Source organism: Rheinheimera texasensis DSM 17496 (genome assembly GCF_000711985.1).
In the GTDB taxonomy this organism is placed as follows: Bacteria; Pseudomonadota; Gammaproteobacteria; order Enterobacterales; family Alteromonadaceae; genus Pararheinheimera; species Pararheinheimera texasensis.
Genome location: NZ_KL544006.1, coordinates 304,179 through 361,532, shown reverse-complemented (window position 1 = coordinate 361,532; position 57,354 = coordinate 304,179). Strand labels below are relative to the sequence as shown.

The following is a 57,354-nucleotide window of genomic DNA, read 5'->3' as shown; positions in this document are numbered from 1 at the left end:
TGAGCTGGTATCAATTCGCGTTAATGATCAAAGATGCTTTGGTTAAGGCTGGTTGTTCTATCGATACCTCTGTATCGCCAATCACGACAGCAGACTATCCAACGCCGGCGCGCAGACCTGCATTTTCCGTGTTGGATTGCCAATCGACGGAACAGGCGTTTGACTACCCAATGCCGCTGCTCGCCCCAGCCTTAGCTACTGTGTGCAAGCTGCTGAATGACTATTAAAGACCTTCGCAATATTTTCTGGCTGGCGGTCAATCAGGGCGGAAACGCCCTGTTTCCGTTGGTACTGATGCCATGGTTATTACTGGCGCTGGGTAGTGAGGATTTTGCGAGACTGGTACTGGCAGAAGTTATCGCATTTTATGTGCTGACTTTGTGTTTATATTCGTTTGATGTGACCCAGGTCAAAGCCGTAGCCACCGCAGTAGCATCCTCAGATGATAAAGCGCAGGCACAGATTTTTTATCAGGTGTTGCAAACCCGGCTGCTGTTGTTTGTGCTGTGTTCGTTAGTTTTACTGGGCGTAACATACAATTTAGCGTTGGAACCGTTTTTTCTGATTTGGCTGCTGTTTCCGCTAGGGATGATTTTACAGCACAATTACTTTTTTCAGGCCTGCCAGGAAAATAAGGCACTGGCACTGTTGGTATTTATCTCCAGGTTGCTGGTTATGGGCGCAGTTTGGTGGCTGCAGAACCAGCAGCAGCTTAATGTTGAAACGGCTAGCTGGCTTGCCGCAGGCAGCTATCTGTTGTCGGGTCTGCTGGCGAGCTTGTTGCTAATGGTCAGATTACCCCGGAATGGCTGGCCGGCCATGGCAGACTCTGTGCAATTGATTCGCGATGGTTCTGTTATTTTTACTGGCAATCTTGCTGTGACTCTGTACCGTAACACTAATGTGTTTCTGCTTAGTTTACTGGCAACACCTTATGCAGTCTCGGTTTATGCCATAGCGGAAAAGTATGTCCGTATGTTACAGGCGTTGGCGCGGCCATTAAATGATCATTACTACGCCAAAATTGCCAGTCTCCTCAATCCTGCCGCCTTGAACGCTTCCTTTGCTGTTATTCGCCAGTCAACACGACCCCAATTGCTGCTGCTGTTGGTTGCGGGGGGGCTCGGGGCTCTGGCAGCTTTTGTGTTGGCTGGCCTTGGGCTCTTACCCTCACAGTTTTTGAGTGTGCTGAGCTTGCTGGCGATCATGTCTGGTGCAGTGTTATTTGGCGTCGTCAACTTTATGTACGGTGTCGTGGGGCTGAATAATTTGGGGTATGATCGTGCTATGGCTCGACGTTTATTGCTGGTCGGAGTCATTTCATTATTGCTTTGCGCTTTACTGGCGCCGATTGGGCAACAATATGGTGCTGCGCTGGCCTTTGTTTTCGCAGAAATGCTGTTAACCATTCTGATAGTTATAAAAATACGGCAGGTAACCCGTGCTTGAGCAGGATATGCTAAAAACACTGACGCTGTTTATCGCGCTGCTGATCCTGTTACTGGGGAGCTTCGTCAAGCGAATTGTGGGCAGTTGGAACAACCCGGGGTCTATCTTCTGTTTCTTCTGGTTCTTATACATATTTATTCCGGCGTTGGCCGCCTGGAATTCCCCGGTCAATCCATTTGCAACAATGTATATTTTTGTATTTTGTTGCTTTCTCTGTTTGCCCGGACTGTTTTTTCGCTGGAAAAATGTGGCTTATATCGAGAGACCAGATGAACTTGTCCGTCCTATGTTCAGTAACCGACAGGTTCGCAGTTTTTTTATAGCAACTACTGCTGTGGTGATCGCGTTCATGGTACTGGCGCTGGAAGATCAGGGCATTACGCTCAGCAGAATACTCGATGAGGGGCTCGTTAAAATAGCGGCCGAATATGCCGGTAAGCGCTATAACGAAGAACTGGTGCCAAGTTTTTACGCCAAAGCAGCAATGGCTTTAACTTACCCCTTGGTGGCAATCGGCGCCGGACTTTGGTATTTCAGCCGTTCAGCACGTTCTGCTGCGTTGATTTTGCTGCTGTCGTTCACGCCATCATTAATCGTTATGCTGGTGCAAAACGCGAAAGGCATCATTTTCCTGTCGATCGCTCTTTTTCTTGGGGTAATTTTTTCTATTAAAATTTACCAGGGTAAAAGAGATTTTTTCTCATTCAAATTTTTCAGCTACGTGTTGATTGGTATCGCTATCTTTGTACCTGTATTGGTCATTTCTTTTATGTCCAGAATTGGTGGTAATTCGGAAGATGCCAGTGCAGTATTAGCTAGCCTGTCTCATTTTTTTGTCTCTTATTCCAGTGGTCACCTGTATGCATTTTCCGACTGGTTTAGTCACCGTTATTTTGACGATGCATTGTTTAGCTACGACCAACCAAATTTTCAAGTCGGCTTTTATACCTTCATGTCGATTTTTCAAATGGCTGGCGACAACAGGGTCGTACCAATAGGTATTTACAGTGAGTTCTTTGACATCCCTAACGTGATGCAAACAAACATCTATTCAATGTTTCGTGGTTTGATTATTGATTTCAGCCTATTAGGTAGCTTGATATTTGCGTTTATTTGTGGAGCTGGAATTTATGGTTGTTATTACCTGATTCGGGTTTCGTCTGCACAATTTGTGTACATTGGGTTGTACGCGCATTTTATTATGTTTGCCTATCAGTCTTATGCAGCAAGCAGTTTTACCTGGCTGTCCATTTCGGTTTCTATTATTTGCTATCCAATAGCAATGTGGTTCTTTTATACAAAAGTCACTTATGTCACGAAAAATGTGCTTGCCGGCGGTGACACGCCGGAGAAGTAGCTTCAAATCTAAAAGAAGAACGTTACAGGTTGTTTTCAGAGGTTCAATTGAAAAAAGTATGCATGGTTAGTATTTGCTACAACTCTTATGGTTATGCAAAGAAACTTGTTGAGAGTGTGCAGGCATCTCTGCAGGGACAAACCCAGGTTCATGTTGATTTTGTGTTGAGTGACAACTCAACCAAAACTGAGGTCGCTGACTATTTTGATCAGGCCGCTTCGACGGAGTTTTTTCAGTTTCATTATCTGAAGAATAATAACGTTGGTTATTTTCCAGGGTTTTACCGCGGTCTTACTGAAGTACCTGCGGTTGCAGCGCAACTTGCTGATTATGACTATGTGATTGTTTCTAATGTTGATTTGGAAGTGGACACAAGCTTTTTTAGCCAATTGGCTCAGGCGGATTTCGCACAAGATGTAGGAGTTATAGCCCCTTGTATTCTGTCGCGATATTCCGGTGGTGACATTAATCCGCAGAAACTGGAACGTCCTGCCCGACGCAAATTATGGTTGCTCAGCCTATTGTTTCGCTCGCCGCTGTTATTCCGTTGGTACGCAGCAGCTTATGATGTAAAGGCCAAAAGAAACTGTCAGCAGCCTAAGCCTGTTGCTCAGAGCCCCTATGTCTATTCACCCCATGGTTCCTTTATCATTTTTACAAAGGCTTATGTAGCTGCGGGCGCTTCTTTGAATTATCCGCGTTTTCTGTTTGGTGAGGAGTTATTTGTCGCTGAAGAAGCGGCTTTGCACCAGCTGAAAATTCAACACTACCCGAAGGTCATCGTCCATGACAATGAACATGCTTCGACTTCAGCTGAATCGCGGCGGTTTATCTGTGCTGAACAGGTAAAATCTTACCAATATTTATTAAGTAAATACTTCTGAATTAAGGATTAATTATGTGTGGTATTGCTGGGGCGCTCGGAAATTTTGCGCCGGCGTTGATTGAACAGATGGTTCATAACATCGCGCACCGGGGGCCGGATAATTTGTCGTGGTTCAGTCAGGGCAAACTTCATTTGGGTCATACCCGTCTGAGCATCGTAGATTTGTCTGAAGCCAGTAATCAACCCATGTGGGACACCACCGGACGTCTTTGTATCGTCTTTAATGGTGAGATTTACAATTACCAGCTATTACGACAGCAGTTGTTAGAAAAAGGCTATCAATTTAATTCCAATGGTGATGCTGAAGTCCTGTTGAACCTTTATCTTGAGTACGGTGCAGAGCTGTTGTCTAAGGTCAATGGGATTTTCTCATTCGCAATTTGGGACCAGCAAACTGAGCGGCTTTGGTTAGTGCGGGACCATTTTGGTGTCAAACCGCTGTATTACACTTTTACGCCTGATGGATTACTCTTTTCCAGCGAAATGAAATCTTTGCTGGCTTGCCAGGATGTGTCCCGCGACCTGGATCATGATGCTTTACTTCGTACTCTGGTATTTTTGTGGAGTCCGGGTCCACATACTGTAATCCGGGCAGTAAAAAAGCTCGAGCCCGGATGTTACATGACTGTTGATGTCAACGGACAGAGTGAAATAACTCAATATTGGGACTGGCCAGCTTATCAGCCGGGGCCAGGTTCAGTTGAATCTCATAGTCGGGCCGTTATCGACAGTCTGCGCCAATCAGTCTCAGATCAGCTGGTAGCTGACGTGCCTGTCGGTTCCTTTTTATCAGGTGGCCTCGATTCCAGCCTGATTGTCGCAATGGCGGCGGAAAAATCTGCGCAACCTGTGGACTGTTACACCATTGATACTGGTGATACCGACGGATTTGAAGCGGATTTGCCCTACGCTCGCAAAGTTGCGCAGCATCTTGGTGTGCCATTACATGTGTTGAAGGTGACACCAGATATTGTCAGTCTGTTACCGAAAATGGTGTATCACCTGGACGAGGTTCAGGCTGATCCTGCGCCGATAAACGTATTACTTATTTGCGAAATGGCCCGTAAACAGGGCATTAAAGTCTTATTATCCGGCGCCGGTGGTGACGATGTGTTCACCGGCTATCGCCGCCATTATGCACAGTCGGTAGAGAATTACTGGTCTTGGTTGCCGTTGCCTGTTCGGAAGCTATTAAAGCAGACGACGGGCCTGCTGCCGGACAGTTCGAATGTGACACGCAGAATCAGCAAAGCGTTTAAGTATGCCGATTTAGATGGTGCTGAGCGTCTGTTATCATATTTTTTCTGGCTGGATCCCACTCTGGCGCGCAGTTTGTTTCGCCCCGAAATCAAGTTGTCCGAACGCCCCTTTGATTTTATGCTGGAAAAGATCCCGGCAGACCCGGCAATTCCGGCAGTTGAAAAAATGCTGATGTTAGAGCGCCGTTATTTCCTGGTCGACCACAACTTCAACTACACCGATAAAATGAGTATGGCTACAGGTGTAGAAGTTCGGGTACCTTTCCTTGACCATCGTGTGATTAATACCGCCAGTCGGATCCCGGCAGACTTGAAGCAACAGGGGCGCACAGGAAAATGGATTTTGAAGAAAGCGGCAGAACAACTTTTACCCCACGATGTGATTTACCGTCCAAAATCTGGCTTTGGTGCGCCGTTAAGGCAATGGCTGAAAACAGACCTGGCGCCTTTAGTTGCTGATGTGCTTAGTCAGGAATCTATCAATAAACGTGGGATATTCGATGCCGCTGCAGTGAATCGTCTGGTTGCTGCAGATTTAAAGGGGGAAGATTATTCCTATCCAATATTTGCTCTGGTGTGTTTTGAACTATGGTGCCGCCAGTTTTTAGATTCAAATAACGAGTAATAGAAGAATGAAACAAATTTTACAGGATATGGCGAAAGGCGGCACAACTGTGACTGAAGCGCCGGCTCCTGCCGTAAGCAAAAATACTGTCCTCATTAACAGCACTGTTTCGCTGATTTCAGCGGGCACAGAGCGTAGTCTGGTTGACTTTGGTAAAGCATCGTTAATCGATAAGGCGTTACAACAGCCAGAACGCGTAAAGATGGTACTGGAAAAGGTTAAAACAGACGGTTTATTGACGACTGTGGACGCTGTCAAATCGAAACTAGGTCAGCCATTGCCGCTTGGGTACTGTAATGTCGGCGTTGTGCATGAGGTTGGCGCCACGGTTAGCACTTTTAAAGCCGGCGATCGCGTGGTGTCTAATGGACCACATGCAGATGTTGTCAGAGTTGGCACAAATCTGTGTGCGCGGATCCCGGATAATGTATCCGATCACGAAGCGGTGTTTACCGTCGTGGCCAGTATTGGTTTGCAGGGGATCCGGCTGGTGCAGCCTACATTAGGTGAGTCTGTTGTAGTTATCGGAGCTGGTTTAATCGGTCTGTTAACTATTCAGATGCTGTTGGCTCAAGGCTGCCGTGTACTTGCTATAGATTTTGACCAAAGTAAATTAGAGCTGGCGCGCAGTTTTGGCGCGCAGATCTGTAATCCGGCGACGGGGACAGACCCGGTGGCGGCCGGGATTGCATTTAGCAGGGGGGATGGGGTTGATGCCGTGATTATTACAGCATCGACAAAATCAACCGATCCGGTGACTAATGCAGCACGCATGAGCCGCAAGCGCGGGCGTATTGTGCTGGTTGGTGTGGTCGGACTCGAATTGAACCGGGCCGATTTCTATGAAAAAGAACTGAGTTTCCAGGTGTCCTGTTCTTACGGCCCGGGTCGCTATGATCCGGTTTACGAAGAGCAGGGGATTGATTATCCCAAAGGGTTTGTCCGCTGGACAGAGCAGCGCAACTTTGAAGCCATTCTGGATTTAATGTCGACGGGCCGTTTACAGGTCCAACCGTTAATCACTCATCAATTTGAGTTCGAAGACGCATTATCGGCTTATGAGGTGTTAAGTAACGACAAAACCGCATTAGGTATTTTGCTTAACTATTCGTCGCAACCGGCCAGCCGGCATACGGAAACTGTACGCCTGACAGCTGAGATGAGTTTTGATAAGACCAAACCTGTTGTTGGTTTTATTGGCGCCGGCAATTACGCATCCAGGGTGTTAATCCCGGCATTTAAAGCGAATGGCGCTCAGTTGCACAGCATTGCAACTTCAGGCGGCATTAACGGTGTGATACATGGTAGTAAAAGTGGCTTTGCTGAGGCGACGACTAATACCACCGCGTTGTTACAGAACCCTGAGCTGAACACAGTGGCGATAGTTACGCGCCACAATAGTCATGCCAATTATGTTGTGCAGGCTCTGGCGCAGCAAAAGCATGTCTTTGTCGAAAAACCTCTGGCAATTGATTTCGCTGAACTCGCAGAAGTAGAAGCAGCTTATCAGGCAAATGAAGGTAAGTCCCTGCTGATGGTTGGTTTTAACCGCCGGTTTTCTCCGCAGGTACAACAGATGAAAAAGCTGCTGGCTGGTATTCAGGAACCTAAAAGTTTTCTGATGACGATGAATGCCGGCGCAATCCCTGCCAGCCACTGGACACAGGATAATTCAGTTGGTGGGGGGCGAATCATCGGTGAGGCCTGTCATTTTATTGATTTGATGCGCTTTTTGGCTGATTCAGAAATTGTATCGGTGCAAGCCCGACGGATGGGCACTAACTCGCATCACCCTGTGACTGAAGATAAAGCCAGCATTACTCTTGGATTTGCTGATGGTTCTTTTGGCACCATTATGTATCTGGCGAATGGCTCTGCGAGTTTTCCAAAAGAACGTGTAGAAGTGTTCGCTGCCGGTCGCGTGCTGCAACTTGATAACTTTATCAAGTTAAAAGGATATGGCTGGCCCGGATTTAGCAAACTGAATTTGTGGCGCCAGGACAAAGGCCAGGCCGCCTGTGTCGCCGCGTTTTTACAAAGTATCAGCACTGGGAGTTCAGCCCCGATCCCTGCGGAACAACTGTTTGAAGTGGCACGTTGCACTATTCAGGTTGCTCATCAGCTCAGAGCTCAAGTTTGATGTTGAAAATTAAAGTTCAGACGGCATTGGCACTTGGCGTGAATAATCTGGCGAAGGTGGCTTGGTACAGAGCCGGCGTCAAGACTGGATTAAATCCGGTTCGCCGGCTGAAAGCCAGCATCACTCCTGGTGCGTTTTTTCTGATGCCGGAGCGCAGAGTGCCCGCTGAATTACCGGTGAATCGGGCATGGGTGGACCAGCAATGTTATTTCGGTTGGTTAATCCATCAAGATGCAGGTGTACCCGATTGGCACCGAAACTGTTTCACCAGTGCCACTGTCCCGGACGCCGGACAGCCGTGGTGGATGATTGCCGACTTTGATCCGTCAGTCGGCGATATTAAAACAGTGTGGGAAGCGTCGCGTTTTGACTGGGTACTGGTTTTTATGCAGCAGGCTTTGCATGGTGACGTTGCTGCGCTCCAGAAGCTTAATGATTGGTTAGCCGATTGGTTGCAACATAACCCTTGTTATACCGGCCCCAATTGGAAATGCGGGCAGGAAGCGGCGATCCGGGTGATGCATTTGACCATGGCATTATTGCTGGCCCGCCAGGAAAAATCAGTCTCGTTGCCCTTGCAACAATTGATAGCTGCCCATTTACAACGTATAGCACCAACGCTGCTGTACGCGCTGGCACAGGACAATAATCACGGTACATCCGAAGCTGCTGCATTATTTATCGGCGGAGCTCTGCTGGAACAATGCGGCCACCCACAAGGACAACAGTGGCGACGTCAGGGTTTAAAACATCTGGAAAACCGAGCTTTACATCTGATTGGCGAGGATGGTGTATTCAGTCAGTACTCTGTGACTTACCATAGGGTGATGCTGGATACTTACTCGATGGCTGAATTGTGGCGTGCGCGCCTGGAGCTGCCGCTATTTTCTGCCGGACTATATGCTCGCCTTCGACAAGCGACGCTTTGGCTACAGCAGATGATTGTTGGTGAATGTGGCGATGCGCCCAATTGGGGCGCCAATGATGGTGCCAGACTTTTGCCTTTAACTGATACCGATTATCGTGATTTCCGGCCTTCTGTGGCCATGGCTGGTGCATTGTTTTTGAAAAAGTCGGTGCTGGCGGATAATCCCGGAGCCTGTGCTCAGCTGCAATGGCTTGAACTGGATACTGATTTGCCGTTGTTAGCGCCTCCACATTCCGCCAGCTGCGATAGCGGTGGTCTTATTATGCTGAGGCAGCCTGATGTTTTTGCCATGTTAAGGTTTCCGGCTTTTCGTTTCAGACCCAGTCAATGTGACGCATTGCACCTCGACGTTTGGGTCAGAGGCAGGAATCTCATCAGGGACGGCGGGTCTTACACTTACAACACTACACCTGAGTTAGTGAATTATTTCTCCGGTGTGGCGAGTCACAGTACCGTTGAATTTGATAACAGAAATCAAATGCCAAAGCTAAGCCGCTTTTTGTTCGGTGCCTGGCTCCGGTCCAGAGATGTTGCCAGTGAATTTTATCCTGACGGAGGGGGCAGCGCTGAGGCGTCTTATACCGACTGGCAGGGGGCCACACACCGGAGACAAGTCCTGTTAAATGATTTTTTGACCGTGGCTGATACCCTGAGTGGCTTTGAGACAAAAGCTGTACTCAGATGGCGGCTGAGCCCAGGCGATTGGGTTATAAGCGGAAATGAGTGCCGGCTTCGGGACGGTTCTATCCGCTTGCGAGTCAGCCCGAATGTTGCAGAAATAAAGCTTAGTCAAGGTCTCGAATCCAGATATTACTTACAAAAAACAGCGCTGCCTGTGTTGGAAATCACTTTGTTAACACCAGGTACAGTTATTACGGAGTTTGAATTTTAATCATGCGGGTTTTGTATTTTCACCAGCATTTCTCAACACCTAAAGGCTCGTCAGGCACAAGGTCGTACGAAATGGCAAAACGTCTGGTTGCGCAAGGGCATCAGGTAACGATGGTTTGTGGTAGCTATGGCGGTGGAGAAACCGGACTATCGGGTGCTTTTGCCGAAGGGCGCCGGAATGGTCAGGTGGACGGCATTGACATTATCGAGTTTGATTTGGCTTATTCGAACAGTGATGGTCTGTTGAAACGCAGTGCTGTGTTCTTGCGGTTTGCACTAAAAAGTATCGGGTTGGCATTGCGGGAAAAGTATGATGTTGTCTTTGCGACCACCACGCCGCTGACTGCGGGTATCCCCGGTATTGCAGCTCGCTGGCTCAGAGGCAAATTGTTTGTGTTTGAAGTCCGTGATTTATGGCCAGAACTGCCAAAAGCGATGGGCGTGATTAGAAATCCGTTGGTCTTAGCAGGATTATCTGCCCTTGAATGGCTGTCGTACCGTTCGGCCCATCGTTGCATTGGTTTGTCACCTGGGATTGTTGACGGCATTGCCAGGCGAGGTGTCGCGCGTGACAAAATTTGTGCGGTTCCTAACGGTTGTGACTTGGGTTTGTTTGCCGATAAATCCTCGCCCTGGCGGCCTGAAGGTGTGTTGGATTCCGATTTGATGGCCGTATTTGCTGGGACGCATGGTGTTGCTAATGGGTTGGATGCCGTTTTGGCGGTCGCAACTGAGCTTAAAAAACGTGGTCGCAACGATATAAAGCTGGTCTTGATTGGTCAAGGCAAACTCAAAGCACAATTACAGCAAAGAGCGATAGTCGGCGGGCTTGATAACGTTATTTTTCATGAGCCGGTCAGCAAATTGCGTTTGGCAGGGCTGATGGCTTCAACAGATCTTGGTTTGCAAATTCTTGCGAACGTTCCGGCTTTTTATTACGGAACATCACCCAACAAATTTTTCGACTACATCGCAGCTGGATTGCCTGTACTGAATAATTATCCGGGATGGCTCGCAGAGTTAATTACGGAACATCACTGCGGTTATGCAGTTCCGCCTGAGGACCCGCTGCAATTCGCCGATGCGCTGGAACATGCCGCAGATCACCGTCAGGACTTAAAGCAGCGCGGGGTCAATGGCCGATTACTGGCTGAACGACAGTTTAACCGTGACGTACTTGCCGGGACTTGGGTCAACTGGGTAACTGGAGTCAGAAAATGAAAAGATTTACAGACTTTCTGGCTGCGTTTGTTGGTTTACTTCTGGTTTGGCCATTAATACTTTTTTTGGCCATGTTAGTCCGGCTGAAGTTAGGCTCGCCAGTGGTGTTCAGTCAGGTCCGGCCAGGTCTTGGAGGCAAGCCTTTTCGGATGTACAAGTTCCGCACTATGACTGACGTCAGAGATGACCATGGTCAGTTGTTACCCGATGAGATACGTTTAACGGCATTTGGCCGTTTTCTGCGTTCGACCAGTCTGGATGAATTGCCTGAACTGTGGAACGTGCTCAAAGGTGAAATGAGCCTGGTTGGTCCCCGGCCTTTACTGATGGAATATCTGCCGCTGTATAGCGCAGAACAGGCCCGCCGCCATGAAGCGCGGCCAGGCATTACCGGGTGGGCGCAGGTCAATGGGCGCAATGCCATCAGTTGGGAAGACAAGTTCCGTCTGGATGTCTGGTATGTTGACAATCAGAGTTTCTGGCTTGATGTGCGGATTTTGTGGATGACCGTGCGAAAAGTTCTGGTTAGAGAAGGGATCGCCGCCGAAGGCGAAGCGACTACTACAAAATTTACCGGGAGTGCCCAATGAAAAATCTGATTTTTGTCGGTGCCGGAGGTTTTTTTCTCGAGCTTTATGACTATCTGCAAACTGACAGTATTGCGCTGTCAACTATGCAACTCAAAGGCGTGCTGGATGACGCGAAAGATTGTGCACAACAGCTGCTACCGCATTTAGGCGCTGTGGCAGATTATCAGCCACAAGCCGGTGATGTGTTTTTAATCACTATCGGTAATGTGCTGCATCGAAAACGTTGTTTTGACCTGCTAAAACAAAAAAACGCAAATTTTTACACTTATGTCCATCCGAGTGCGCTGGTCTCGCCAAGTGCCGCGCTTGGCGAAGGTTGTATCGTTGCACCTTTTTCCATCGTGAATGCCCGTGCCGTGCTGGCAGCCAACGTGGCGGTTAATGTGCATTGCAGCGTCGGCCATGAGTCGACGATTGGATTTAGCAGTGTGTTATCGCCTTATGCGGCGGTCAATGGCAATGCCCGGGTTGGCGAATTGTGTTTCCTTGGCACCCGTTCAACCATCTTCCCCGGTAAATCTCTTGGTGATAAGGGTATTGTTGACAGCCATTCTTATGTAAAATCTGACGCCCCTGAAAAGTCGATAGTTGCAGTTCGGGGCGAATATCTTGTATTAAACAACCGATTAATGAGGTAAGCCATGTCGCAAGCGACTTTAATTAAATGTTTTGCAGAGTCACTCGGCATCCCGGCGGAACAGGTCACGGATGAACTTCAATATAATACGATCCCGCAATGGGACTCAGTTGCTCACATGACATTGATCGCTGCTTTGGAAGATGCGTTTGAAATCATGCTGGATACTGACGACATCATTGATATGAGTTCAGTTGCCAAAGCCAAAGAAATTTTAGCCCGCTATGAAGTCAGCTTCTGACATGTTGTTGCAGAATAAGGTCTGTATCGTCACCGGCGCAACCCGCGGCATTGGTCTGGCTATCGCGCGCTTTTTCGCGGCGCAGGGCGCCTGGGTGTTTGTCAATGGCAGAGACTCACAGCGCGTTAATGACGTTGTGGCGGAGCTGCAATCCGCAGGTGGCCGGGCCGACGCTTTTGTCTGTGATGTTGCCGACCCCAACTCAGTTAAACTGGCGTATAAAGAATTTCTGACTAAATCCAAGACTATCGATGTGTTGGTCAATAATGCCGGTATTCTCGATGACGCTTTAATTGGTATGGTGACACCAGCTCAGATTGAACGTACTTTCTCTATCAATACCTACGCAGTGCTGTATATGAGCCAGTATGCTGCGCGCATCATGGCAAAAGCCAAATCTGGCAGCATTATCAATCTTACATCGATTATCGGAACTAACGGCAATAGTGGCCAGGCTGTCTATGGTGGTTCTAAAGCCGCAGTTATCGGCATTACTAAATCGTTGGCGAAAGAGCTGGCGGCCAGTCATATCCGAGTGAATGCGATCGCGCCGGGTTTTATCGACACCGATATGGCGAGATCTATCCCGCCAGCAGTTTTCGACACCCGTGTGGCGTCCGTTGCGATGAAGCGGATTGGTACGCCGGAAGAGATTGCCGGAGTGGCTGCTTTTTTAGGTTCGGATTTATCCGCTTATGTCACAGGTCAGATTATTGGCGTGGACGGCGGTATGTTAATTTAATGGCAAAGGCCTGATTCATGAGCTTTTTTTGGGATTTCGCGCGGGCCGAGCCAACGGCAATCGCTTTCATCGACCCGCAAGAAGGCGCCGTCAGTTATGCTGATCTGGCACTGCGTGTCGAAGCTTGTGCGAAGCGGTTACCGGCGAACAGGTCGTTGCTCGCATTATATATGGATACGGACCTTCAGACAGTTTGCTGGTACCTGGCGGCGCTGCAAACCGGCCATCCATTGATCCTGTTAGATGCTGCATTAGACGCCGATTTGATGCAGGCGTTATTAGCTTGCTACCGGCCAAATGTGTTGCTACGCGGTGAAGTTGTGACGCTGCAGCATCAGGAGCCACTGACACTGCATTCAGATCTGGCGCTGATGTTGTCAACCTCAGGTACTACAGGTTCACCAAAACTGGTCAGACTGAGCCGGTCAAACCTGCAAAGCAATGCCGAAGCTATTGTCAGCTATTTGCAGCTTGATAGTGCACAGACCGCTATCACAACGATGCCACTGCATTACTCCTACGGTTTGTCGATTCTCAACAGCCATTTGCAGGCTGGCGCCAGATTAGTGCTCACACAGTATGGCTTGCTGTCACGTGAATTCTGGCAATTAGTGCAGCAGCATCAGGTTACATCATTATCCGGAGTGCCTTATATCTGGCAAATGCTGCGAAAAATGCGTTATGAACGTTTTAAAACCGATTCAGTGCGTTACCTGACGCAAGCCGGTGGGCGTTTGGACAATGACAGCCTGCAGTATTTTCAACAGCAAGCTCAGGCCCGGCAACAGCAGTTTATCGTCATGTATGGTCAGACCGAAGCAACGGCACGTATCGCATATTTGCCGCCTGAACTTCTCGCAGAGAAAACCGGCTCCATTGGCCGCGCTATTCCGGGCGGTAAGCTGTGGGTCCGGCAGGCCGACGGACAGCTGACCGATCAGCCAGATATTGAAGGGGAGCTGATTTATCAGGGACCGAACGTGATGCTGGGATATGCAGAGTCACTGGCCGAACTGGCGCTTGGTGATCAATGTCATGGTCAGCTCGCTACCGGGGATATCGGTTATTGCGATCAGGATGGTTTTTTTTATATTACCGGGCGCGCCAAACGTTTTATTAAAATGTTCGGTTTGCGTATTAGCCTTGATACGGTTGATGAGGTACTGGCTCGACGCGGTCTGGATGCAACCAGTACCGGGCGGGATGATAAGCTGATGATATTTATCAGTGAGGGCGCCGCGGTTGAGCCGGCAGCCCTGACGACCGAGCTGTCTGCGTTGTTTAAAATCAACGCCAACGCCATAGCAGTGCATCAGATCGCAGCAATTCCACGAAACACTAATGGCAAAGTCGATGGCCAGGCCATCAAAGCATTGATGGCGCAATATGAATAATCTGGACTTTTTTTATCAGCAACCATCGCCGTACAGTCTCGGTGCGGCAGAAAAGCAACAGGTTCTGCACAGCCATTTGGCGGCGTTGGATGCACACCATCAGCAGCATTGTGAGTTGTATCGACGCATTGCCAGCTCACAGACTGCTGCCGGTTGGTTTGACCAGCAAGTCTTTTTACCGGTACGGCTGTTTAAAGAATATGAGCTCAAGAGTGTGGCGCAACAAGACGTGTTTAAAGTTCTGACGTCTTCAGGAACCACCTCACAGCAGGTCTCGCGTATTGCGCTGGACCGGGAGACTGCTGCGCACCAGAGTAAAGTGTTGGTGAAGATCATGCAGCATTACCTTGGTGTACAGCGTTTGCCAATGCTGATCATTGATCATCCGTCTGTAGTCAAAGATCGCCTGTCTTTCTCTGCGCGTGGCGCTGGCATTCTGGGTTTATCGACTTTTGGCCGTGATCACACCTATGCACTGGATGATGATATGCAGATCAATCTGGAGCGGGTGCAGGCGTTTATTGCAAAACATCAGGGGAAACCCGTATTTATTTTTGGTTTTACCTTTATGGTCTGGCAGTATTTTTTCCAGGTTTTACAGCAAAGCGGCCAACAGCTGGATTTAGCCGGTTCTGTGCTTGTGCATAGCGGTGGCTGGAAAAAGTTAATTGATATCGCCGTGGATAATTCAGTGTTTAAGCAAGTCGCGTTTGCGACTTGCGGCATTCAACGCGTCCATAATTTTTATGGCATGGTGGAGCAGGTCGGTTCGATCTTTGTCGAATGTTCGCATGGCTATCTGCATGCTCCGGACTATGCAGACATTGATATTGTCGATGCCCGGACCATGCAGAAGCTGCCAGATGGTCAGCAAGGATTGATTGCCGTCAGCAGCGTGTTGCCATCCAGTTATCCGGGGCATCGTCTGCTGACAGAGGATTTAGGTACAGTGTTTGGCGAAGACAATTGCCCTTGTGGCCTCAATGGCAAATATTTTCATGTACATGGCCGGTTACCAAAAGCGGAAGTCCGGGGCTGTTCTGATACGCATGCAGCTGAGGTGAAACCATGACGCTTTCCGCAATCCGTCTGTTGGCACCACAGCAATCCGCGCAATCTGTTGAATTTTTCTGTCAGGAGCGCAGCGACTTACTGACACCATTTTCTCCGGCTGCACTTGAGTTTGTTGAAACCCTGTCGCGGCAATTATTACGGGACCCGGCTTTTAAAGCACATCCGGAAATGATCGCTTTGGGATATTGGTTACGCAAAGCGAATATCAGCCGGCTGGCAGAGCAAGCGGCAGTGCCAACAGCGGTGACCAACCACGCAGTGCGGTTACCCCGTGGCCTGGTTTTTCATGTCGCTCCCTCTAATGTGGACACTATTTTTATTTACTCACTGGTGATTTCTCTGCTGATGGGGAATAAAAATCTGGTGCGTTTGTCGTCCAAATCGTCGGCGCAGCAGATGTTAATTCTGCAAGTGCTGAATCAGGTGCTGACAGAATTGCCGGATAATCCGGTCAGCCACAGCCTGATGGTGGTCACTTATCCACACGACGACACTATCAGCCGCCAGTTGTCATCCTGGTGTGACGCCAGAATGTTATGGGGCGGTGACAATACTGTCAGCCATTTCAGCAGTTTACCGGTGCGGCCGACCGCAGTAGATATCAAATTCGCCAACAAATATTCTTTGGCTTTGTTGTCGGTGCAAGCCGTGCTTGCTGCGGATGATGCTGGGTTTGCCAGATTAGTCAGGGCTTTTGTCAGTGACACTTATTTGTTTGGTCAGCAAGCCTGTTCGTCGCCCCGTGCCGTCTGTTGGTTGGGCGATACACATATGGTTAGTCAGGCCAGTACGAAGTTCTGGTCTGCCGTCGATGCAGCTGTCAACCAGTATCCGCATGGCCTGATGGCAGCAGATTTTATGCAGAAACTGGTTTTTGTGGCCGAGCATGCCATTGATTATCAGTCTGTGTTAAGCCCCGTATCGTCAGACATGACCCTGACCGTACTCAACACCGAACTGGCCGGTCTGATTGAAACGCGGCACCATTGTGGTCGGGGAACTTTCCTGCAAACTGCGGTCAGTCAATTGACAGATTTAAATGCAGTACTGCACCGAGGCGTGCAAACATTAACTTATTTTGGGATCTCTGCCGGTGAGCTGCAAACGTGGCTGCAGGCTGGGGTTCCGGGGCTCGACCGGTTAGTACCGGTTGGACAAGGACTAGATTTTGATTATATCTGGGACGGCGTGGATTTGTTTGCCAGCCTGTCCAGATTTGTAACCATCAGATAAAACGGTAATTGCATGTTAAATACACCTTTTTCAGTGTGGCCTTCCTTTACTCAGGAAGAAGCAGATGCGGTCAGCCGCGTAGTACTCAGTAATAAAGTCAACTACTGGACCGGACAGGAATGCCGCGAATTTGAAAAAGAATTTGCAGCCTGGGCCGGAACCCAATACGCCGTGGCACTGGCCAACGGCACACTGGCATTGGATGTTGCGCTTAAAGCACTGAATATTGGTCCGGGTGATGAAGTGATTGTGACGCCAAGGACTTTTCTGGCTTCTGTGTCCTGCGTCATTACGGCTGGGGCCACGCCTGTTTTTGCCGATGTCGATTTAAACACGCAAAACCTGTCTGCTGAAACTATTGCCGCGGTCATCACGCCGAAGACCAAAGCCGTCATCGTTGTCCACCTGGCAGGTATGCCAGCAGACATGGACCCGATTATGGAACTGTCCCGGCAACACGGCTTTTATGTCATCGAGGATTGTGCGCAGGCTCATGGCGCTCAGTATAAAGGTCGGTCTGTTGGTTCCATCGGTCACATCGGTGCATGGTCGTTCTGTCAGGATAAAATTATGACGACCGGTGGTGAAGGCGGCATGGTGACGACGAATGACAAGGATTTATGGTCCTTTATGTGGTCGTACAAAGATCACGGTAAAAGCTTTGATTCGGTTTACCACAAACAACATGCTGCCGGATTCCGTTGGGTGCATGACAGTTTCGGCACGAATTGGCGAATGCTGGAAATCCAGGCCGTGATTGGCCGCATCCAGCTTGCCAGAATGGCTGGCTGGACCGAGACCCGTAATCGTCATATGACGCAGTTAAATGCAGCAGCAGCTGAGTTTCCATTGCTGCGGCAACAACAGGTTCCTGCAGATGTTCAGCACGCAGGTTATAAGCACTATTTCTTTGTACAACCAGAGTTTTTTGCTCCTGGGTGGGATCGTGAGCGTTTGATCAGAGTGATCAATGAAGCGGGTGTGCCTTGTTATCATGGCAGTTGTTCAGAAGTCTATCTGGAAAAAGCCTTTGACAATACGCCCTGGCGCCCGGTAGCCCGGTTAAAAAATGCCCGCTTATTAGGCGACACCAGCCTGATGTTTCTGGTTCATCCGACTTTAACTGCGCAGGAGATGCAGAAGTCTTGTGACGTGTTGAGCGCAACCCTTGCTGAAGCTTCGGTTAAGCGCTGAGTCAGTCGCGGATGAAAATTCTTTACGTGGTCACCCGGGGTGATGTGATAGGCGGTGCCAGTATGCATGTACTGGAACTGGCCGAAGACATGCAACGCCGCGGTTGTGATGTCACGATTTTATTAGGGCCGGGTGACATTGTGGCGCAGCTGGCGCAGCAACGCGGCCTGACTACTATTGTGGAGCCTATGCTGTTGCGCCAAATATCCCCTTGGCACGATCTGCGTTGTTTGTTCCGGCTGAGCCGGCTTTTGCGTCAGATAAAGCCTGACTTAGTGCACCTGCATTCAGCGAAAGCCGGGATCCTCGGGCGCATTGTTGCCAGGTTCCACCAGCTCCCGGTGGTGTATTCAGTGCACGGGTGGTCGTTTAGTATGTACCAGGGGGCCATGGCGCGTTGGTTTCAGCGGTTTGAACGGGCGCTGCTACCGCTGACCGACTTGTTGGTGTTGGTGTGTCAGCGCGATATCCGGATCGCTGTGGACATCCTCGGCGCCAGCCCAACACAAGTGCATTTAGTTCACAACGGTATCGCCGACTTGCCTGCTACAGGTCTAAGAGCTGACTCGGCAATCTGCCGGCTGATTTCTGTGGCCCGATTTGAACAGCCGAAAGATCAGGCAACTTTATTAAATGCGCTGGCGCAACTACCTGCCGGGCATTGGCATTTAAAGCTGGTTGGCAGTGGCCCGATGTTAGAACCGTGCCGGCAATTAGCTTCAGCGCTGGGGCTGACGCAGGTTGAATTTCTTGGTGAGCGTGCTGACGTGCCCGAGTTGCTGGCGCAGTCTGACGTCTTCGTTTTAAGTAGCAAAAGTGAAAGTTTGCCGGTCAGTGTAATCGAAGCGATGCGTTCCGGTCTGCCGGTGGTAGCGACCAATGTGGGTGGCATGGCGGAGCTGGTCGAAGAGGGTGTCAATGGCTATCTGGTGGAGCCGCAGTCGACGGCCAGCCTGAGTCAACGTCTCGCGGCGCTAATCAACGATTCGTCGATTCGCCGCCGGATGGGGACAAAAGCCCGGGAACGTTATCTGCAGGATTTTACTTTGCAGCAAAATGGCGACCAGTTATTTAATCTGTACCTTCAACTGCTGGAGGCCGCATGAACAGAGTTGTCTTGACCGGAGCCAGTGGTTTTATTGGCCGGCATCTGGTTGAATTTCTGGCCGCGCAGGTTGACGTCTCTTTGCTGGTCGTTGTTCGCCGGCCATTAAGCTGGCCTTTACCTGATTCAGTCGATATGCAGGTCATTGCGGATTTTCGTGATGAGGCGGCCTGGCTCCAGCTGTTACAGCCGGACGATATTGTGATCCATCTGGCTGGACTGGCCCATCGTGATTTGCCGGCTGAAACACAAGTGGAAGGCTTTTTTGAAGCCAATGTCGCGACAACCCGCGCCATCGCACAGGCAGGTGCCCAAAGACGAATTGGCAATTTCATTTTTATCAGTTCTATCGGGGTCTATGGCAGCAGTCGTAAGGAGATAGTGGCCCCTGACAGCGCGCTACATCCTGATCATCCTTATGCTGAGTCTAAACTTGCGGCAGAACTGGCATTATTGAGTGTGCCGAACCGCCGTTTCAGCTGCACGATTCTGCGCCTGCCTCTGGTTTATGGCGCTAATGCGCCGGGCAATTTTGGCAAACTGTTACGTCTGGTTGCGCTTGGTATTCCGCTGCCATTTGCCGGACTGCATAATCGCAAGTCGTTTTTAGGTATTGAGACTTTAAAGCAAATTATGCACAGGCTGATTCAATCCCCTTTGCAAGGCGATTACACCCTGATTGCCGCTGAACAAGATGCGGTGACCTTAGCCAGCCTGTTAAGTCATTTGTCAGCTGGCATGGGCAAAAAATCCCGGCTGTTTTATGTACCTGCCTGGATGCTGAAGCTGTTCCTCAGTTGCGTGGGACAGAAAAAAATGTACAAAAAATTATGTCTGACATTAGAAGCAAACAGTACTCAGTTGTTTGACTTGATCAATTGGCGGCCTCCACAGACTGTGGAAGAAATCATTCGCAAAGTTGGTTCAGACTATCAAGGATCCCGTCGCACATGATGTTGCTTTGTCTGCTGGCGTTGTTCACGTCCTTTGTCGGGACCTGGTTGTGGATCAGGCTAGCCGGCCAACGATTCCTGCAGGACATACCTGTTGCACGCAGCAGTCACTCCCAACCGACGGTGCGTGGCGGTGGGATGGTATTTGTCAGTATCTTTTTAATTTTCATTTGGGCTGAGCAAAACATCAGCCAAACCGTCGTGTTCACTGAACTCGGTTACTTTTCGATACTCATCATCATGCTCGTCGGGTTCATCGACGATTTGCGTGGGGTTTCAGCACTTAGTCGACTTTTCGTGCAGCTGGTGACTGCTACGCTGCTAATTTTACCAGCCAGCACAGCAGAGACTGGGGCGGGCTTCTTCGTTGCAGGTTCCATTCTGGCCGCAGTGTGGCTGATAAATCTCTATAATTTTATGGACGGCATTGATGGCATTGCTTCAATACAGGCGATCAGTGTGAGCTTGGTTATGGCTATCGTGTTGTTTTGGCATGGTCAAATACAGCTTGCATGGCTTTTAGTTGGCCTTGCTGCCTGTGTTTCAGGTTTTTTATATTGGAACTTCCCGGTTTGCCGCATATTTATGGGAGATTCCGGCAGCGCGGCTTTAGGCACAATTTTTGTTATCTTTGTCATTAAAAGTTCGCAACTGTCAGCTGAATTTTTTTGGTACTGGCTTATTTTAATGGCGGTATTTATTGTTGATACCAGCTGGACGCTACTCGTACGTCTCATGACCGGTCAAAAAATATGGACTGCACACAACCTTCATGCATATCAGAAGCTGAGTCGCAGGTGGCAAAGTCACAAGAAAGTTAGTTTTTTAGTCGCCGGGTATAATTTATGCTGGCTGGCGCCAATGTTGCTTGCTGTCGAAATGGGCCTTCTTGATAAGCATATCGCTCTCATTTTCGCCTGGGGGCCGATGATTGTGGTGTGTGTTTGGCTACGTGCCGGTCAGTTAATACCATGCAACGAAGCGAACTCCAGATGAGCAATGCCCCATACGTTTTTTTTTCAATCATTATTCCGGTATACAACAAAGAACTTTCTGTCAGCCGTGCCATTGACTCTGTGTTGCGCCAAAGTCATGACAATTTTGAATTGATCCTGGTTGACGATGGTTCTACCGATAACAGCTGGTCAAGTTGTGCACAGTTTGATGATCATCGGATAAAACGTATCCAGCAAAGCAATCAAGGGGTTGCAATTGCCCGGAACCGCGGAGCGTCAGAGGCCAGCGGGGACTATCTGTGTTTCCTCGATGCCGATGATCGGCTCGAACCTGATTTTTTACAGCAGATAATCCAGCTAATAACGCTTAAACCTGGAGCGGCTTTGTATTGCTGCCGCTATCAGTTGGTCGGACAGCACGGTGAAACTATGTTAGCGAAAAGCACATTTGCTGAAGATTTCGCGGGGGAAGTTCCGGATTTTTTCAGCGCTTACCGGCACAACAGATTTTTCATTCATACGTCCGGCACCGTGATTGGCAAACATATGTTTTGGCAAGTCGGCGGATTTCCTGCAGGGGTAAAAATTGGCGAGGATATTTATCTGTGGATGCAACTAGCCTTGAAAGGCGCAGTGATGCATTGCAGTAAACCCGCCGCTACAGTCTTCCAGGACGCTGAAAACAGGACCATTCATGTAGTCAACCAGAGTCTCGCCTGGCACAGTGTGGTGTTTTTACGAGACCGACGCTGGACAAATGGACTAACACACAGACAGATCCAGTTAGTCGACAGATTTGTCTGGTACAACACTTCCATCGCAGCATTGGGTGCATTGAGATTTGGCAGAAAAGCTGTGACCAGAGGTTATGTGAAATTGTTGTGGCGCCGCTATCCACTTACTGCTTCTGCGTTGCTGCTTGCCAGCTATTTTCCGGCAACAGTGTTTGCTTCATTGAAACTATTACGCGACCGCTTAACTTCTGCAACTATGGGAAGACCCGATGCCTGAATTCCCGTTAGTCTCTGTATACCTGCCTACTTGCAACAGAGCAGATTTGTTTGAGAGAGCCTTAAAGTCAGTGTTGCAACAGGATTATCCGTCGCTGGAAGTGTTGGTGGTGGATGATGGGTCAGAGAATATCACCGCTGAAAAAGTACAAGCTTGTTGCAAAAACGACCCGCGGGTTCGTTGGTTTCGCCATGAGCAAAGCCTTGGTGCACCGGTTGCTCGAAATCTGGCCATCACCAAAGCTCAGGGCGAATTTATCACTGGACTTGACGATGACGATGAATTTTTACCAGGTCGTATCAGTGCTTTTGTAGCTGCGGCTAAAGAGCATCAGTCGGCTGGTTTTTTCTGTTCCGGCTACCGCTACCAATTACGGACTGGCCAAATCCTGAGCGGTCTGAAAGGTGCGCTGATTTTTGACTTGCCTGTGCTGCTGATGAAAAATGTCGTTGGTAATCAAATTTTCATCAGAACTGAATTGCTGCGGGCTGCGGGTGGTTTTGACCCCGCAATGCCAGCCTGTCAGGACTATGACATGTGGGTCAGGCTTTGTATTCAGGGGCTGCAGGGCTATCGTTTGCCGCTTCAGAACTATTTAGTGCATTTGGACCACGAAACACCACGGATCTCAACCAGTGTGAAGCGACAGCAAGGTCAAATGATGTTTGTACAGAAACATCAGTCATTGCTGACGCCAACGCAGCGCAAAGCACAATTGTTTTATGCGAAATTGTATGCCGGGCCAGTTAGTTTTGGGCAAATCCTGCTGGAATGCCCTCTGACTTTGTGGCCTCTCGCAGTCAAGACGACATTATTGCGCTTAGCTGGCCGGCAGGTTTAACAATTTGCGCTGAAAACGATATTCCTTTTGGCCTCCGGTTCCGAGCCAGACACAGTTCCTGACATGGATTCGGTTGCCAAAAAGTGGCAAGCTTGTAGAATGCGGCGACGGTGTGCAGCACCTGGGGCCACCAGTGGATTTGGTTATAGAGACAAGCATAAAGGCAGCAGTTGTCAGGCCTGACAGCTGCCAAACCGGCAGACTGTGCTGGTGATGTTTACCGCGTTGCATCCGCAAGTCGCTGTTGTTTAAGGTATTAACTGGCGCTGTGTGAGCGGATGACAATAAACTCCGTCGGGACGCTTTTTCGGACTGAGCTATACGTCGTTGTATACAACTTTTTATCTGAGGCAATAAGTGTAATGAAAAATAGAGCTGGTTTTACTCTCATCGAATTGTTAATTGTGATTGTTATCCTTGGGTTACTTGCGTCGCTGGTCGCACCGAAGATGTTTGGCAAAGAAGAATCATCGAAAATTAAGATTGCCCAGACTCAGATGAAAATGCTCGAAACTTCCCTCGATACCTTTCGGCTGGATGTAGGTTCTTACCCGGATAATCTGAATGAACTGCTGAAGTCAGATAAAAAAGGCTGGGACGGCCCATATTTACCTAAAGACCTGCCGCTGGACCCATGGGGGAATCCGTATGTTTACAGCGCAACACCGGCTGGCGAGAAGCCATACAACATGTTGTCTTATGGCGCTGACGGTAAAGAAGGTGGTGAAGGCAAGGGCGCGGATGTTCTGCATCAATGAGTAAAATTGCTGATTTATTACAGACTGAGTATGGCCTGACGCCTGCTGAGATTGAAAAAGCCGCTGCATTCCAACGTAAATATGGTGGTCAGTTGGAGTCGGTCCTGGTCAGTATGGGCGCTTTGTCGTCTGAGTCTCTGCCAGGCCTCTATGCAAACTTACTCAGGTTGCCGATAGTTCAGGAAGAACGACTGGTCGGCTGGACTTTACCTGAAGATGCCCGACAGCTGCCTCTGGCGCAATTGCTTGAACATCATTGGTTACCCTTTGATTTTCAAAATAACACCTGGACTATTCTGACGCCTTGCCCCACGGACATGGCTTGCATCGAACTGCTGTCCCAGTTTAGAACTGATTTTCAGGTGATGATTTGCAGCAATGACCAGTTTTCGCTATTGCGGAATCAGGTTGAGCTGACTGAATCCACACAGTTGTCCAGCCAGTTAAGTAGTTCGGAAGAAGCACGATTGCGCGAGCTGGCATCTGAAGCCCCAACTGTTAACTTACTGAATTCCCTGATCACCAGAGCATTGCGCTTACGTGCCTCGGATATGCATGTTGAACCGGTGAACGGGAAAGGCATAGTTCGGTTTCGGGTCGATGGCGTATTGCATGAAGTGGAATCGATACCAGCCGCAATTCTTTTGCCTGTGATCACACGGCTGAAGATCCTCAGCTCGATGGATATTGCAGAAAAACGCCGGCCACAAGATGGTAAAATTGAAACCAAAATTAGTGGCGTTGACCTCGACATTCGGGTCTCAGCATTGCCACTGGCCGATGGTGAAAGTGTCGTCATGCGTTTCTTACGCAAAGACAACATTAACTATGATCTGGCCGACCTCGGCATTTCTGCTGATATAGAAACTCAGATCCTCGAAGACATCACCACCACAGCTGGTGTGATTTTGTTAACAGGCCCAACCGGCTCAGGTAAAACGACCAGCCTCTATACCTTTTTAAATCGGCTGAATACGCCTCAGGTGAAAATTATCACGCTGGAAGATCCGGTCGAGTACCAGTTAAACGGTGTGAATCAGGTGCAGGTGCAGCCCGATATCGGTTTTGATTTCGCCGCGGGTTTGCGCAGTGTCGTACGTCAGGACCCCGATATTATTATGCTCGGTGAGATCCGGGACAAAGAAACTGCTGCTGTGGCGATGCAGTCTGCGCTTACCGGCCATTTGGTATTTTCTACTGTGCATACCAATGATGCGCCCAGTGCCTATACCCGCTTGCTTGACCTTGGAGTAGATGAATTTCTGCTCAATGCTGCGTTAGTCTCTATCATCGCACAGCGTCTTGCCCGCCGCTTATGTCCACATTGTGCCCAACCTGATACCGAGCACCGGACACATATCCGTGACCGTGATTTGCATGTACTGGCACAGCGCTTCGGCTTGCCGTCCATTAATCTGAAAGTGGCAAAAGGCTGCGAACATTGCAGTGGTACCGGCTATCGGGGACGGGTTGCATTGATTGAATATTTACGCTGCGATGACGCAGTGCGTTCAATTCCCAAAGATCAGAACTTTATCCGGGAGGCGCGTCAGCTCAATAGCCAGCGCGGTGTGCGAAATCTGCTGGAAGACGGCCTGTTGAAGGCGATGCAAGGGGTCACGACTGTCGAAGAAGTGCTGAGGGTCGCGGGCTGATGGCGCAGTTCAGATATCAGGGTTATGACCGCTCCGGGGCCAAAGTCGACGGTGTGATCGATGCGGTCTCGGTAGAGGTGGCAAAAGACAAACTGAAGGCCGATGGTTTGTTGATTTCATCTTGTAAGGCTGAAAAAGAAGATGTCGTCAGAGGGCTGCTCGGCCAGGGCAAACTGTCACTTGAAGACATTACTTTTCTCACCTCTGAACTGTCGGTGTTGCTTGATGCCGGTCTGAAAATAGATAAAGGCCTGGAGCTGTTAAAAAAGTCCAGCAAAAAGCCTGCGCTGCGACAACTGTTAGAAAAGCTGACTAAATCTTTGCGTGGCGGGCGGCAGTTATCGCAGGCATTGACTGATTATCCGGAATATTTTGACCCACTGTATATCAACCTGGTCAGTATTGGTGAAGCCAGTGGTCAACTGGTCGAGGCCTTCCGGGCGCTTAGTGCTGATTTAGCATACCGGCGCAGCTTACAACAAAAGATTGTTCAGGCGCTGACATACCCCGCAGTGATTCTGTTGGTCTGTATTGCATCCATTTTGTTTATTTTCAATTATGTAGTACCAAACATGAGCAGTTTGTTTGCCGGGCAGGAAGACTTGCCAGGTTATACGCAAATGTTATTGGGACTGTCTGACTGGCTGATTAATTACCAGCTTTGGTTGGGTTTAGCCTTGCTCGTGTTTGGCGTGGTCGCGTTTAAATATCCAATGCCACCCGGCGTCAAAGCCAGATTGCAGCAGCTGCAACTCAGAGTCCCGGGGCTACGTGCTGCTGTGTTGCTGGTAGAGCGTATTCGTTTTTGCAGTGGGCTTGCGATGATGCTGCAGGCTGGTATTTCGGTGGACCAGGCATTGCAACTGGCATCCGGTGGTGTAAAAAACCGGCTGCTTCAGCAAGAGCTGTGGATTGCGATCGAAAAAATAAAGCGCGGTGAACCATTGGCGGCGACATTAAACCGGACGGCAATTTTCCCGGATTTTTTTGCTTCTTTGCTCGCCGTTGGTGAAGAAAGCGGTGAGCTAGAACGTATATTCACTGAAATTACCAACCGTAGTCGCCGCGATTTTGATAACTGGGTGACACGGATGACCAGTTTGCTGGAGCCATTATTAATCCTGGTAATGGGTGGCATCGTTGGCTCTGTGGTGGTGATCATGATGCTGAGTATCACCAATGTCACGGATATTGGGATCTGACATGCGTAAGCACTGGTCTGGTTTTACATTGATTGAATTACTGGTCGTCTTGTCGCTGATGAGCGCTGTAGTCGCTTTGGTTGGGCCATTAGGCTTTGCGCAAGTAGAAAAAATCAAAGCAAAATCTGAGTGGTACCAGTTAACACAGCAAATGGAATCACTACGTAAACACGCATTTTTACGCGGCAGTGATATCGTCGTCGGCTTTGAAGGAAAGGCTGCTGAGATCAGATATGCATCAGGCCAGGTTCAAAATCTCGACTTCAATTACGTGTTTTTTTTGCCGCAAAACCTTTATATCGACAGTCACGGCGAAGTGGAACAAACCACCATCAGTGCGCTGGTACTTCAGGTACCACAAGAATATAACTTCAAATGAAGTCATCAGGAACGCGCCATTCAGGCTTTACACTAATTGAAGTGATGATCGCTGCGGTCATTCTGTTTTCTGTGCTCAGTTTTGCCAGTCTGGCGGTAAAAAGTGCGCGGCAAAGCAGTGAGTCTGCCAGTGAAACTGTCACGCTTTATCAACCTGTTCCACTAATCGTTGATCAGATCCGCGAAGTGCTGCAACAGCAAGCGGCGGAACAACTACAGGGGGCAGGTGCGATTTTCGGCGTACGTTACCAATGGACCGCGAACAGGATGCAGTATGCGCCGCCGGCACCGCGTTTTGACCCTGACATGACGGCTTTTGTGTCCTATAAACCGCGTTTTGCCAGATATCAGGTCAGTCTTATATTGCAAAAAGATAATAAAAACCGTGAATTAAGTTATGTGGAGCTGGCATGGACAGATATTCAGCCAGAGCTCTGAGGGGCTTTACGCTCATCGAAGTGTTGTTATCGACGTCCATTCTGGTGATGTTGCTGGTACTGGTGGCTTATGCCTATCAGTTGTTTGTCAGTTATTCCGAACGGCGTTTATCCGATTTTGAACAGCGTTTTTCTGAGTATCGTCAGATGGAACTGGTGACGGGCGCGCTGCGGCACCTGAGTTCATTCCGGGTACTATCTGCCAGTTCAGCTCAACAATCAGGTCAACAACAAAACTTTGGCTTTTATTTCCTTGGCAGGGACGAAGGTTTTACCGCGGTCACCAATAATGCGATTTCAAAAGCCGGAGCTTTGGCTGTGATACGTTTTTTCCGTGAGAATGACGAGAACGGCAAACTCAGACTGGTTTATGAGGAGGCGTTGCTGGATGCTGCACCTCTGGTTCATGCCGATCAGCAACTTAATTTTAGTAAAAGGGTGATTGTTGCGAGCAATTTGGAAAATATAACTTTTTCTTACTATGCCATTGACCGTAATCAGGTGCTGGATGATACCGGCGTGGTTAAAAAGATTTGGTATCCGGTGTTCGATGGCATCGAGATAGCTGACCAGCCAGAAAAGCTCCGCGTCACTATCGATCAGTTCGATTGGGTGATCACACTGCCGGCAAAAACTCAAAGCTATAAACAATTACAGGCTGACGATGTATGACCAGCATCAATTACAGGCAACGCGGTATAGCCCTGATGCAGGCACTTTTTCTAACAGCAATTTTGCTGACCGTTGTGCTGTCGGTCGCCTATCAAAGTCGTGAACAGGTACATACTGCATTTGCTGTGCAACATCGGACCGAAGCCTTTTTAGCCAACTACAGCAGTAATAACGACTTAATGTTTGCCTTGCTCACAGAGAATTGGCAAGGTCGCTCAGAAGATCCGCAAAGTATCACGCACCGATGGAATTTCTACGGGCAGCCATTTGAGTTCTCGGCGTCAGAGGTCCGCATTCAGGATGCGCTGGGGCTGGCCAATACCGGCGCCATGAAACCTGAATTGTTGGCCTCGGTCGCTGGCTACTTCGGCTACTCTGCTGAAATGGGCAGCCGACTGGCTGAGCAACTGGCAGACTGGCAGGATGCTGATGACATAGCGCGGCCATTTGGTGCCGAACAGGGCGCCTATGGTGACCGGGTATGGGTTCGCAACGGGCCGGTGCAGGATTTATCTGAGTTAGGTTTCTTGCCGGCGATGAACCCTGAGTTTCAGCGTCATTTATCACAAATATCGACGCTGTATCTGAGCAGCACCGTTAATATATTGAACGCACCTGAAGCTTTGTTGCCTTACTACTTCGGTGAGGACTTAGCTGAAATCATTAAACAACAGAGATCCGAAGGAAACGTCGACCAGAGTTTCATTTCAAGGACCAGTGGTATTTCAGGCGACGAGTTCTACACGTATACTACCGGTCCTGTTTTTCGTATCAGTATTTCGTCGGCGATAGAGTCGGCACGCTACTCAGATGAAAAAACCGTAGTTCTGAACCCTTACACTAATAATCCAGTGACTATCTGGGACCAAAGGAAAACCTTCGATGACCTCAGGTTCTCATCACAGCAGCCTTAATTTATCTGCGCTACGGGCCAGACTGTATCAGTGGCTGCTGACAAATAAAGTGGCAGCACTGCCAGCCGACTTACAGCAGGTCACGACGCCTGTTGTGATTCTACCGCGATATAGCTACCGCGAATTACATAAAGATTACCCGATTGAGCAACAACGTGAGCTGAAAAAAGTATTGGCCGTCGAATATGAATCGACACCTTTTATCCGCCATGTGTTTGCCGAGCCAGCGCATGGTAAAACACCAGTCAGCAGTTATCTTCCTGATCAGAGCGTGATCACAGCTTTACCCCACAATGCGGTATTGCTGCCTGAAACTTACTTACTCGGGCTTGCTTTGTTGCCAGGTCAGGCTGCAGAGGTGCAAATCGCTGGCAGAGCTCCGTTTTTTATAGCCAACATTCTGGGCCAAATCAGTTCGTTACAACGTTCAGCGTTATGTGCGGACATTGCAGCCTTTTTACTTTATGTCGGCTTGCCCGATGATGCTGAAGTGCTGCACATTGAAGCTGAACAATACAGCAGGCTACTGCAGAAAGGGTTTCATTGCCTGCAGGTCACTGATTTTTTTAACTTCTGGCAATCAGGCTTAAAGCAGACCGCAGCTTTTAACTGGCGCCCGCCTGCGCTTGCTGCAGCGGTTACAGTAGCGTCTTATGCCGCGCTCAGCAGCGCCTGGCTGATGTATCAGGTTAGCGCCAGCCAGGCACAGGCAGAAAGCCTTGGCGCTGAACTTAACGAAGTATTGGCTATTCAGCAGGATATCAACCGAATGGCGGCGGTTTCCAGTCAGTTGCAACAATCGTTTCAGGCAAATGCCAGCAGCGCCCAGCTCTGGAGCGTGGTTTTAGATATGCAGGCGAATGGCGATAGCCTGCAGGCCGTATCGATGAAAGGTGCGAAACTGGAGCTTCGTGGCACTTCAGACAAAGCAACAGACACTCTACAGCGACTGGTGGCGTCGCCTTTGTTGAGCAATGCCCAGTTTAACTCTCCGGTGACCAAACAACGTAAACAGGAAGCTTTTGCGATCGCTGCACAAGTAAAACTGGAGGCCGCAGATGCAGCCAAATAAAAATCAGGCGCTGTTGGTCGTGCTGGCCGCGTTATTATCGATCAAATTGCTATTGCTGCCGCTGATGGAGTGGCAGGATGAATCGATTGCGGCGCTGGAACTGACACAGCAAAAATTACAGCGTGCTGAAGGGCTGCTGGCAAAAAAAGAGGCGTTACAAGCCGAGCAGCGGCTGATGCAGAAGCAACTGGAGCAAGCTTTGGCCGGCGTGCCTGTCGTCAGCGATGTTCAGCAGATCAGAATTGAAACCTTGCAAAAAATGCAGCGACTGTTGGAACCCAGCGGTGTGACTGTGAGTTTATTTGATATTGCCTCCGAGCAATCTTTGGCAGATACAGGAGTCTCGGCGGCAATACTGAATATCGAGCTCAAAGGCAAACTGCCGCAACTGGCGTTGGCCCACTTTGAGCTGGAGCAACAGTTTCCGAATCTGGTAGTGAATCAATTCCGACTGAGCGGCGGTAGAATTGACGGCAAACGCGACATTACGCTGGTGATGATGGCGAATTATTATTTCAGAACTGCAGCAAAAGCCCCTAAGTCAGCGCCTGCGGCTAAACAAGGGGCGAAGACATCATGACATTGTTGAAGCCGAAGTTTCTCTATCCGTTATTACTGACCGTTTGTCTCGCTGATTTTGCTAGCCGGTTTTTCCCGGAAATGCAGCAAATTAACCGTGCCGGCTCCGAATCATTCACGCCATTCAGTGTCCGGCAAGATATTGGCGACACGGCAGCGCTGCGTAAACTTTATCAATCTGCACTGGACAATGACGGCAGCACTGTTGCCACAGGGTCTGACGCCGGGAAATTTGATTCATTTACTGCCAATGGTTTGACTGTTGCGCTGGTAGCTATCTATGAAGCTGAACAACGAATCGCCGTGCTTTCGGTTAAAACTGAGCGTCAGCAGCCCGTGATGCAGCGGCTGCAGCTTAATGCTGAGCTTTCCGGCTACAAGCTGGTCGAGCTGAACCGGCAACAAATCGTGTTGCAAAACGCACAACACAGCAAAGTGCTGAAATTATTTACACCGCAAAAATCGAACAAGGATCAATAACATGTCTTATCCATTCCGGCTTTCTTTGCTGGCAGTCAGTTTGCAACTGTTAGTGTCCTGTGCGACGCCCGTCAATAAAGGTCAATATACTGTGGCCACCGGCACTCTGGCTGACAGCGATGGTTATCAGGTGCAGGAAAGTGATGCTGCAGTGGTGCAACCGGCTGAATTTAAAGACAGACCTAAATACAAAGAAATAAAACCTTTTGCCGCTCAGGATCAGCGCTTAAGACCAGCCACCGATGTATCTACTGCTTTTAGCGCCAATGATCAGGTCAGTATTTCCGCCGACAAAATGCCTGGCCGTGAGTTCCTTCATACGGTATTCGGCGAATTGTTGGATGTGAACTATGTCATTGCCGACGATATCCGCAAAATTGATGACCCAGTGACCCTGAAACTGACTGAAACCACCAGCAGCCGCCAGTTGTTTTTGCTGACTTCCCAGATTTTGGCCGAACGCGGGATTGGCATTACCAAACGCGAAGACGTTTATTTTATTCATCCGCAGGATGACAAAGACAAAGCCACCACCGGTATTGGCTTTGGTCGCAATAACGACGACGTGCCGCAACTGCCTGGGGAGCTGGTGCAGATAGTGCCGCTGCGCTTCAGCCTGGGGCAAGGGCTGGAGCGCACTTTGAGTGAAATCTCTAACGCTCAGATCACTCAGGACTTGCAGCAAAACGTAGTCTATGTCAAAGGCTTGCGCGAAGACGTGCTGCGGGTCATGGACCTTATCAGGATTTTTGACACTCCTGCAGCCCGTGGTCGCAGTATCAGTATGTTGTACCTGACTTATGTCAGCCCGGAAGAATTTATCAAAGAACTTGGTCGTTTACTGGAAAGTGAAGGCTTAAGCACGGATGTGGGCCGGGCTGGCCGGCAAAATATGGCGATGATTAATCTCGACCAGTTAGGTGCCGTCGCTTTATTTGCCACAGACCCGTTATATCTGGAGCGGGCGCGGTTTTGGGCTGATCAGCTGGATCAGCCAAGCGTCACTGAAGAAAAACGTTATTTTGTGTTTTACCCGCGTTTTGCCCGTGCCGCTGATTTGGGGCAATCAGTCGCGGCCTTGCTTGGGCAATCGTCAGCAGCCAACGCCGTCGGCAACCAGAGCCGCGATACCCGCAGCAGTGGTACGCCGACGACAGGCGCTGCAACCGCAGGTGCTGCGCAGAACAGAGCTGCTGCTACACCAGCACGCACTGCCAGAACAGGTGGGGCAGTATCGGCCAGCAATGAAAATATCCGCATGACGGTTGATGAGCGTTCCAATACCATCATCTTTTTTGGCACCGGCAAAGAATATCAAACTTTATTGCCGATGATTCGCCGGTTAGATGTGATGCCGAAACAGATATTGCTTGAAGCAACTATCGCTGAAGTATCGATGACAGACGAATTTGCTTTAGGTTTGGAGTTTGCACTGGCCAATGGCAAAGTAGATACCAGCACTATGGGAGCCTTTAAAACCTCAGGCATCGGTGGTTTAAGTGTTAGCTATGCTGATGGCCTTGATAAAGTCATTACCAATTTACGTGCTTCGGATGGCCGGGTAAATGTACTGTCAAACCCGAGCCTGGTAGTACGGGATGGGGTTCAGGCTAACATCGCTGTGGGAAATGATATTCCAACACAAGGCGCGACAACGACGAATCCAAATACAGATAGTCAAACGGTGTCAGTGGTATATCGTAAGACGGGTGTGTCTTTATCTGTAACACCAACGATCAATGCCCAGGGTTTGGTGGTGATGCAAATCGACCAGAATATTTCAAATACATCTACGGCCTCCACTGCGTTTCCTGGTAGCCCCGCGATTTTTGAACGCTCAATTAGTACGGAAGTGATTGCGCAAAGTGGCCAGACTATTCTGCTGGGTGGTCTTATCTCGGATAACCAAAACGAAAATGTGACCAAAGTTCCAGGGCTTGGTGATTTACCGTTGATTGGTGGTTTGTTCCGTAGCCAGAATAATTCCAAAACAAAAACCGAACTGGTGATATTAATCACACCAAAAGTGATTGACAGACCCGAGCAATGGCATAATATTCGTAACCGCTTATCGCAAGGCCTGAATTACCTCGAACTTGATGTTGAAAAAAACAACAATTAGTGTAACTTAGCTAAGCAACAGACAAATTTATGCGTTGACAAATTTGTTGTCGGCCATAAAATGTGGAAAGGAAATTGGTTTGGGCCAGTTTCTCATTAAAAGAAGAAACTAAGGCAAGATGCCGATGTGTTTCAATTTCATGAAATTGGAGAAATCTTGATGAAAAACGTTTTTACTAAATCAGTAATCGCTGCCACGGTATTCAGCGCTTTTGCTGCTACTGCTGGTACAGTAGATGTTGCTAACGGTACTGCCTCTCTGTTTACTCACGATGCTGACACTACAACAGTGGGCGCTCTGACTCGTGCTGTAATCGTTTCTAAAGAACTGATCGATAACTCAGTAGATGAAGATGAAGCGCTGGTTAACCGCACTTTAGCTGGTGGCGCTGTAGCTGGTCAGTACGGTGTTCGTGTTCTGCAGTATTCTTCACCAGTTGACCTGAAAGCAAAAAGCACTCTGGTTTTCAAACTTACTGGCGGCGCGATTGAAGCTAACACTGCTTTAGCTCTGTTACGTGAAAACGCTGGTAACTTCGAAGTCGTTGGTACAGTAACAGACTTCGTTGCTGACGCTGATGGTAACTACACATCTGTCAAGTTCCAGTTAGATGATGGCATCGTTCAAGTAGATGCTGATGACGTTCTGGTTATTGGCGATGCCTCTGATGATGGTAACGTAGCAGCTGTTGCTAACTTAGTTCAGCCAACTTTCATTCTGGCTGAAGGCGCAACTAGCCTGACAGTTGCTGTGCCAGAAGTTCGTGATGACAATGCTCAGCTGTTAAACGCACCAGTTGCTGCAGCTGAAACTGTTGCTGCAGTAATCAACCAGTTCTCTGTAACAGTAACTAAAAACACTGACAAAATCGACGTTGACCAAGACCGTACTTTCTTCACCGACGCAACTGGTGATGACGAGTCTGACGCTTCAGTTGAAATTGAACAAACAGCTACAAACAGCTACAAACAGCTACAAACTGGGCAACTTCAAACAAAGGCCTGCGTTTAACTGGTGCTGTGAACTACACTATCGCTGGCACTCAAGACGCTATCGATGAAATCGCTGCAGCAACAGCTGGTGCTTACACATACGACGAAGACGATAACGAGTGGACAGCTACTGACACTCTGTCTGATTTAGTAACTGCTGGTACAGAAGATATCACTGCTACTGTGTTAGGCGATGTTGAAATCGAAGAAGCTGTATACCCAATCACTGTACAAGCTGGTGCTCTGACTGCTGCTGCAAACTACGGTGCAACTAAAGCATTCAACCTGGTTGAAAGTTCAACTTTGTTCGACTGGAAACTGAACGCAGCTACTGCAACTATCCCATACATGCCATTTGCTGCTAACGTAAATCAGGTTATCTACCTGACTAACAAAGGCACTTCAGAAGGCCGTATCTTCGTTGACGTTTGGGCACAAGATGGCGAGAAAGTTGTATCTAACGTACAACTGACTGGCAACACTATCCCTAACGGTATCTCTTTCCTGACTAAACAGATCCAGGATCTGGTAGCCGGTAAAGTAGACAGCGAGAAAGTAACTATCAAAGTTATCGCTGAAATTCCACAAGACGAAATGGAAGTATTCTCTGCTTTCAACGTTGGTGGTACAGACCGTGGCTTAGTCATCAACGACAGCAACACTACTACTAGCCGTCAATAATTAGCGGTTGATTAAAAAAGCGAGCTTAGCTCGCTTTTTTTTTCTTAAGATAGAAGCGGTTGCTATACACTTTCACTCTGGCTTTATATATTGAAAGTCGAGGAAAGGTCTGAAAATTAAGCCCAAATGGAATTGACAGACATCATATAGTGCGCGCTTTTTGTAGATTATCTTGGTATAATCTCTAAGCTCCAGTACAAGATTTCTAAATTTCAATGAAATGAAACATGTTAAGCCCAACTTGCTTGGGCTTTTTTTTTGAGTTGAATTTAAATCGCATGTCGTTAAGTCTGCTGGAATATTGTTTTGCACTGGATATACCCTTCGGCTAAAGTGGGCACGCCAGCAATTCCTGCAAATCTTTTTATGCAGGGATAAATGCTCTGGACAATTTTTCGCCTGTACAATTTAGTTAGGATGGAGATGGCAAATACCATGATGCACCGCCTGAAATCATTTTTTTCCGTCAGGCAAAAGCAGCAGATCAAGCAGCTTATCGAGTCTTCACAGCAACGCTTTGCCTTTGTGTTCGGCGCTTCTCCTTTTTTATGCTCAGTATACTATCTGCTGTTTTCCAGCCAGTTCCGGCGTGAGCATTATTCTGTATTGCAGGGACGGATTGCTTACCAGCGTGGACTTTCAAAGCAGCTTAAAAGCAGCGCATTGATCCGGCGAAATATCCACCGGCTGGAAAAGGGCCTGATTATGCAGCCACGTAAAAACGTATTTGCCGAAGATTATATTATTGAAACTGTCGTACAACTCTCGAACTGTTACGCCGGATTAGAACAAAAAGAATTGCGTTGGGCATTTGATGTCATCAGCGAATATTTCAGTGTCGTAGCGTTAACGCCAGCGATATCTTTAGCGTTTAAACAGTTTCAGCAAATGTTGCCGTCATTGGAACATTTACTGATGGACCCGCAGTCAACACCGTCAGTACCGTATAGCTATCAGCAGTTACCCGCTCAGGCAGTAACCTATGAAGAATTGCTGGTGTTGTTTCGACGCCGCCGCTCTGTACGCTTTTATCTGCAACAAGAGGTGCCGGAACAATTGATCACTGCGGCCATTGACGCAGCCTCGCTGGCGCCATCAGCCTGCAATCGTCAGCCGTATAAATTTCATCGGCTATCTGGTGCAGATGCGGTTAAAGCTGCAGCTTTTGCCATGGGCACCAGCGGTTTTTCACATCAAATCCCCTATTTGTTAGTCGTGACAGGTGATTTGTCTGCCTATCCGGCGGAGCGCGACCGTCATGTTATTTATATCGACGGGGCTTTGGCCAGTATGCAGCTGATGCTGGCGTTAGATACGCTCGGGCTCGCAAGCTGCCCGATTAACTGGCCCGATATCGAAAGCAGGGAACGACAACTGAGTGATTTTCTGCAATTGCCGGCATGGGAGCGTCCGATCATGTTGATTGCCTGTGGCTATGCGGACCCGCAGGGGGGGATTCCATTTTCTCAGAAAAAGTCGGCGTTGGATTTATCAAAAAGCTACAAAACTTCGCAACAGGGCTGAATTGATGTTAATCGAAATTCGTGGTGTACAGTTTAATAACAAAGGTGCTTATTTGATGCTTCAGGCCTGCCTGGAGCAAATCGCAAAGTTGTGGCCTACTGCATCTGTTGCACTCGCGCCCAGTCCAAATTCACCATATATTCTGCGCAGTAAGTTAGGTGTGTACCAAAAAATTCCGTTGCAATTTAAAGGATTACATTTTCATCAACTTGCCTGGTGGCTACCGAAACGACTGAAAACGTTCCTGAAACATAATTTTGGCTTTGTATTTGAGTCTGATGTTGATTTGGTGTTGGATGCATCTGGTTTTGCTTATGGCGACCAGTGGGGCGGGCGGGCCGTGCGCTCAGTTTGTGCAGAGGTCCTGCGATTAAAACGCCATCAATCAGGTTACATTTTCCTGCCGCAGGCGATGGGCCCATTTACCCGAAAGGATGATCAGCAGGCACTAACGACAGCATTGCCGGAAGCGTTGCTGGTATGTCCCCGTGACGATGCGAGCCTGAATTTTTTGCAGCAATGCAGTCAAAGTGCAACTATTCAACAGTTCGCCGATTTTACGAATTTAGTTAAGGCTGATGTCCCGCAAAATCTTCCAGAAAATTATGCGCTTATTATTCCCAACTCGGCGATGACCGGTCGACAGAATAATCACAAAAGCTGGCATGACCGTTATTTGCCGGTGCTGACAGATGCAATACTTGCCGTCGAGAAAGCTGGTCTTTTGCCGGTCGTGCTTAATCATGAGGGTCCTGCGGACCGGGTGATCTGCGAACAGTTAAAGCTGCGTTTCCCGGACATTCATGTGGTGGCGCCGGCACTACCAGCTGTTGTAAAAGGTTGGATCAGCAGAGCACAGATTGTCATCAGTTCGAGATTCCACGGCTGTGTCAGCGCATTATCGTCAGGCGTTCCCTGTATCGGTACTAGCTGGAGTCACAAATATGAGATGCTATTTGCGGAATATCATCAATCGGGAATGTTGCTCAGTCCAAGCGATGGAGCTGAACAGATATTTCATTTAATCTCAAAAGCTTGTGACACTGAAAATCAAAAATTGTTATTCGAACGAGCTGATTACTGGCGGTCCCAGTCAGAGCAGCTTTGGCAGACAATACAGCAGACAGTCGCTGAAGCTATTGATTCAGGTGTTATTCAGCTCAAAGATGCAGGATAGAGATTCGACGGCTTCATAGAATTTAGCCTTTGCTTTCCGCTATAATACGCGCTGAATTCGTAGCTGGCAGGTTTGGGGATGACAATAAGAAAGGAGTTAAATTAATGTTGGAATGGTTATTATCATTACCCAGGTACATTAAACGTCTTATTTCAGTGCTGTCAGATGTTGTTTTCCTGAGTTTCTCGATGTTAGTTGCAATCTGGGTAACACAAACTGACCCCCAGGCCAGTTTGGCCCAGGCTGCTGGTTTATTCCTGCTTTCTGTACCAATTACGATTATTGCCTTTACCAAGCTTGGTTTGTACCGGGCAGTTATCCGCTATATCGGTCAACACGCTTTAGGTGCAGTGTTGGCTGGCATCATCAGTAATGCAATGTTATTGGCTATGTTATTTCAACTTGCGGGTATTTCTGACAAAGGCAATCTGATTTTCGTTTACGCCATCATGGCGCTGGTCACCAGCGGTGGTTTACGTCTGGCAGCCAGAATGATGTTGTTTCAGCGTCATAATGGTCACAAAGAGCGCGTGCTGATATATGGTGCTGGTTCTTCCGGCCGGCAACTGGCACAGGCGCTGTTAAATGGTGAGCAATTCCACCCGGTTGCCTTCGTCGATGATGATTTAACCCTACAGCGTTCGACTATTCTGGGTATCCATGTTGGTAGCCCCAGCCAAATCGCTGCCATTATCAAATCGAAAAATATCAGCCGGATTTTATTAGCCTTACCTTCCGCCAGCCGGGCACGGCGGCGCGAAGTACTGGAAAGTCTTGGTACTATGCCAATTCCAGTACAAACGGTCCCAGGCATGAGCGATATCGTTGACGGCTCTATGCGTATTGATGAACTACAGGACGTCAAAATCGAAGATTTATTAGGTCGTGATCCGGTCGCTCCTAAACTGAAGCTGATGCACGCCAATATCAAAGATAAAGTAGTGATGGTGACTGGGGCCGGTGGTTCTATCGGTTCTGAGTTATGCCGCCAAATCGTGCAGTATGAACCCAAGGTACTGGTGTTATTTGAATTATCGGAGTTCGGCCTTTACAGCATTGAGCAGGAACTACGGGCTCTGATTAAAGACGAGCAACTGGAAGTATTGCTGCAGCCGATTTTAGGCAATGTACAAAAACAAGCCCGGGTGCAGGCAGTGATGGAAAAGTTCGGCGTGCAAACGGTCTATCACGCTGCTGCATATAAGCATGTGCCTTTGGTTGAATACAATGTCGTAGAAGGTGTCATCAATAACGTATTTGGCACCTGGCGGGCGGCAGAAGCCGCAGTGGCCGCTGGTGTGGAAACCTTTGTACTGATTTCGACCGATAAAGCGGTGCGGCCGACCAACATTATGGGCGCATCTAAACGGCTGGCTGAGCTGGTGTTACAGGGCCTTGCCATTCGCCAGAACCGCACTCGTTTTTGTATGGTGCGTTTTGGTAACGTACTTGGGTCTTCCGGCTCTGTAGTACCGTTATTTCGGGAGCAAATCCGTAACGGTGGGCCTATCACTGTGACTCATCCGGAAATTATCCGTTATTTCATGACTATCCCTGAAGCAGCACAGCTGGTGATCCAGGCCGGCGCCATGGGTAAAGGTGGCGACGTGTTTGTGCTTGATATGGGCGAACCTGTGCGTATTGCTGATTTGGCGCGGCGCATGGTGCATCTGATGGGACTGGAAATCAAAGACAGCCAGCATCCGGATGGTGACATTGAAATTTGTTTCTCTGGCTTGCGTCCCGGTGAAAAGCTGTATGAAGAATTGCTGATCGGCGAAAATGTGCGGCAGACCGCGCACCCGCGCATTATGGCTGCGAATGAAGTTTCATTAAATTGGAAAGATATGGCCGAACTGTTGCGCCAGCTGGAACATCATTGTGACCATTTCGCTGTGGAGCGCATTGTTCAGCTTATCACTGAAGCACCGACCGGCTTTAGTCATAGCAGTGCCGTTTGTGATTTGGTTGATTTGCAACAAAGCCAGTCACCGCTGGAAAAAATTGCGCAAAAAGTGCCGGAGCTCAATGAGTTACCTGTGGCAATCGCCCGCATTAGCTGAGTCAGCCTGTGCAGCATTTCAGAGTTCTGGTCACGATATCATTGTGCTGGCTAGGCAGTTTTCTGTATCCCGACAGGAGACTGCCTGACTGACTGCGGCTCAGCTGCCGGATAAAAGGTCGTTTGCAGCCATAATCCGGTCAGTACCCGCTGTTGATACCAGTCGCCCTGAACCAACCACTGTGCAATTGCATGCGCCACATCCGGATAATGGACTCTCCGCTGCGGCTCAAAGTCGCTTAGAAACTCGTTGATGAGCGTGCTGTTTAATACCGGCTGTGCCATGGCGAGCTGAAGCTGCTGCAGCGCCAGCGCATTGCTGGCCTGTTCTGGCTGGCCCGCCAGCGGCTTTACCAAGATGCGTTTTTGCAATTGTAATGCTTCGCTAATCAATTCAAAACCGGCATTACTGATAATGGCGCTGGCCTGAATTAAATCTCGTTTAAAGCCTTGGACTGAAGCCGGACAGCTCTCCACGTGGGCTAAGTCATGTGTTGGCTTGCCAACTCCATAGAGTCTGAAACGGTATTGTGTTAAAGGCGCCAGCCATCGCAACACGTCTGCAGCAGCTTCAAATGGCAAATAAACCAACACCGGCAGGTCGCTACAGTCAGCTGCGGCACTCTGTGCTACGTCGATAATCGGCGGCAGCACCAGTTGGCCTTGTTGCTGTAAGTGATCAAAATGATGCCAGTGCAGGCCCAGCTTAAGCCGGGCTGGGGCAAAAAAACGCAGAATATTGCGCTGCAGCAGATCCATCCCTACAAGTGGTGTCGGTGCGGTCAGCGCATACTGATGACCGAGCGCTATCAATGGCGTGCCCTGGCGTCTGGCCGCCCAGGCGGTAATGGGTTCGAAATCGGTTAACACCAGATCATAACGACGGGTTTCTAATTGCCTGATGTCCTGCCAGAGTTGGCGGATATCGGCGTGCAGCAGAGTTTGCCAATGGTCCACCCGGCCAGCACTACTGATAAAACTCAGGCCTTTGCGCCATTGAAATGCGCCAAACTGCTGCATATCAAAAAGTTGTGCCGCAGGCCTGCCACTAAATAAAAAATCAATCTGGATATCGAAAGGCGAGAGCGCCTGTTGCAGTGCCCGAGCCCGGCTGATGTGACCGTTACCTGTCGCCTGCACGCCATATAACAGTCGCATCGCGGGACTCCTTCAGTTACCAGACCAGCTCCTTAAAATGCAGCCGGCACATTGAGACATAACGGTCATTGCCGCCGATCTCGACTTGCGAGCCGGCGCGGGCGGCTTTGCCATCGGCGTCGAGCCGGACGACAAAATTGGCTTTGCGACCGCAATGACAGATGGTTTTTAATTCAATCAGTTTGTCAGCCCAGGCCAACAACGCCTGACTGCCGGCAAATGTCTCGCCGATAAAATCGGTGCGAAGACCAAAAGCCAGCACCGGAATGCGCAGTTTATCGACGACATCAGTGAGCTGACGAACCTGGTTTTTGCTCAGAAACTGCGCTTCGTCAATCAGCACACAGTCCAACCGGCCCAGTGAGTCACGCAAGTCTTCACAGCGCGCGACGAAATCCAGGTCCTCATCAAACAGCAAGGCATCCATTGACAGACCAATGCGTGAGCTGACTTTACCGATGCCAAAACGGTCGTCAAAAGCGGCAGTGAAAATTGCCACCTGCATGCCGCGTTCCTGATAGTTGTACGCGCTTTGCAATAAAGCCGTCGATTTGCCGGCATTCATCGCCGAATAATAAAAATACAGCTGCGCCATCAGGCAGACTCCGCGTCAGAAAAAAACGCAGTATACCCAAAGCTGTTGCCTGAACCCAAGATGTGCCTGTTGCGTTGCAGGCAGATGGCAGCGGCATGACATTTTGTCGCAGGCTGGCCGTGACAGGCTGGTTTCAGCCACGCGAATGCTTTAGTCTGACGGCACAGAACTCTGTACTCAGGAATGAACCCATGGATAAGTATCTGGTCCTTATTATGTTTTTGCAGGTCGCGCTAACCAGCGGCATCATGATTTTGATGGGTAGACGGCGCTTTGCTGCCGCCCGCAACCGCGAGTTTCACCTCAATGCCTTTCGCACTATGGATTTGGCCGGCGCTAATGAAAAAGTGATCACGGCCAGTCGTAATTTCGATAATCTATTACAAATGCCGGTGCTGTTTTTCGCCGGTGTACTGGCCGTATTGCAGCAACAACAAGCGGATGTCGTATTTGTGCTGTTAGCCGGTGTTTATGTCGCGCTGCGGCTGCTGCATAGTCTGGTGCATGTCACCAGTAACCAGGTGCGGGTGCGTTTCAACCTGTTTTTATTAAGCTGTGTGGTACTGTGGGCGTTCTGGCTGCGTTTAGTCTGGGTGATTTGGTAACGGGTGATTGATGATGTGGAATTTATCCGGCTACGCACTGCTGGCATTCAGCGCTTTTACCTCCGCCAGCTTATTGCCAGGCAGCTCCGAAATAGTGCTGGCTGCTTTGTGGTATCAAGGCTATGACGTCTGGTTGTTATGGTTGGTGGCAACTTTATCCAATGGTGTCGGTTCGGTTCTAAATTGGTGGTTAGGTTCTCAAGTTACCCGGTTTCAGCATAAACGCTGGTTTCCGGCCAGTCCGGAACAACTGCAGCGGGCGCAGCAGTGGAGCTACAAGTTTGGCCCTTATGCGATTCTATTCAGCTGGTTACCGGTGGTTGGCGACCCGCTGACAGTGGTGGCAGGCATTTTACGCTATCCACTGTGGCAATTTATTCCGCTGGTGCTTATTGCCAAAGGTGCACGCTACGGTGTGTTATTGCTGGCTGCGGATACGCTGTTAAAAGGATTGGTCTGATGCAGACAAGATGCAAAACATGGCAGTTCGCACTGATGTTGCTGGCTTTATTACCTGAATGGGCTTTGGCGGCATCAGTTGAGCCACAGCAAAGCTGGGAAGATATTTCGCAGCAACAGCTGGTGTATCTGCAATTAAGTGACGGCGATAAAAATATCGGCCAGGTTGTGTTACAGCTGTCTGATCCATTCACGCCAAAAACCACTGCACGGTTTCGGCAGCTGGTGCAGGACAGATTCTATGACGGTCTGCCGTTTTACCGGGTGATTGACCAGTTTGTGTTGCAGGCAGGGTTACCGGAAAGCGAAGCGCATCCGGCGAAATTGACCAAGTCTTATCCGCCGTTACCGGCTGAATTCAGCTGGCCAATCCGTCACGCAGATCCATACACCTTGATTCAAAAAGGCGATTTACTGGCGGATGAAACTGGTTTTAATCAGGGATTTGCGGTCGGGCGTGCTAAAGGCCGGGAGTGGCTGATTCATTGTCCGAATCTGGTCAATATGGCGCGGGATTCGAACCCGGCTAGTGCCACCACTGACTTTGCCATGATGCAAGGGCAAGCGCCACGTCATCTGGACCAGAATATGAACGTATTTGCTCGGGTGATTTGGGGCACAGAAGTACTGAATTTAGTACCAAGGGGTGATAAAGCCACCGGCGGGATTTTGGATGCCAAGGCACACCGCGGAGTGATTGTCAGTGCCCGTTTGGGCTCTGAGCTTGCCAAAACAGCGCAATTGCCGCTGCAACAGCAACTGACCCACAGCGCAGATTTTCAGCAAATGCTTCAGCGCCGCCGGGCGCGCTCAGATGAGTTTTATCAGGACAAAGGCAACGGTAAACTGGATATCTGTTATCTCGGTGCGCCGGTGCGGTTAAAAACAGCGCAGTAGCAACGGCGAGATGACAAAGCGCTGGCTGACAGCCTTGCTTTGCGTCATCATGTGATAGCAAAAAATAACAGCAAAGGTAACTCAGTATGGAATACGCATTGTCCGCGGATGATATTCAAAAAGTCACTAAACTCGATGCCGAACAGCGCTACGAGTATTTTATTAATGCAGTGGCCGATCTGGAACAGATCTGGATCCTGACCGACGACGAAGGTTTTGTGCTGGTGACGGCTGAAGATGAACGTTGTATTCCGGTGTGGCCACACGCTGAAGTCGCCAATCTGTGGATTGAAGGCGATTGGGCTAACTGTCAGGCACAGGCGGTGGATATTGCTACCTGGCTGGATAAATGGACTTCGGGCCTCGATGGTGATGAGCTGATGGTGGCGGTGTTCCCACACGCCGACGAACCAGGCATTGTGGTGGAGCCGGGCGAACTGGCCGAAACTCTGCTCGAAGCGACGCAAGAAGAAAACGAGCATTGATCATTTTGTGCGCACGCTATTGATAACAATTCGCAATACCATTACAATGAACTCCGTCACATGGTGCCGGAGTTCATATGTACGTTTGTGTTTGTAAAGCTGTCACCGATAAAACTATCCGCGCGCACGTTGCCGAGGGCATGACCTCGATGCGGGAAATGAAACAATGCCTTGGTGTTGGCAGTCAGTGTGGCAAATGCGTGCAGACCGCACAGGATGTGCTGCAAAAGAGTTTGCAGCAACAACATTCTGCCTTACATATTCCGTGTCAGGTGATTATGCAAAGACCGGCTGCTTAAGCCGGTTTTTTGATTTTATATGCAGTTAAACTGCATTTATATTGATTTGTTCGCAGTTTTTCTGCCGGAACCGAGCAAAAACGGGCATAATAAGCCATTGTTTTGCCACTCTTGAGGTTCCAGATGGTTCAGGTCAACACTCCTATCCGCACCGTCGCTATTGTTGGCGGCACCCATGGCAATGAATTTTCCGGTATTTATCTGGAAAAACGCTACCGCAACCAGCCAGAACTGGTGGCGCGCAGCAGTTTCAGCTGCAAAACCTTATTTGCCAATCCGGAAGCGCATCAGGCGAATAAACGCTATTTGCACAGCGATTTAAACCGGCAGTTTAAAAACGCTGATTTAGCCAATCCGTTGCTGACCAACTATGAACAAAGCCGCGCCAAGGTTATTAATGCCGAGCTCGGCCCCAAAGGCGCAGCGAAAACCGACTTCGTCATTGATTTACACAATACCACCAGCAATATGGGCGCTTGCCTTATTTTGACTCAACCAGGCCGCATTTATAACCTCCTGGCAGGCTATATCCGTTTAAAAATGCCGGACGCGGTGATTTCTCGTGATGAAGACCATTTTGCCGCCGAAGACCACGCGCTGCTCTGTACCGTGGGCACTTATGGCGTCATCGTTGAAGTCGGGCCGCAGCCGCAGTCGGTACTGCGTCAGGACGTGCTGGAACAGATGCATGAGATGACGCAGCATATTCTGGATTTTATCGAGCTGTACAACACCAATGCTTTGCCCGAATTGCCAAAAAAGGTAGAGGCGTTCCGTTACCTGCATTCAATTAAATTACCGTTATCTGCCAATGGCGAGCGCCTCGGCATGGTGCACAAAAATATCCAGGATCGCGACTATCAACCGATAGAACCGGGTGCACCGCTGTTTGCCCTGTTTGATGGCACAGTGCTGAATTACGACGGTACTGAGGTGGTTTATCCAACGTTTATCAATGAAGCGGCGTATTACGACAATAATCTGGCGATGTCGCTGAACGACAAGGTCTGGATTGAGGTGGAGTAAGTCTGAACAAAAAAGGCGCCATTGGCGCCTTATTTGTTTTAAGCGTTACAGCTGCTGATAGCTGGTTTTTTTCTGAATGAGTTCAATCGCATAGTTGTCCGGATCACGCACAAAAGCAATTTCCGTAGTGCCACCTTTAACCGGGCCGGGTTCCCGGCTAATCACGCCGCCGCGGGCACGAATTAAATCACAGGCGGTATAGACGTTGTCGACTTCCAGCGCGATATGACCAAAAGCATTGCCGTTGTCGTAGCTGGTCACGCCGTAGTTATAAGTCAGTTCTAACACGGCGCCACTGGCTTCATCGCCATAACCGACAAAAGCCAGTGTGTACTGATACTCCGGATTGTCTGAGGTACGCAGCAAAGACATGCCCAGCACCTCAGTGTAAAAGCTGATGGAGCGCTGCAGGTCACCGACCCGCAGCATAGTGTGCAGTATGCGCATTTGATATTCCTATTCGGTTTTCTGTTAAAATTCGCAAAGGTCTTCAACCAGACAGCAGCCGCATTTGGGCTTGCGCGCCGCGCAGAACATGCGTATTTAGGGTAAATGCTGGCGCGCCGACATTCGCTGTAACCCGGTGGATTTTAACATAGGTTCTCGCCGGAGTTACCGATTGAAGAGACTGGACTACTGCTTTTCGGCTTGAGCATCTGGTTTCTGCAGACCCGCAGAATTTCATCCGCCAACGCCGAGTCATCCGGGCAGGAGCGTGACAACACCAAAGCACCGACCGCCTGTGCCATCGCCACTATGCTGTTGGCCCGGGCATCGTGCTGCTCAGCTGGGCTGAAGCCAGTGTCTTTGTCGGCAAAAGTCGCGAGCTGACGCTCAATACCTTCGGCAAAAGTCTGTTTAATCAGATCAGACTGACGGCCCGCATCTGCGCACAATGCTGCCATAGTACAGCCCTGACCCGGTGTATCGCGATGTTCACGTGACAGATAACGCTGGATAAAGTCGTTGATGTCTACTTCCGCAGTTTGTGCTGTTGATTTGGCAAAACTGCAGGCTGCAGCTTCCGCCATCAGGTCCGCTTTAGAGCCAAAGTGTTTGTAAAAACCGCCATGGGTAAAGCCGGCAGCCGCCATCAATTCTGCAACACCTACACCGTCGTAACCGCGTTCGCGGAACAACTCTGAGGCAGTTTCAACAATACGCTCACGGTTTTCCCGCACCTGCGCCTTTGTCACTTTCATAGCCTTTTTACCTCTTGCAACAGATGGCCGCAGTATACTTTGATTATGGTCATAATCAAAGTGTTTGGCAATATAGATTATGATCGTCATCATAACTGCATTCAAAGCGCACATGCAGCTGTTAGATATGCAACAAGCAGCAACAACGGCGCGCTTTACCACCGTTCAATCAATCACTATTGGCAGGAATGTTTATGAAGACTATTCAACGCGTCGCACTGGTCACTGGTGCATCTTCCGGGATCGGTGAAGCATCGGCGAAAAGCCTGCTGGCCGCAGGTTACAAAGTCTATGGCACCAGCCGGCGTGGCAGCAAAGCGGGCGAGGGATTGTTCCCGATGCTGGCGCTGGATGTGACCGACGATGCCTCTGTCGAGGCTGCGGTGCATGAATTGATCCAGCGCGAAGGCCGCATCGATCTGCTGGTCAATAACGCTGGTTTTGGTGTAGCGCCGGCCGGGGCTGAAGAAAGCTCGTTGCAGCAGGCGCAAAGTATTTTTGATACCAATTTTTTTGGCATAGTCCGGATGACCCGCGCCGTGGTGCCGCATATGCGCCGTCAGGGCAGTGGCCGGATCATCAATATCGGTTCGATTATTGGCCTGGTGCCGATGCCTTATGTGGCGCTGTATGCCGCCAGTAAGCATGCTGTGGAGGGCTATTCGGAAGCACTGGACCACGAATTGCGCACGCGTGGTATTCGGGTGTCGGTGATTGAACCGGCCTTTACCAAAACTCAGTTTGATGCCAATAACGTCCAGCCTGATGCCAAGCTGCCGGAATATGACCAGATCCGCGCCAAGCTGGTGAAAGTCGTGGCAGCAACGATGGAAGGTGGCGATAGCCCGGAGGTGGTAGCTGAAGTCGTGGTGGAAGCGGCGCTGGCCGACAAGCCAAAACGGCGTTATACCGCCGGCAAAGCGGCTGGTCAGCTCAGGTTTTTACGTCGTTTTGCACCAACTTCGGTGCTGGATAAAGGCTTGCGGAAAAGTCTGCAGCTGGATACCGGTGAGCACAGCTGATGACATTCCGGCGTCTGGCACTGCTCAGCGCAGTGTTGTTTTTTGCGTTAAGCGCGACGTGGATGTGCGCCCCTGAGCTGATGCTCACACAGTGGGGAGTGCCGTACACCGACAGCGCCGGCTTCGTCAGTCGCCGTGCCGCCGCTTTTTATGCCGGCATGGCGCTGATGCTGTTGCTGGCCCGCAAGGCCGAGGCTTCCGGCGCCCGCGTTGCGCTCTCCAGCGGCATCAGTCTGACCTGTCTCATGCTGGCTACGCTCGGCATTGTTGAATGGCAGTCAGGCGCCGCGACAGCAGACATTCTGGTTGCTGTTGTGCTGGAAGCTGTTTTAGCTGTGGCGTTTTTACTCAGTAACAAATCGAAATAAGCCATGACCAGCGTCACTCTTACTCAGGGGTATCAATAAATGACCAAACAAAATATGCAGGCGCTCACCTTTAAACGCTATGGCAAATCGCCGGATGTCGGATTTCGTGCCGTGCCCCGACCGACCGAACTCAAGGCCGATGAGCTGCTGGTACAAGTGCACGCTGTGGGCCTGAATCCAATTGATAATATGATCCCGACCGGCATGTTTAAACCTGTGCTGCAATTCCAGTTACCGGCAACCATAGGCAGCGATTTGGCCGGGGTTGTGATTCAGGTCGGCAGTCAGGTAACCCGCTTTAAAGTCGGCGATGCGATATTCGCCAGCATTTTCGACACGGGCAAAGGCGCGCTGGCTGAATTTGCCGTGGTCGCAGAAAGCGCGGCAGCGCTGAAACCAGCCAGGCTGGATTTTGTCGAGGCCGCTTCGATCCCGATGGTCGGCCTGACTTCATGGCAGGCACTGAAAGAACGCGCTGACATTCAGAGCGGGCAAAAAGTGTTTATCCCTGCAGGTTCCGGCGGGATCGGTACTTTTGCCATTCAGTTGGCGAAGTATTTTGGTGCGACAGTAGCGACCACCACCAGCAGCAAAAATCTGGCTCTGGTCAAGAGCCTGGGCGCTGATCAGGTGGTTGACTACACCCGAGAAGAATTCGACAAAGTATTAAAGGGGTACGATCTGGTGTTGGGTACTGTCAGGGGGGATGCCATTGAGAAGTCTGTTGGCATTCTCAAACCCGGCAGCAAAATCGTGTCGCTGGTAGGGCCATTGGATAAAGCATTTGCCGAGGCGCGGCGGCTCAACTTTTTATTAAAATTTGTCTTTGGTCTGATGAGCCGGAAAATCATCGCGCTATCAAAAAAACGCTTTGTCAGCTATTCGTTTTTGTTTGTGCGACCGGATGGCGAACAGCTCAGTGAGATCAGCACACTACTTGAAACTGAACAGATTAAACCGGTGATCGACAAAGTGTATTCCTTTGCGCAAGCCAAAGAAGCTCTCGACTATCTGGCGCAAGGCCGGGCGAAAGGCAAAGTGGTGGTGAAAATCGTCTGATGGCCTGGCCGGTGTGTGCTGTGAACGCAGGTCAGCGGTAAAAAAGCGCCGACCTGCCTATTCGGTTTTCTGCTTAAACTCACAAAGGTCTTCCACCAGACAGCTGCCGCATTTGGGTTTGCGCGCCACACAGGTGTAGCGGCCATGCAAAATCAGCCAGTGATGTACGTCGACTTTAAATTCGGCCGGCACTACTTTGAGCAGTTTCGCTTCTACCTCATCGACGTTTTTCCCCGGCGCAAAGTTCATCCGGTTACTGACACGGAAAATATGCGTATCCACGGCGATAGTGGGCCAACCAAAGGCGGTATTGAGCACCACATTGGCGGTTTTGCGGCCCACACCGGGCAGGGCTTCCAGCGCTTCGCGGTTTTCCGGCACCTGTCCGCCGTGCTTTTCCTGCAATATCTGACAGGTTTTGATGACGTTTTCGGCTTTGGTATTAAACAGGCCGATGGTTTTAATGTACTGTTTTACCCCTTCAACACCAAGCGCCAGCATTGCGGCCGGCGTAGGGGCTGCAGCAAACAGGCCTTTGGTGGCTTTATTGACGCTGACGTCAGTGGCCTGTGCTGACAGCAGCACGGCAATCAACAGTTCAAACGGGCTGCTGAACTCCAGTTCAGTTTCCGGCTTGGGATTGGCCGCGCGCCAGCGGCTTAACATTTCAATGCGTTTTTCTTTGTTCATCCGCTATGTTCGCTTAGCTGCTGCTGACCTGAGTGACACGGGCGCGCTGGATGCTGGTTTTTTGCACCTGACTGGCTTTGCGCCGCGCTTCAATGGCGTTTTTCGCGGCGATAAGACATCCCAGTACCAGGAAAGCACCTGGCGGCAGGATCGCCAGCAAGAAGTGGCTGTCAGCCTGATAGAGTTCGATTCTGAGTACAGTCGCCCAGGAACCAAACAACAAATCGGCGCCGTCAAACAAAGTGCCCTGTCCGAGAATTTCACGAATAGCGCCTAAAGTCGCCAGCACAGCACAAAAGCCTGTACCCATCATCAGACCATCAAAAATCGACGGCAACACGGCATTTTTGGAAGCAAAAGCTTCGGCCCGGCCTATGACGATGCAGTTGGTGACTATCAATGGAATAAAAATGCCCAGCGACTGATACAGCGCAAAAGTATAAGCATGCATCAGCAATTCGATGGCGGTGACGACAGAAGCGATGATCATCACAAACACCGGGATGCGGATTTCGTTCGGAATATGTTGGCGGAACAGACTGATCACGCCGTTGGTCGCAGCCAGCACCAGCATAGTGGCAAAGCCAAGCCCCAGCGCATTGGTCAGCGACGAGCTGGTCGCCAGCAGCGGGCACAGGCCTAGTAACTGCACCAACCCTGGGTTATTTTTCCACAGGCCGTTACGGATAATCTCTTGATATTGTTGCATATCCACCTCAGGCTGCAGGACAGCCAGCAGTTTGGGTTGCCAGTTCCGGATGCGCTTTGATATACAGGGCAGCACGTTTAACCGCACCGACTACAGCACGCGGCGTGATAGTGGCGCCGGTGAACTGATCGAATTCACCGCCGTCTTTCTTCACTGCAAATCGTTTGTCGTCGGCTGATTCCACTTGTTTGCCGGCGAAGCTTAAAATCCACGGGTGGCGTTTGACTTCAATTTTATCGCCAAGGCCTGGTGTTTCTTTGTGCGCAATAGTGCGCACGCCAAGCACAGTGCCGTCAGCACGGATGGCTGCGAGCAGCTGAATGTCGCCGCTGTAACCGTCTGGCGCGACTGTTTCGCTGACATAAACCTGCTGGTCATCGACCATTGTGCGGTATAGCCGGCTTGGCGCAACACCAAATGCTTCCGGTGCGCTGATAGCCAGACAATGCTCCAGTAAAGCATCGTCCTGATGATTCGGTGGCAATACTTCTTTCAGTACTTTCAGTTTTTGTGCCTGCGCCTGCTGGGCAATAGTTGCGGCGGTCAGCTGATTCACCCCGGCGATCACTGCGACACAAGCCACAGCAGCGACGCCCAGCAACAAGGCATTTTTACTGACAAACTTCAGCATAAGTTAGATCCCCGGCCTGTGGCCATAGGCCCGTGGTTTGGTATAGGCATCAATCAAAGGCACCGATAAATTCGCCAGCATCACGGCAAAAGCCCAGCCGTCCGGATAACCACCAAAACTGCGGATCACAAACACCAGCGCACCAATCAAAGCGCCATAAATTAACCGGCCTTTGGTGGTCGTAGATGCTGACACCGGATCTGTGGCGATAAAAAATGCCGCCAGCATAGTGCCGCCACTGAACAGGTGAAACAGCGGACTGGCAAAACGGTCGCTGTCTGCAAGCCAGGCCAGCAGCGATAACAGCGTCAATGAACCGAGCAAAGCCACCGGAATACGCCACTGGATCACTCTGCGTTGTAACAGGAATAAACCACCGAGCAAAAAGCCGAGGTTAATCCAGCTCCAGCCAAGACCGGCATAGCTATCAAATACTGGTTGTTGCAGTGATTCGGTGACGGTTTTGCCGGCGGTTAAATCGTTGCGCAGTGTATCCAGCGCCGTCGCCATGGTTTTACCGTCGACATCTGCTTTGATTTGCGCTACCGAAAAGCCCTGACAACTATAACCGCTAAACACCAGGCAAATCGGGTCGGCGCCAGTCACGGCATGGTGTTGCAGTTGGGTCGGGGGCAACCAGCTGGTCATTTGTTGCGGATATGAAATCAGCAAAAGCACATATGCGGCCATCGCCGGGTTAAATAAATTATGCCCGAGGCCACCGTACAGTTGCTTCACCACCACAATGGCAAACGCAGTGCCCAGCACTACAATCCACCAGGGCGCGACGGCCGGAATCGCGATGGCTAATAACAGGCCTGTCACCAGCGCGCTATGATCTTTTAGCCGCACCAGCACCGGTTTACCGCGCAGTTTTAGCATGGCTGCTTCGCTGGCCCAGGCGGTCAGCATTGCCAGCACAATTTGGATAAGCACGGCGTAACCAAAAAAATACAGCTGAGCCGCGATACCGGGAAGGGCTGCCAGCGCCACAGTGCGCATCAACGCCGGCGTTTGTGCCAGCGAGTGGTGATGCGGGGAAGAGGCAATACGAAAACTCATGACGGCTGCTCCGGCTCGGTCGGTTTAGACTGTTGTTTTGCTTTGGCCCGCGCTATAGCGGCAGCTATGGCGGCTTTTTTCGCTGCAGCCGGGTCCGGCGCCGTTGTATCAGGCGTTGCTTCAGGTACTGCAACTTCTGGTGCCGACTCGACTGGCGCAGTCTGGTCAGGATTTGTCTGGTCTGGTGCTGATGTGTCTGTTGCTGCCGCCTGTTCGGCCAGCTTTTTCGCTTTGGCGCGGGCAATGGCTGCAGCGACGGCTGCTTTACGCGGGTCGGTATCAGACTCAGGCTGCGCTGCGGGAGCTACTGGCGCTGACTCTGCCGGCGTCGGCTCAGGCGAGGCTGTTTCAGCCTGTTTTTTCGCTTTGGCGCGGGCAATAGCCGCAGCGACTGCAGCTTTACGCGGGTCGGTTTCAGCGTCTGGCTGCGCAGCTGTGGTGGCAGGAGCCGCTTCTGCTGGCGCAGAATCTGCCGGCGTCGGCTCATGCGCGACTGCATCGGCCTGCTTTTTTGCTTTAGCGCGGGCAATTGCAGCGGCGACCGCTGCAGCACGTGGATCTGCGGCAGGCGTTTCTGCAGTCGCTGCCGGAGAGCCTTCTGCCTGTTCAGCTTTCGCTGCCTGATAAGCACGGGCTTCGGCCTTTTTGCGCTCACGTTCGGCAATGATTTGTTCTTTGCTAAGCGTCTCTTGCGGCTGTTGTTCCTGGCGCTGTTGCGCGGCCAGGATCTGTTGTTTTTGCTGTTCGGCTAACATCGATTGCCGCTGTGCAGCCAGCGCCTGATTGCGTTCTGCGCGTTGCTGTTTGTCGCGCTCCAGCCGCTCTTTACGGGCTTCAAAACGGGCTTTGGCCTGTTCGGCTTTTAATTCTTCCCGCGCCAGCTCACGGATCTCGGCTTTGGCCACCCGGTAATACTGCACCAGCGGAATTTCGCTTGGGCAAACATAAGCACAGGCGCCGCATTCAATACAGTCGGCCAGATTGTGGGCTTTGAGCTGGTCATAATCTTTGGCTTTGGCGTACCACACCAGCTGCTGTGGCAATAACACCGCCGGGCACACTTCAGCACAGGCACCACAGCGGATGCAATCCATTTCAGGTCCTGCAGCCGGCAATTCATGCCGGGTTGGCGCAATAATACAGTTGGTGGTTTTCACCAGTGGGATTTGCAGCGTTGGTAGGGTGAAACCCATCATCGGGCCCCCCATGATCACCCGTTGCTGTGGCTCCGGCGCAAAACCACAAGCATCCAATAAAGCGCCAACCGGCGTACCGATCAGGGCGCGGATATTCTGGCTGTGCTGTAACGTTTGGCCGACCACAGTGACAATCCGTGAAATCAGCGGAATATCTTCTTCGACCGCCTGGGCAATGGCAAACACAGTGCCGACGTTTTGCATCACGATGCCGATATCGAGCGGCCGCCGGCCATTGGGCACTTCTTTACTGGTCAGCAGTTTAATCAGCTGCTTTTCACCACCGGACGGGTATTTGGCCGGCACCACACGCACCAGATAATCGGCTTTGCCGGCACAGGCCTGTTGCATGGCGGTGATAGCCAGCGGTTTATCATCTTCAATACCGATGAGAACTGCCTTGGGATTCAATAACTTACACAGAATATCAATGCCACGCACGATAGTGCTGGCTTCATGCTGCATCAGCACATCGTCGGCAGTGATATATGGCTCACACTCCACTGCGTTGATGATGAGGTAATCCACCCCAGTGCTGGCGCCGGATTTAATATGGGTGGGGAAACCGGCGCCGCCCATGCCGGCGATGCCAGCCTGCTGGATACGCGCCAGCAGATGCGGGCGTTCGGTGTGCAGATAATCCAGCGCATGGCGTGGCCGCCATTGTTCCAGACCATCCGGTTCTAACACCAGCGTTGGCTCAGGCAAGGCTGAAGGGTGTGCTGATGGATAGGCTTCAATTGAAAGCACTTTGCCAGATGTTGGCGCATGCACCGGAATCGCCATGGCATTGTCTGCGGCAGTTAACGCCTGGCCTTTGAGTACGGTATCACCGGCTTTGACCAGCAGTTTGCCAGCAACACCAATATGCTGGCGCAGTGGGATATACAAACGTTCTGGTAGTGAAATCTGACCGATGGCCACCTGACTGGTCAGTTTTTTCCGCGCCGGTGGATGGATGCCGCCGTGAAAATCCCACAACTGACCGGATTTAATCTGTTGAAACAATGAAGGCACTTAATTGCTCTCCACAATAGTGACCGGAATAGCCTGCAAATCCCATTTCCAGCGTTCAGTTGTGACCGCAATCGGCACCATATCAATACAATTGACCGGGCAGGGCTCGACGCATAAATCGCAGCCGGTACATTCGTTACTAATCACCGTGTGCATTTGTTTAGACGCCCCTACGATGGCGTCGACCGGGCAGGCCTGAATACATTTGGTGCAACCGATACAGTCATCTTCGCGGATAAAAGCCACGCGTTTGACGGCCGGGGTTTGTGCGCTATCGAGCGCCGGTGCGCTGACACCCAATAAATCGGCCAGCTTTTTGATGGCGGCGTCGCCACCGGGCGGGCATTTATTAATGGCATCGCCATTGGCAATGGCTTCGGCATAAGGTCGGCAGCCCGGGTAACCACACTGACCACATTGGGTTTGCGGCAGAATGTCGTCAATCTGGTCGACCAGCGGGTCGGCTTCAACTTTAAAGCGCAGCGCGGCATAACCTAAAATGGCACCGAAGATTAAGGCCAGCGCGCCAAGCGCGAGCAGGGCAGTGAGCATAGACATATCAGGATTTCACCAGGCCGGTAAAGCCCATAAAAGCTAACGACATCAGGCCTGCTGTCACCAGACCAATAGCGGCGCCGCGAAACGGCACAGGTACATCTGCGGCTGCCAGGCGTTCACGCATCGCTGCGAATAACACCAGCACCAGGCTAAAACCTACTGATGCACCAAAGCCATAAACCACCGACTGAAACAGACCATGGCTGGCTTTGATATTCAACAAAGCCACACCAAGCACGGCGCAGTTGGTGGTGATCAGCGGCAGAAAAATCCCTAATACGCGATACAGTGCCGGACTGGTTTTGTGCACCACCATTTCAGTAAATTGCACGACCACCGCAATCACCAGAATAAAAGTCAGGGTGCGTAAATACGCCAAATCCAGTGGCTGCAGAATGTAGCGGTCCACCAGATAGCTGCAAAGTGAGGCCAACGTCAGCACAAAAGTAGTGGCCAGACACATGCCCAGTGCGGAATCGAGTTTGTTGGAGACGCCCATAAAAGGGCAGAGGCCCAGGAATTTCACCAGGACAAAGTTATTCACCAGAATGGTGCTGATCAGAAGTAAGAAAAATTCAGTCATGCTGTGGTCTCACTGCGCTGTGATAGCAGTTTTCAGCAGTCAAAGCCTGTGGCGAGCAGGAGTAGACTGTGCCCTGAGCGTCAGGGGGCGCTATTATGCTCGGTTGTGGCGATGCAAACAACCGTAACTATATTGTGGCTATTGCTGCATTAAATCGGTTGCGGTTTACCGATGTAATAACCCTGAGTGCCGTCGATAAACAGCGACTCCAGCATTTGCTTCTCTTCCTGTGTTTCCACGCTTTCGGCAAACACACCGACTCCGATGCGGTGTGCCAGATCCACCATTAAGCGGATGAAATATTGGTTATTTTTGTCATCATCAATATGGCGGGTATAGCTACCATCCATTTTGATAAAGTCTGGTTTGATGTCGCGGAAAAATTTAAACGACGTCATGCCGGTACCAAATTTTTCCACCGTCAGACGGGCGCCATTACGGTGCAGCATATCGATAAAACGTTTACTGGTTTTCAGGTTCTGCTGCATGCCGTATTCACTGACTTCAAACACCAGCCGGCTGGCAATAGTGGCGTCTTTTAACAACCGCCGTTCCAGCCAAATCAGGAAGTGGTCATCATGAATACAGCGCGATGACAGATTCAGACCAAAATACTGATCATGCAGGTTTTTGTTTTTAATAGTGCTGAGCGCGGTTTCAACAATCAGTCGGTCCACTTCAATAATTTTATCGAGCTTTTCTGCCATAGCGAGGAAAGACGCGGTCGGTAACAGCTGATCTTCTTCGCTGTAAAACCGCACCAGCACTTCAGAATAGGTTTTTGCGGTGCGGGATGCCGGTTGAATGAGCTGAACCAGCAGGTTAATTTTGTTATTTTCCAGCACGTCATCAATGACATGCCGCCAGTTTTGGTTGCCAAAACCGAGTGCGCTCTGTTCAGCTGAGCCGTCGTCTTTCACCAGATGCCAGCCGTTACTCTGCCGGGTTTGCGCCAGGCTAATTGCAGTATCGGCGATGGCCAACAGCTCACCCAGTACTTTGCCGGTGGCGTAGTTAACCATACCGGTGTAGGCAACAGAGTCCAACTCGGCTAGTTTTTGATATTCGCTGAGGCGGCTTTGTAACTGGGCGCCGAAGTTCTCCGCTTCTTTGGCAGTGATACGCGGCAGAATGATGCCGAAGTCTGAACTATTCAGGCGAAACACTTTGAAGTCGCGGTAGCCGGCTACAGCGCGCTGAATAAGCTCACTGACGGCAATCACGTATTTATCACCTTCATGGTAGCCGCGGCTTTGATTAATGTTTTGCAGTTCAGTGCAGCGGGTGATGGCAAAAATACCGAAATCAACGTGTTTAGTATCGCGTAGCGTTTCTTCATAAAACTGGACAAAACGATTGCGGTTCGGCAGGCCGGTCACAGTGTCTTTTGCTGCATCTTCGGTGAGCTGCTGCGCAGACTTTAATAATTCTGCCTGGCGTTTTTGGTGGAAATCCGCAACTTTTAACAAAGTCAGGCGGGTTTGTTCAAAAGTATCTGGCAGATGGATGTCCGGGGCCGAGTCTTGCGCGGCGTTGACAATTTGGTCCAGAGCGCCAGCAATCTGGCGTGACATTTGTTTCTGTTCTAATTTCTGCCGGATTGGCACGATGAGCAATGGCAACACCACTAAAATCAACGGCAACAACAATGTCATCCAGAACTGCGTGACAAACTGGCTGTCAAGTTCATCCAGATTGGGTTTAAAGGTAAGAGAGAGTTGATTATCAGGACTGCTGAGTTGGTTGATGCTACGGTCGTAACCAAAACTGGACTGCAACTGTTCCGCTGCTGAGTGAACTGATGTGGCGGTGTTGTGCTCGTGGATAATTTTACCGTTTGCAGTCTTCAGCTGAAGCTGCTGTGGATTCAGACTTTGCCGAATTTGTTGCACCAAATTCTGATAGTCGTCGCCAGAGAACTGACTCACCATCTGTTTGATCACCTGCTGGTGCAATCCGGTGACTTGTTCAATAGAGCGATGTGCACTTTGTAACAAGTTGGTGACCAACACCATCATTAACAACAGAGCACCAACAAGTTGCAGAAGCCAAAATACCCGAAGATTTTTCATCATTAATTGTCTTAGTTCGCTGAATATGCCATTAGACCAGCTGTGATGGCATGTTGCTACGGATAACCCTAATTAAAACAAAAAATTGCCTGAAAATAAATGGCAGGTAGCGGAATGGCAACATCCGTAATGGAATGTATGGGAAAATGTGTGGCTCCCCAGGTTGGACTCGAACCAACGACCTACGGATTAACAGTCCGCCGCTCTAACCGGCTGAGCTACTAGGGAA

58 protein-coding genes and 1 tRNA gene (1 of these 59 cut by a window edge) are annotated in these 57,354 nt (G+C 50.0%); 46 read left to right on the top strand and 13 right to left on the bottom strand.

The window, feature by feature from the left end:
- The 37 genes from rfbD to Q399_RS0118580 all read left to right on the top strand — a co-directional run.
- Positions 1-227, top strand: the final stretch of a protein-coding gene (rfbD, locus tag Q399_RS0118770) for a dTDP-4-dehydrorhamnose reductase (protein ID WP_051686174.1). It extends 652 nt beyond the left edge of the window; 227 of the gene's 879 nt are visible here — the last part of the coding sequence; the start codon falls outside the window, past its left edge; it ends in the stop codon at positions 225-227.
- Positions 217-1,449, top strand: coding sequence for an oligosaccharide flippase family protein (locus Q399_RS0118765; RefSeq protein ID WP_031571267.1), 1,233 nt, complete (start codon positions 217-219; stop codon positions 1,447-1,449). The genes rfbD and Q399_RS0118765 overlap by 11 nt, the downstream gene beginning before the upstream one ends.
- Before the next feature lie 7 nt (positions 1,450-1,456).
- Positions 1,457-2,806, top strand: coding sequence for an O-antigen polymerase (locus tag Q399_RS0118760; protein WP_157836352.1), 1,350 nt, complete (start codon positions 1,457-1,459; stop codon positions 2,804-2,806).
- A 47-nt stretch (positions 2,807-2,853) separates the two neighbouring features.
- Positions 2,854-3,690 (top strand): glycosyltransferase family 2 protein, encoded by an 837-nt coding sequence (locus Q399_RS0118755; protein WP_157836351.1) that lies wholly within the window; start codon positions 2,854-2,856, stop codon positions 3,688-3,690.
- A gap of 14 nt (positions 3,691-3,704) precedes the next feature.
- The gene (gene asnB, locus Q399_RS0118750) at positions 3,705-5,576 is read left to right on the top strand and encodes an asparagine synthase (glutamine-hydrolyzing) (protein WP_031571261.1); all 1,872 of its coding nucleotides are present in this window, start codon (positions 3,705-3,707) and stop codon (positions 5,574-5,576) included.
- A gap of 7 nt (positions 5,577-5,583) precedes the next feature.
- Entirely contained in the window at positions 5,584-7,716 is a 2,133-nt protein-coding gene (locus tag Q399_RS0118745; protein ID WP_031571259.1) for a bi-domain-containing oxidoreductase, read from the top strand.
- The gene (locus Q399_RS0118740) at positions 7,716-9,536 is read left to right on the top strand and encodes a heparinase II/III family protein (protein WP_031571257.1); all 1,821 of its coding nucleotides are present in this window, start codon (positions 7,716-7,718) and stop codon (positions 9,534-9,536) included. The genes Q399_RS0118745 and Q399_RS0118740 overlap by 1 nt, the downstream gene beginning before the upstream one ends.
- A 2-nt stretch (positions 9,537-9,538) precedes the next feature.
- Positions 9,539-10,756, top strand: a complete 1,218-nt coding sequence (locus Q399_RS0118735; RefSeq protein ID WP_031571254.1) for a glycosyltransferase family 4 protein — start codon at positions 9,539-9,541, stop codon at positions 10,754-10,756.
- Positions 10,753-11,346, top strand: a complete 594-nt coding sequence (locus Q399_RS0118730; protein ID WP_031571253.1) for a sugar transferase — start codon at positions 10,753-10,755, stop codon at positions 11,344-11,346. The genes Q399_RS0118735 and Q399_RS0118730 overlap by 4 nt, the downstream gene beginning before the upstream one ends.
- Positions 11,343-11,984, top strand: a complete 642-nt coding sequence (locus Q399_RS0118725; protein ID WP_031571251.1) for an acetyltransferase — start codon at positions 11,343-11,345, stop codon at positions 11,982-11,984. Before Q399_RS0118730 ends, Q399_RS0118725 begins: the two co-directional genes overlap by 4 nt.
- A gap of 3 nt (positions 11,985-11,987) precedes the next feature.
- Positions 11,988-12,224, top strand: a complete 237-nt coding sequence (locus tag Q399_RS0118720) for an acyl carrier protein (RefSeq protein ID WP_031571248.1) — start codon at positions 11,988-11,990, stop codon at positions 12,222-12,224.
- On the top strand, positions 12,208-12,966 hold the full coding sequence (locus Q399_RS0118715) for an SDR family NAD(P)-dependent oxidoreductase (protein ID WP_211253403.1): 759 nt from the start codon (positions 12,208-12,210) through the stop codon (positions 12,964-12,966). Before Q399_RS0118720 ends, Q399_RS0118715 begins: the two co-directional genes overlap by 17 nt.
- A gap of 17 nt (positions 12,967-12,983) precedes the next feature.
- On the top strand, positions 12,984-14,360 hold the full coding sequence (locus Q399_RS0118710; RefSeq protein WP_037046655.1) for an AMP-binding protein: 1,377 nt from the start codon (positions 12,984-12,986) through the stop codon (positions 14,358-14,360).
- On the top strand, positions 14,353-15,432 hold the full coding sequence (locus tag Q399_RS0118705) for a LuxE/PaaK family acyltransferase (protein ID WP_051686173.1): 1,080 nt from the start codon (positions 14,353-14,355) through the stop codon (positions 15,430-15,432). Before Q399_RS0118710 ends, Q399_RS0118705 begins: the two co-directional genes overlap by 8 nt.
- Complete coding sequence (locus tag Q399_RS0118700) at positions 15,429-16,667, top strand: acyl-CoA reductase (protein ID WP_031571238.1); 1,239 nt, start codon at positions 15,429-15,431, stop codon at positions 16,665-16,667. The genes Q399_RS0118705 and Q399_RS0118700 overlap by 4 nt, the downstream gene beginning before the upstream one ends.
- Positions 16,668-16,679: 12 nt before the next feature.
- Positions 16,680-17,861, top strand: a complete 1,182-nt coding sequence (locus Q399_RS0118695; protein WP_031571235.1) for a DegT/DnrJ/EryC1/StrS family aminotransferase — start codon at positions 16,680-16,682, stop codon at positions 17,859-17,861.
- 11 nt (positions 17,862-17,872) lie between these two features.
- Positions 17,873-18,967, top strand: coding sequence for a glycosyltransferase family 4 protein (locus Q399_RS0118690; protein WP_031571234.1), 1,095 nt, complete (start codon positions 17,873-17,875; stop codon positions 18,965-18,967).
- Positions 18,964-19,920: an NAD-dependent epimerase/dehydratase family protein gene (locus Q399_RS0118685; protein WP_031571232.1), complete on the top strand. Its 957-nt coding sequence runs from the start codon at positions 18,964-18,966 to the stop codon at positions 19,918-19,920. The genes Q399_RS0118690 and Q399_RS0118685 overlap by 4 nt, the downstream gene beginning before the upstream one ends.
- A complete protein-coding gene (locus tag Q399_RS0118680) occupies positions 19,917-20,915 on the top strand; it encodes an MraY family glycosyltransferase (protein WP_031571230.1) in 999 nt (332 codons plus the stop codon). Before Q399_RS0118685 ends, Q399_RS0118680 begins: the two co-directional genes overlap by 4 nt.
- Positions 20,891-21,886 (top strand): glycosyltransferase family 2 protein, encoded by a 996-nt coding sequence (locus tag Q399_RS21770; protein ID WP_084164520.1) that lies wholly within the window; start codon positions 20,891-20,893, stop codon positions 21,884-21,886. The genes Q399_RS0118680 and Q399_RS21770 overlap by 25 nt, the downstream gene beginning before the upstream one ends.
- A complete protein-coding gene (locus Q399_RS0118670; RefSeq protein ID WP_084164519.1) occupies positions 21,879-22,727 on the top strand; it encodes a glycosyltransferase in 849 nt (282 codons plus the stop codon). The genes Q399_RS21770 and Q399_RS0118670 overlap by 8 nt, the downstream gene beginning before the upstream one ends.
- Positions 22,728-23,089: 362 nt before the next feature.
- A complete protein-coding gene (gspG, locus tag Q399_RS0118660) occupies positions 23,090-23,485 on the top strand; it encodes a type II secretion system major pseudopilin GspG (protein WP_031571221.1) in 396 nt (131 codons plus the stop codon).
- The gene (locus tag Q399_RS0118655) at positions 23,482-25,140 is read left to right on the top strand and encodes a GspE/PulE family protein (RefSeq protein WP_031571219.1); all 1,659 of its coding nucleotides are present in this window, start codon (positions 23,482-23,484) and stop codon (positions 25,138-25,140) included. Before gspG ends, Q399_RS0118655 begins: the two co-directional genes overlap by 4 nt.
- Positions 25,140-26,342 carry a type II secretion system F family protein gene (locus Q399_RS0118650; protein ID WP_031571217.1) on the top strand — a complete coding sequence of 401 codons (1,203 nt, stop codon included), beginning with the start codon at positions 25,140-25,142 and terminating at the stop codon, positions 26,340-26,342. Before Q399_RS0118655 ends, Q399_RS0118650 begins: the two co-directional genes overlap by 1 nt.
- Position 26,343: 1 nt before the next feature.
- A complete protein-coding gene (locus Q399_RS21765) occupies positions 26,344-26,721 on the top strand; it encodes a pilus assembly FimT family protein (protein WP_051686171.1) in 378 nt (125 codons plus the stop codon).
- Positions 26,718-27,158, top strand: coding sequence for a type IV pilus modification PilV family protein (locus Q399_RS0118640; RefSeq protein WP_084164515.1), 441 nt, complete (start codon positions 26,718-26,720; stop codon positions 27,156-27,158). Before Q399_RS21765 ends, Q399_RS0118640 begins: the two co-directional genes overlap by 4 nt.
- Entirely contained in the window at positions 27,131-27,829 is a 699-nt protein-coding gene (locus tag Q399_RS0118635) for a type II secretion system protein (RefSeq protein WP_157836349.1), read from the top strand. Before Q399_RS0118640 ends, Q399_RS0118635 begins: the two co-directional genes overlap by 28 nt.
- Entirely contained in the window at positions 27,826-28,743 is a 918-nt protein-coding gene (locus tag Q399_RS0118630; protein ID WP_031571209.1) for a type II secretion system minor pseudopilin, read from the top strand. The genes Q399_RS0118635 and Q399_RS0118630 overlap by 4 nt, the downstream gene beginning before the upstream one ends.
- Positions 28,712-29,815: a PilN domain-containing protein gene (locus Q399_RS0118625; RefSeq protein ID WP_031571207.1), complete on the top strand. Its 1,104-nt coding sequence runs from the start codon at positions 28,712-28,714 to the stop codon at positions 29,813-29,815. Before Q399_RS0118630 ends, Q399_RS0118625 begins: the two co-directional genes overlap by 32 nt.
- Positions 29,802-30,395, top strand: coding sequence for a hypothetical protein (locus Q399_RS0118620; RefSeq protein ID WP_031571204.1), 594 nt, complete (start codon positions 29,802-29,804; stop codon positions 30,393-30,395). The genes Q399_RS0118625 and Q399_RS0118620 overlap by 14 nt, the downstream gene beginning before the upstream one ends.
- Positions 30,392-30,874, top strand: coding sequence for a hypothetical protein (locus tag Q399_RS0118615; RefSeq protein WP_031571203.1), 483 nt, complete (start codon positions 30,392-30,394; stop codon positions 30,872-30,874). The genes Q399_RS0118620 and Q399_RS0118615 overlap by 4 nt, the downstream gene beginning before the upstream one ends.
- Before the next feature lies 1 nt (position 30,875).
- On the top strand, positions 30,876-32,996 hold the full coding sequence (locus tag Q399_RS0118610) for a secretin N-terminal domain-containing protein (RefSeq protein ID WP_051686170.1): 2,121 nt from the start codon (positions 30,876-30,878) through the stop codon (positions 32,994-32,996).
- Positions 32,997-33,122: 126 nt separating this feature from the next.
- Entirely contained in the window at positions 33,123-34,007 is an 885-nt protein-coding gene (locus tag Q399_RS0118605) for a hypothetical protein (protein WP_031571200.1), read from the top strand.
- A gap of 8 nt (positions 34,008-34,015) precedes the next feature.
- Positions 34,016-34,669, top strand: coding sequence for a hypothetical protein (locus tag Q399_RS0118600; RefSeq protein WP_031571199.1), 654 nt, complete (start codon positions 34,016-34,018; stop codon positions 34,667-34,669).
- 705 nt (positions 34,670-35,374) lie between these two features.
- On the top strand, positions 35,375-36,193 hold the full coding sequence (locus tag Q399_RS0118590; protein WP_245612932.1) for a nitroreductase family protein: 819 nt from the start codon (positions 35,375-35,377) through the stop codon (positions 36,191-36,193).
- A 4-nt stretch (positions 36,194-36,197) separates the two neighbouring features.
- Complete coding sequence (locus Q399_RS0118585) at positions 36,198-37,370, top strand: polysaccharide pyruvyl transferase family protein (protein ID WP_051686169.1); 1,173 nt, start codon at positions 36,198-36,200, stop codon at positions 37,368-37,370.
- A 188-nt stretch (positions 37,371-37,558) separates the two neighbouring features.
- Entirely contained in the window at positions 37,559-39,433 is a 1,875-nt protein-coding gene (locus tag Q399_RS0118580; RefSeq protein ID WP_245612931.1) for a polysaccharide biosynthesis protein, read from the top strand.
- 50 nt (positions 39,434-39,483) lie between these two features.
- On the opposite strand, the gene Q399_RS0118575 is transcribed toward Q399_RS0118580, so the two are convergent.
- Both Q399_RS0118575 and Q399_RS0118570 read right to left on the bottom strand, forming a co-directional pair.
- Positions 39,484-40,590: an MJ1255/VC2487 family glycosyltransferase gene (locus tag Q399_RS0118575; RefSeq protein ID WP_084164511.1), complete on the bottom strand. Its 1,107-nt coding sequence runs from the start codon at positions 40,588-40,590 to the stop codon at positions 39,484-39,486.
- Between the two features lie 16 nt (positions 40,591-40,606).
- Entirely contained in the window at positions 40,607-41,185 is a 579-nt protein-coding gene (locus Q399_RS0118570; RefSeq protein ID WP_031571190.1) for a thymidine kinase, read from the bottom strand.
- Positions 41,186-41,376: 191 nt separating this feature from the next.
- On the opposite strand from Q399_RS0118570, the gene Q399_RS0118565 reads away from it, so the two are divergent.
- From Q399_RS0118565 to Q399_RS0118535, 6 genes are all read left to right on the top strand, one after another.
- Positions 41,377-41,790, top strand: a complete 414-nt coding sequence (locus Q399_RS0118565; protein WP_031571188.1) for an MAPEG family protein — start codon at positions 41,377-41,379, stop codon at positions 41,788-41,790.
- 10 nt (positions 41,791-41,800) lie between these two features.
- The gene (locus Q399_RS0118560) at positions 41,801-42,250 is read left to right on the top strand and encodes a YqaA family protein (protein WP_340139698.1); all 450 of its coding nucleotides are present in this window, start codon (positions 41,801-41,803) and stop codon (positions 42,248-42,250) included.
- Entirely contained in the window at positions 42,250-43,146 is an 897-nt protein-coding gene (locus Q399_RS0118555; protein WP_031571183.1) for a peptidylprolyl isomerase, read from the top strand. Before Q399_RS0118560 ends, Q399_RS0118555 begins: the two co-directional genes overlap by 1 nt.
- An 86-nt stretch (positions 43,147-43,232) precedes the next feature.
- Positions 43,233-43,631: a DUF2750 domain-containing protein gene (locus Q399_RS0118550; protein ID WP_031571181.1), complete on the top strand. Its 399-nt coding sequence runs from the start codon at positions 43,233-43,235 to the stop codon at positions 43,629-43,631.
- A 77-nt stretch (positions 43,632-43,708) separates the two neighbouring features.
- Complete coding sequence (locus tag Q399_RS0118545; protein ID WP_031571178.1) at positions 43,709-43,930, top strand: (2Fe-2S)-binding protein; 222 nt, start codon at positions 43,709-43,711, stop codon at positions 43,928-43,930.
- Positions 43,931-44,053: 123 nt separating this feature from the next.
- Positions 44,054-44,956 carry an aspartoacylase gene (locus Q399_RS0118535; protein WP_031571176.1) on the top strand — a complete coding sequence of 301 codons (903 nt, stop codon included), beginning with the start codon at positions 44,054-44,056 and terminating at the stop codon, positions 44,954-44,956.
- A 45-nt stretch (positions 44,957-45,001) separates the two neighbouring features.
- On the opposite strand, the gene gloA is transcribed toward Q399_RS0118535, so the two are convergent.
- Together gloA and Q399_RS0118525 are read right to left on the bottom strand one after the other, a co-directional pair.
- Positions 45,002-45,403 carry a lactoylglutathione lyase gene (gene gloA / locus Q399_RS0118530; protein WP_031571174.1) on the bottom strand — a complete coding sequence of 134 codons (402 nt, stop codon included), beginning with the start codon at positions 45,401-45,403 and terminating at the stop codon, positions 45,002-45,004.
- A 143-nt stretch (positions 45,404-45,546) separates the two neighbouring features.
- Positions 45,547-46,158, bottom strand: coding sequence for a TetR/AcrR family transcriptional regulator (locus Q399_RS0118525; protein ID WP_037046734.1), 612 nt, complete (start codon positions 46,156-46,158; stop codon positions 45,547-45,549).
- 194 nt (positions 46,159-46,352) lie between these two features.
- Between Q399_RS0118525 and Q399_RS0118520 the strand changes: the two genes are divergently transcribed.
- The 3 genes from Q399_RS0118520 to Q399_RS0118510 are packed head-to-tail and all read left to right on the top strand — an operon-like array spanning position 46,353 to position 48,607.
- Positions 46,353-47,180, top strand: coding sequence for an oxidoreductase (locus tag Q399_RS0118520; RefSeq protein ID WP_031571169.1), 828 nt, complete (start codon positions 46,353-46,355; stop codon positions 47,178-47,180).
- Positions 47,180-47,548 carry a hypothetical protein gene (locus tag Q399_RS0118515; RefSeq protein WP_031571167.1) on the top strand — a complete coding sequence of 123 codons (369 nt, stop codon included), beginning with the start codon at positions 47,180-47,182 and terminating at the stop codon, positions 47,546-47,548. Before Q399_RS0118520 ends, Q399_RS0118515 begins: the two co-directional genes overlap by 1 nt.
- 39 nt (positions 47,549-47,587) lie before the next feature.
- Positions 47,588-48,607, top strand: a complete 1,020-nt coding sequence (locus Q399_RS0118510) for an NADP-dependent oxidoreductase (protein WP_211253401.1) — start codon at positions 47,588-47,590, stop codon at positions 48,605-48,607.
- 57 nt (positions 48,608-48,664) lie between these two features.
- Here Q399_RS0118510 and nth read toward each other — a convergent pair whose 3' ends face one another.
- The 9 genes from nth to Q399_RS0118465 all read right to left on the bottom strand — a co-directional run bounded on the left by nth (position 48,665) and on the right by Q399_RS0118465 (position 57,353).
- A complete protein-coding gene (nth, locus tag Q399_RS0118505) occupies positions 48,665-49,297 on the bottom strand; it encodes an endonuclease III (protein ID WP_031571160.1) in 633 nt (210 codons plus the stop codon).
- A 13-nt stretch (positions 49,298-49,310) separates the two neighbouring features.
- A complete protein-coding gene (locus tag Q399_RS0118500; RefSeq protein ID WP_031571158.1) occupies positions 49,311-50,006 on the bottom strand; it encodes an electron transport complex subunit E in 696 nt (231 codons plus the stop codon).
- Positions 50,007-50,013: 7 nt separating this feature from the next.
- On the bottom strand, positions 50,014-50,637 hold the full coding sequence (gene rsxG, locus Q399_RS0118495) for an electron transport complex subunit RsxG (RefSeq protein WP_031571154.1): 624 nt from the start codon (positions 50,635-50,637) through the stop codon (positions 50,014-50,016).
- A 3-nt stretch (positions 50,638-50,640) separates the two neighbouring features.
- Entirely contained in the window at positions 50,641-51,699 is a 1,059-nt protein-coding gene (gene rsxD, locus Q399_RS0118490) for an electron transport complex subunit RsxD (RefSeq protein WP_031571152.1), read from the bottom strand.
- Positions 51,696-53,912 carry an electron transport complex subunit RsxC gene (rsxC, locus tag Q399_RS0118485; protein WP_031571148.1) on the bottom strand — a complete coding sequence of 739 codons (2,217 nt, stop codon included), beginning with the start codon at positions 53,910-53,912 and terminating at the stop codon, positions 51,696-51,698. The genes rsxD and rsxC overlap by 4 nt, the downstream gene beginning before the upstream one ends.
- The gene (rsxB, locus tag Q399_RS0118480; RefSeq protein WP_031571146.1) at positions 53,913-54,470 is read right to left on the bottom strand and encodes an electron transport complex subunit RsxB; all 558 of its coding nucleotides are present in this window, start codon (positions 54,468-54,470) and stop codon (positions 53,913-53,915) included. It abuts the gene before it with no gap.
- A 1-nt stretch (position 54,471) separates the two neighbouring features.
- Positions 54,472-55,053, bottom strand: a complete 582-nt coding sequence (rsxA, locus tag Q399_RS0118475; protein ID WP_031571143.1) for an electron transport complex subunit RsxA — start codon at positions 55,051-55,053, stop codon at positions 54,472-54,474.
- Between the two features lie 149 nt (positions 55,054-55,202).
- Positions 55,203-57,128: an EAL domain-containing protein gene (locus tag Q399_RS0118470; RefSeq protein ID WP_245612930.1), complete on the bottom strand. Its 1,926-nt coding sequence runs from the start codon at positions 57,126-57,128 to the stop codon at positions 55,203-55,205.
- Between the two features lie 148 nt (positions 57,129-57,276).
- A tRNA-Asn gene (locus Q399_RS0118465) sits at positions 57,277-57,353 on the bottom strand.
- Position 57,354: the final 1 nt, after the last annotated feature.

Excerpts from the sequence above, each read along its gene's own strand:
- Q399_RS0118610 (WP_051686170.1), top strand. The coding sequence starts at position 30,876 with ATGTCTTATCCATTCCGGCTTTCTTTGCTGGCAGTCAGTTTGCAACTG.
- Q399_RS0118535 (WP_031571176.1), top strand. The coding sequence starts at position 44,054 with ATGGTTCAGGTCAACACTCCTATCCGCACCGTCGCTATTGTTGGCGGC.
- asnB (WP_031571261.1), top strand. The coding sequence starts at position 3,705 with ATGTGTGGTATTGCTGGGGCGCTCGGAAATTTTGCGCCGGCGTTGATT.
- Q399_RS0118545 (WP_031571178.1), top strand. The coding sequence starts at position 43,709 with ATGTACGTTTGTGTTTGTAAAGCTGTCACCGATAAAACTATCCGCGCG.
- Q399_RS0118515 (WP_031571167.1), top strand. The coding sequence starts at position 47,180 with ATGACATTCCGGCGTCTGGCACTGCTCAGCGCAGTGTTGTTTTTTGCG.
- Q399_RS0118550 (WP_031571181.1), top strand. The coding sequence starts at position 43,233 with ATGGAATACGCATTGTCCGCGGATGATATTCAAAAAGTCACTAAACTC.
- rsxG (WP_031571154.1), bottom strand. The coding sequence starts at position 50,637 with ATGCTGAAGTTTGTCAGTAAAAATGCCTTGTTGCTGGGCGTCGCTGCT.
- Q399_RS0118520 (WP_031571169.1), top strand. The coding sequence starts at position 46,353 with ATGAAGACTATTCAACGCGTCGCACTGGTCACTGGTGCATCTTCCGGG.
- gspG (WP_031571221.1), top strand. The coding sequence starts at position 23,090 with ATGAAAAATAGAGCTGGTTTTACTCTCATCGAATTGTTAATTGTGATT.
- Q399_RS0118685 (WP_031571232.1), top strand. The coding sequence starts at position 18,964 with ATGAACAGAGTTGTCTTGACCGGAGCCAGTGGTTTTATTGGCCGGCAT.
- Q399_RS0118670 (WP_084164519.1), top strand. The coding sequence starts at position 21,879 with ATGCCTGAATTCCCGTTAGTCTCTGTATACCTGCCTACTTGCAACAGA.
- Q399_RS0118710 (WP_037046655.1), top strand. The coding sequence starts at position 12,984 with ATGAGCTTTTTTTGGGATTTCGCGCGGGCCGAGCCAACGGCAATCGCT.
- Q399_RS0118720 (WP_031571248.1), top strand. The coding sequence starts at position 11,988 with ATGTCGCAAGCGACTTTAATTAAATGTTTTGCAGAGTCACTCGGCATC.
- nth (WP_031571160.1), bottom strand. The coding sequence starts at position 49,297 with ATGAACAAAGAAAAACGCATTGAAATGTTAAGCCGCTGGCGCGCGGCC.
- Q399_RS0118590 (WP_245612932.1), top strand. The coding sequence starts at position 35,375 with ATGCAGCCACGTAAAAACGTATTTGCCGAAGATTATATTATTGAAACT.
- Q399_RS0118560 (WP_340139698.1), top strand. The coding sequence starts at position 41,801 with ATGATGTGGAATTTATCCGGCTACGCACTGCTGGCATTCAGCGCTTTT.
- Q399_RS0118615 (WP_031571203.1), top strand. The coding sequence starts at position 30,392 with ATGACATTGTTGAAGCCGAAGTTTCTCTATCCGTTATTACTGACCGTT.
- Q399_RS0118585 (WP_051686169.1), top strand. The coding sequence starts at position 36,198 with ATGTTAATCGAAATTCGTGGTGTACAGTTTAATAACAAAGGTGCTTAT.
- Q399_RS0118580 (WP_245612931.1), top strand. The coding sequence starts at position 37,559 with ATGTTAGTTGCAATCTGGGTAACACAAACTGACCCCCAGGCCAGTTTG.
- Q399_RS0118630 (WP_031571209.1), top strand. The coding sequence starts at position 27,826 with ATGACCAGCATCAATTACAGGCAACGCGGTATAGCCCTGATGCAGGCA.
- Q399_RS0118690 (WP_031571234.1), top strand. The coding sequence starts at position 17,873 with ATGAAAATTCTTTACGTGGTCACCCGGGGTGATGTGATAGGCGGTGCC.
- rsxA (WP_031571143.1), bottom strand. The coding sequence starts at position 55,053 with ATGACTGAATTTTTCTTACTTCTGATCAGCACCATTCTGGTGAATAAC.
- Q399_RS0118700 (WP_031571238.1), top strand. The coding sequence starts at position 15,429 with ATGACGCTTTCCGCAATCCGTCTGTTGGCACCACAGCAATCCGCGCAA.
- Q399_RS0118760 (WP_157836352.1), top strand. The coding sequence starts at position 1,457 with ATGCTAAAAACACTGACGCTGTTTATCGCGCTGCTGATCCTGTTACTG.
- Q399_RS0118625 (WP_031571207.1), top strand. The coding sequence starts at position 28,712 with ATGACCTCAGGTTCTCATCACAGCAGCCTTAATTTATCTGCGCTACGG.
- Q399_RS21770 (WP_084164520.1), top strand. The coding sequence starts at position 20,891 with ATGCAACGAAGCGAACTCCAGATGAGCAATGCCCCATACGTTTTTTTT.
- Q399_RS0118740 (WP_031571257.1), top strand. The coding sequence starts at position 7,716 with ATGTTGAAAATTAAAGTTCAGACGGCATTGGCACTTGGCGTGAATAAT.
- Q399_RS0118735 (WP_031571254.1), top strand. The coding sequence starts at position 9,539 with ATGCGGGTTTTGTATTTTCACCAGCATTTCTCAACACCTAAAGGCTCG.
- Q399_RS0118565 (WP_031571188.1), top strand. The coding sequence starts at position 41,377 with ATGGATAAGTATCTGGTCCTTATTATGTTTTTGCAGGTCGCGCTAACC.
- Q399_RS0118725 (WP_031571251.1), top strand. The coding sequence starts at position 11,343 with ATGAAAAATCTGATTTTTGTCGGTGCCGGAGGTTTTTTTCTCGAGCTT.
- Q399_RS0118555 (WP_031571183.1), top strand. The coding sequence starts at position 42,250 with ATGCAGACAAGATGCAAAACATGGCAGTTCGCACTGATGTTGCTGGCT.
- Q399_RS0118640 (WP_084164515.1), top strand. The coding sequence starts at position 26,718 with ATGAAGTCATCAGGAACGCGCCATTCAGGCTTTACACTAATTGAAGTG.
- Q399_RS0118680 (WP_031571230.1), top strand. The coding sequence starts at position 19,917 with ATGATGTTGCTTTGTCTGCTGGCGTTGTTCACGTCCTTTGTCGGGACC.
- gloA (WP_031571174.1), bottom strand. The coding sequence starts at position 45,403 with ATGCGCATACTGCACACTATGCTGCGGGTCGGTGACCTGCAGCGCTCC.
- Q399_RS0118575 (WP_084164511.1), bottom strand. The coding sequence starts at position 40,590 with ATGCGACTGTTATATGGCGTGCAGGCGACAGGTAACGGTCACATCAGC.
- rsxB (WP_031571146.1), bottom strand. The coding sequence starts at position 54,470 with ATGTCTATGCTCACTGCCCTGCTCGCGCTTGGCGCGCTGGCCTTAATC.
- Q399_RS0118525 (WP_037046734.1), bottom strand. The coding sequence starts at position 46,158 with ATGAAAGTGACAAAGGCGCAGGTGCGGGAAAACCGTGAGCGTATTGTT.
- Q399_RS21765 (WP_051686171.1), top strand. The coding sequence starts at position 26,344 with ATGCGTAAGCACTGGTCTGGTTTTACATTGATTGAATTACTGGTCGTC.
- rsxD (WP_031571152.1), bottom strand. The coding sequence starts at position 51,699 with ATGAGTTTTCGTATTGCCTCTTCCCCGCATCACCACTCGCTGGCACAA.
- Q399_RS0118570 (WP_031571190.1), bottom strand. The coding sequence starts at position 41,185 with ATGGCGCAGCTGTATTTTTATTATTCGGCGATGAATGCCGGCAAATCG.
- Q399_RS0118705 (WP_051686173.1), top strand. The coding sequence starts at position 14,353 with ATGAATAATCTGGACTTTTTTTATCAGCAACCATCGCCGTACAGTCTC.
- Q399_RS0118510 (WP_211253401.1), top strand. The coding sequence starts at position 47,588 with ATGACCAAACAAAATATGCAGGCGCTCACCTTTAAACGCTATGGCAAA.
- Q399_RS0118470 (WP_245612930.1), bottom strand. The coding sequence starts at position 57,128 with ATGATGAAAAATCTTCGGGTATTTTGGCTTCTGCAACTTGTTGGTGCT.
- Q399_RS0118635 (WP_157836349.1), top strand. The coding sequence starts at position 27,131 with ATGGACAGATATTCAGCCAGAGCTCTGAGGGGCTTTACGCTCATCGAA.
- Q399_RS0118695 (WP_031571235.1), top strand. The coding sequence starts at position 16,680 with ATGTTAAATACACCTTTTTCAGTGTGGCCTTCCTTTACTCAGGAAGAA.
- Q399_RS0118500 (WP_031571158.1), bottom strand. The coding sequence starts at position 50,006 with ATGCAACAATATCAAGAGATTATCCGTAACGGCCTGTGGAAAAATAAC.
- Q399_RS0118650 (WP_031571217.1), top strand. The coding sequence starts at position 25,140 with ATGGCGCAGTTCAGATATCAGGGTTATGACCGCTCCGGGGCCAAAGTC.
- Q399_RS0118765 (WP_031571267.1), top strand. The coding sequence starts at position 217 with ATGACTATTAAAGACCTTCGCAATATTTTCTGGCTGGCGGTCAATCAG.
- Q399_RS0118730 (WP_031571253.1), top strand. The coding sequence starts at position 10,753 with ATGAAAAGATTTACAGACTTTCTGGCTGCGTTTGTTGGTTTACTTCTG.
- Q399_RS0118655 (WP_031571219.1), top strand. The coding sequence starts at position 23,482 with ATGAGTAAAATTGCTGATTTATTACAGACTGAGTATGGCCTGACGCCT.
- Q399_RS0118715 (WP_211253403.1), top strand. The coding sequence starts at position 12,208 with ATGAAGTCAGCTTCTGACATGTTGTTGCAGAATAAGGTCTGTATCGTC.
- Q399_RS0118620 (WP_031571204.1), top strand. The coding sequence starts at position 29,802 with ATGCAGCCAAATAAAAATCAGGCGCTGTTGGTCGTGCTGGCCGCGTTA.
- Q399_RS0118745 (WP_031571259.1), top strand. The coding sequence starts at position 5,584 with ATGAAACAAATTTTACAGGATATGGCGAAAGGCGGCACAACTGTGACT.